This is a genomic window from Streptosporangium sp. NPDC002721, assembly GCF_042888905.1.
In the GTDB taxonomy this organism is placed as follows: Bacteria; Actinomycetota; Actinomycetes; order Streptosporangiales; family Streptosporangiaceae; genus Streptosporangium.
Map to the genome: position 1 here is coordinate 127236 of NZ_JBIAQI010000017.1, position 55892 is coordinate 183127.

At 70.6% G+C, this 55892-nt stretch carries 56 protein-coding genes and 2 pseudogenes (2 of these 58 cut by a window edge); 24 read left to right on the forward strand and 34 right to left on the reverse strand.

Annotated features, from left to right (window positions below; all coding sequences use genetic code 11):
* A protein-coding gene (locus ACFYWM_RS24535; RefSeq protein ID WP_389917771.1) for an endonuclease Q family protein crosses the window boundary here: on the forward strand, nt 1-1048 show its 3' portion. 239 nt of this gene lie to the left of the window's left edge; the window shows 1048 of its 1287 coding nt (coding positions 240-1287); the start codon falls outside the window, past its left edge; the stop codon is at nt 1046-1048.
* Nucleotides 1049-1076: 28 nt separating this feature from the next.
* On the opposite strand, the gene ACFYWM_RS24540 is transcribed toward ACFYWM_RS24535, so the two are convergent.
* The 5 genes from ACFYWM_RS24540 to ACFYWM_RS24560 all read right to left on the reverse strand — a co-directional run bounded on the left by ACFYWM_RS24540 (nt 1077) and on the right by ACFYWM_RS24560 (nt 5204).
* Nucleotides 1077-1925 carry a DUF2064 domain-containing protein gene (locus tag ACFYWM_RS24540; RefSeq protein ID WP_389917772.1) on the reverse strand — a complete coding sequence of 283 codons (849 nt, stop codon included), beginning with the start codon at nt 1923-1925 and terminating at the stop codon, nt 1077-1079.
* 215 nt (nt 1926-2140) lie between these two features.
* Nucleotides 2141-2380: a hypothetical protein gene (locus ACFYWM_RS24545; RefSeq protein ID WP_389917773.1), complete on the reverse strand. Its 240-nt coding sequence runs from the start codon at nt 2378-2380 to the stop codon at nt 2141-2143.
* Between the two features lie 164 nt (nt 2381-2544).
* The gene (locus tag ACFYWM_RS24550) at nt 2545-3639 is read right to left on the reverse strand and encodes an LCP family protein (RefSeq protein ID WP_389917774.1); all 1095 of its coding nucleotides are present in this window, start codon (nt 3637-3639) and stop codon (nt 2545-2547) included.
* 2 nt (nt 3640-3641) lie between these two features.
* A complete protein-coding gene (locus ACFYWM_RS24555) occupies nt 3642-4223 on the reverse strand; it encodes an RNA polymerase sigma factor (RefSeq protein ID WP_389917775.1) in 582 nt (193 codons plus the stop codon).
* Nucleotides 4224-4517: 294 nt separating this feature from the next.
* The gene (locus ACFYWM_RS24560) at nt 4518-5204 is read right to left on the reverse strand and encodes a nucleoside/nucleotide kinase family protein (protein ID WP_389917776.1); all 687 of its coding nucleotides are present in this window, start codon (nt 5202-5204) and stop codon (nt 4518-4520) included.
* Nucleotides 5205-5372: 168 nt separating this feature from the next.
* On the opposite strand from ACFYWM_RS24560, the gene ACFYWM_RS24565 reads away from it, so the two are divergent.
* A complete protein-coding gene (locus ACFYWM_RS24565; protein ID WP_389917777.1) occupies nt 5373-6770 on the forward strand; it encodes a sigma factor in 1398 nt (465 codons plus the stop codon).
* A 79-nt stretch (nt 6771-6849) separates the two neighbouring features.
* Here ACFYWM_RS24565 and ACFYWM_RS24570 read toward each other — a convergent pair whose 3' ends face one another.
* Entirely contained in the window at nt 6850-7584 is a 735-nt protein-coding gene (locus ACFYWM_RS24570; protein ID WP_386161433.1) for a GntR family transcriptional regulator, read from the reverse strand.
* Between the two features lie 137 nt (nt 7585-7721).
* Between ACFYWM_RS24570 and ACFYWM_RS24575 the strand changes: the two genes are divergently transcribed.
* The 5 genes from ACFYWM_RS24575 (at nt 7722) to ACFYWM_RS24595 (ending at nt 13961) form a co-directional block, all read left to right on the forward strand.
* Nucleotides 7722-9008: an extracellular solute-binding protein gene (locus tag ACFYWM_RS24575; protein WP_389917778.1), complete on the forward strand. Its 1287-nt coding sequence runs from the start codon at nt 7722-7724 to the stop codon at nt 9006-9008.
* A gap of 166 nt (nt 9009-9174) precedes the next feature.
* Nucleotides 9175-10197: a carbohydrate ABC transporter permease gene (locus tag ACFYWM_RS24580; protein WP_389917779.1), complete on the forward strand. Its 1023-nt coding sequence runs from the start codon at nt 9175-9177 to the stop codon at nt 10195-10197.
* Nucleotides 10194-11117, forward strand: coding sequence for a carbohydrate ABC transporter permease (locus ACFYWM_RS24585; RefSeq protein WP_389917780.1), 924 nt, complete (start codon nt 10194-10196; stop codon nt 11115-11117). Before ACFYWM_RS24580 ends, ACFYWM_RS24585 begins: the two co-directional genes overlap by 4 nt.
* 102 nt (nt 11118-11219) lie before the next feature.
* The gene (locus ACFYWM_RS24590; protein WP_389917781.1) at nt 11220-12515 is read left to right on the forward strand and encodes a beta-N-acetylhexosaminidase; all 1296 of its coding nucleotides are present in this window, start codon (nt 11220-11222) and stop codon (nt 12513-12515) included.
* A gap of 39 nt (nt 12516-12554) precedes the next feature.
* A complete protein-coding gene (locus ACFYWM_RS24595; protein ID WP_389917782.1) occupies nt 12555-13961 on the forward strand; it encodes a cellulose binding domain-containing protein in 1407 nt (468 codons plus the stop codon).
* Nucleotides 13962-14352: 391 nt separating this feature from the next.
* Here the strand turns inward: ACFYWM_RS24595 and ACFYWM_RS24600 are convergent, their stop codons facing one another.
* The gene (locus ACFYWM_RS24600) at nt 14353-14973 is read right to left on the reverse strand and encodes a TetR/AcrR family transcriptional regulator (RefSeq protein ID WP_389917783.1); all 621 of its coding nucleotides are present in this window, start codon (nt 14971-14973) and stop codon (nt 14353-14355) included.
* A 118-nt stretch (nt 14974-15091) separates the two neighbouring features.
* Here ACFYWM_RS24600 and ACFYWM_RS24605 point away from each other — a divergent pair, with 118 nt between their 5' ends.
* Together ACFYWM_RS24605 and ACFYWM_RS24610 are read left to right on the forward strand one after the other, a co-directional pair.
* Complete coding sequence (locus ACFYWM_RS24605; protein WP_389917784.1) at nt 15092-16291, forward strand: cytochrome P450; 1200 nt, start codon at nt 15092-15094, stop codon at nt 16289-16291.
* A gap of 8 nt (nt 16292-16299) precedes the next feature.
* On the forward strand, nt 16300-16494 hold the full coding sequence (locus tag ACFYWM_RS24610) for a ferredoxin (RefSeq protein WP_389917785.1): 195 nt from the start codon (nt 16300-16302) through the stop codon (nt 16492-16494).
* Here the strand turns inward: ACFYWM_RS24610 and ACFYWM_RS24615 are convergent, their stop codons facing one another.
* From ACFYWM_RS24615 to ACFYWM_RS24625, 3 genes are all read right to left on the reverse strand, one after another.
* Nucleotides 16495-17529 (reverse strand): DUF4331 family protein, encoded by a 1035-nt coding sequence (locus tag ACFYWM_RS24615; RefSeq protein ID WP_389917786.1) that lies wholly within the window; start codon nt 17527-17529, stop codon nt 16495-16497. It lies immediately after the preceding gene.
* Nucleotides 17530-17879: 350 nt separating this feature from the next.
* Nucleotides 17880-18176, reverse strand: coding sequence for a hypothetical protein (locus ACFYWM_RS24620; RefSeq protein WP_389917787.1), 297 nt, complete (start codon nt 18174-18176; stop codon nt 17880-17882).
* Nucleotides 18173-18388 (reverse strand): hypothetical protein, encoded by a 216-nt coding sequence (locus ACFYWM_RS24625; protein ID WP_389917788.1) that lies wholly within the window; start codon nt 18386-18388, stop codon nt 18173-18175. Before ACFYWM_RS24625 ends, ACFYWM_RS24620 begins: the two co-directional genes overlap by 4 nt.
* 243 nt (nt 18389-18631) lie before the next feature.
* On the opposite strand from ACFYWM_RS24625, the pseudogene ACFYWM_RS24630 reads away from it, so the two are divergent.
* Both ACFYWM_RS24630 and ACFYWM_RS24635 read left to right on the forward strand, forming a co-directional pair.
* Nucleotides 18632-18775, forward strand: a pseudogene (locus ACFYWM_RS24630) (helix-turn-helix domain-containing protein); the annotation flags it as partial.
* 105 nt (nt 18776-18880) lie between these two features.
* Nucleotides 18881-19891 (forward strand): hypothetical protein, encoded by a 1011-nt coding sequence (locus ACFYWM_RS24635; protein WP_389917789.1) that lies wholly within the window; start codon nt 18881-18883, stop codon nt 19889-19891.
* 125 nt (nt 19892-20016) lie between these two features.
* On the opposite strand, the gene ACFYWM_RS24640 is transcribed toward ACFYWM_RS24635, so the two are convergent.
* Together ACFYWM_RS24640 and ACFYWM_RS24645 are read right to left on the reverse strand one after the other, a co-directional pair.
* Nucleotides 20017-20433 carry a type II toxin-antitoxin system VapC family toxin gene (locus ACFYWM_RS24640; protein ID WP_389917790.1) on the reverse strand — a complete coding sequence of 139 codons (417 nt, stop codon included), beginning with the start codon at nt 20431-20433 and terminating at the stop codon, nt 20017-20019.
* A complete protein-coding gene (locus ACFYWM_RS24645; protein WP_389917791.1) occupies nt 20430-20636 on the reverse strand; it encodes a hypothetical protein in 207 nt (68 codons plus the stop codon). Before ACFYWM_RS24645 ends, ACFYWM_RS24640 begins: the two co-directional genes overlap by 4 nt.
* A gap of 569 nt (nt 20637-21205) precedes the next feature.
* Between ACFYWM_RS24645 and ACFYWM_RS24650 the strand changes: the two genes are divergently transcribed.
* Complete coding sequence (locus tag ACFYWM_RS24650) at nt 21206-22081, forward strand: type IV toxin-antitoxin system AbiEi family antitoxin domain-containing protein (RefSeq protein WP_389917792.1); 876 nt, start codon at nt 21206-21208, stop codon at nt 22079-22081.
* The gene (locus ACFYWM_RS24655; protein ID WP_389917793.1) at nt 22078-22995 is read left to right on the forward strand and encodes a nucleotidyl transferase AbiEii/AbiGii toxin family protein; all 918 of its coding nucleotides are present in this window, start codon (nt 22078-22080) and stop codon (nt 22993-22995) included. Before ACFYWM_RS24650 ends, ACFYWM_RS24655 begins: the two co-directional genes overlap by 4 nt.
* A 48-nt stretch (nt 22996-23043) precedes the next feature.
* On the opposite strand, the gene ACFYWM_RS24660 is transcribed toward ACFYWM_RS24655, so the two are convergent.
* Nucleotides 23044-23904: an SDR family oxidoreductase gene (locus tag ACFYWM_RS24660; protein WP_389917794.1), complete on the reverse strand. Its 861-nt coding sequence runs from the start codon at nt 23902-23904 to the stop codon at nt 23044-23046.
* Complete coding sequence (locus ACFYWM_RS24665; protein ID WP_389917795.1) at nt 23901-25136, reverse strand: acyl-CoA dehydrogenase family protein; 1236 nt, start codon at nt 25134-25136, stop codon at nt 23901-23903. The genes ACFYWM_RS24660 and ACFYWM_RS24665 overlap by 4 nt, the downstream gene beginning before the upstream one ends.
* A gap of 197 nt (nt 25137-25333) precedes the next feature.
* Between ACFYWM_RS24665 and ACFYWM_RS24670 the strand changes: the two genes are divergently transcribed.
* Nucleotides 25334-26080 (forward strand): TetR/AcrR family transcriptional regulator, encoded by a 747-nt coding sequence (locus ACFYWM_RS24670; protein ID WP_389917796.1) that lies wholly within the window; start codon nt 25334-25336, stop codon nt 26078-26080.
* 15 nt (nt 26081-26095) lie between these two features.
* On the opposite strand, the gene ACFYWM_RS24675 is transcribed toward ACFYWM_RS24670, so the two are convergent.
* From ACFYWM_RS24675 to ACFYWM_RS24700, 6 genes are all read right to left on the reverse strand, one after another.
* Nucleotides 26096-26704 (reverse strand): ATP/GTP-binding protein, encoded by a 609-nt coding sequence (locus tag ACFYWM_RS24675; protein ID WP_389917797.1) that lies wholly within the window; start codon nt 26702-26704, stop codon nt 26096-26098.
* Nucleotides 26685-27035, reverse strand: coding sequence for a DUF742 domain-containing protein (locus tag ACFYWM_RS24680; RefSeq protein ID WP_389917798.1), 351 nt, complete (start codon nt 27033-27035; stop codon nt 26685-26687). Before ACFYWM_RS24680 ends, ACFYWM_RS24675 begins: the two co-directional genes overlap by 20 nt.
* A complete protein-coding gene (locus tag ACFYWM_RS24685; RefSeq protein WP_389917799.1) occupies nt 27032-27457 on the reverse strand; it encodes a roadblock/LC7 domain-containing protein in 426 nt (141 codons plus the stop codon). The genes ACFYWM_RS24680 and ACFYWM_RS24685 overlap by 4 nt, the downstream gene beginning before the upstream one ends.
* On the reverse strand, nt 27438-29828 hold the full coding sequence (locus tag ACFYWM_RS24690; protein ID WP_389917800.1) for a nitrate- and nitrite sensing domain-containing protein: 2391 nt from the start codon (nt 29826-29828) through the stop codon (nt 27438-27440). The genes ACFYWM_RS24685 and ACFYWM_RS24690 overlap by 20 nt, the downstream gene beginning before the upstream one ends.
* A gap of 447 nt (nt 29829-30275) precedes the next feature.
* Nucleotides 30276-31667 (reverse strand): MFS transporter, encoded by a 1392-nt coding sequence (locus tag ACFYWM_RS24695; RefSeq protein ID WP_389917801.1) that lies wholly within the window; start codon nt 31665-31667, stop codon nt 30276-30278.
* 274 nt (nt 31668-31941) lie between these two features.
* On the reverse strand, nt 31942-32754 hold the full coding sequence (locus ACFYWM_RS24700) for a class I SAM-dependent methyltransferase (protein ID WP_389917802.1): 813 nt from the start codon (nt 32752-32754) through the stop codon (nt 31942-31944).
* Between the two features lie 155 nt (nt 32755-32909).
* Here ACFYWM_RS24700 and pcaD point away from each other — a divergent pair, with 155 nt between their 5' ends.
* The 3 genes from pcaD to ACFYWM_RS24715 all read left to right on the forward strand — a co-directional run bounded on the left by pcaD (nt 32910) and on the right by ACFYWM_RS24715 (nt 36578).
* Nucleotides 32910-33650, forward strand: coding sequence for a 3-oxoadipate enol-lactonase (gene pcaD / locus ACFYWM_RS24705; protein WP_389917803.1), 741 nt, complete (start codon nt 32910-32912; stop codon nt 33648-33650).
* 92 nt (nt 33651-33742) lie between these two features.
* A complete protein-coding gene (locus ACFYWM_RS24710; RefSeq protein ID WP_389917804.1) occupies nt 33743-35476 on the forward strand; it encodes a pyruvate dehydrogenase in 1734 nt (577 codons plus the stop codon).
* 352 nt (nt 35477-35828) lie between these two features.
* Nucleotides 35829-36578: a hypothetical protein gene (locus ACFYWM_RS24715; RefSeq protein ID WP_389917805.1), complete on the forward strand. Its 750-nt coding sequence runs from the start codon at nt 35829-35831 to the stop codon at nt 36576-36578.
* A 22-nt stretch (nt 36579-36600) separates the two neighbouring features.
* On the opposite strand, the gene kynU is transcribed toward ACFYWM_RS24715, so the two are convergent.
* The 9 genes and pseudogenes from kynU to ACFYWM_RS24760 form a co-directional block, all read right to left on the reverse strand.
* Entirely contained in the window at nt 36601-37833 is a 1233-nt protein-coding gene (gene kynU, locus ACFYWM_RS24720) for a kynureninase (RefSeq protein ID WP_389917806.1), read from the reverse strand.
* A 58-nt stretch (nt 37834-37891) separates the two neighbouring features.
* A complete protein-coding gene (locus ACFYWM_RS24725) occupies nt 37892-38881 on the reverse strand; it encodes an amidohydrolase family protein (protein ID WP_389917807.1) in 990 nt (329 codons plus the stop codon).
* Between the two features lie 3 nt (nt 38882-38884).
* Nucleotides 38885-39400 carry a 3-hydroxyanthranilate 3,4-dioxygenase gene (locus ACFYWM_RS24730; protein ID WP_389917808.1) on the reverse strand — a complete coding sequence of 172 codons (516 nt, stop codon included), beginning with the start codon at nt 39398-39400 and terminating at the stop codon, nt 38885-38887.
* Complete coding sequence (locus ACFYWM_RS24735) at nt 39397-39819, reverse strand: RidA family protein (RefSeq protein WP_389917809.1); 423 nt, start codon at nt 39817-39819, stop codon at nt 39397-39399. The genes ACFYWM_RS24730 and ACFYWM_RS24735 overlap by 4 nt, the downstream gene beginning before the upstream one ends.
* The gene (locus tag ACFYWM_RS24740) at nt 39816-40670 is read right to left on the reverse strand and encodes a 2-keto-4-pentenoate hydratase (protein ID WP_389917810.1); all 855 of its coding nucleotides are present in this window, start codon (nt 40668-40670) and stop codon (nt 39816-39818) included. Before ACFYWM_RS24740 ends, ACFYWM_RS24735 begins: the two co-directional genes overlap by 4 nt.
* Nucleotides 40667-41788, reverse strand: coding sequence for a 4-hydroxy-2-oxovalerate aldolase (gene dmpG / locus ACFYWM_RS24745; protein WP_389917811.1), 1122 nt, complete (start codon nt 41786-41788; stop codon nt 40667-40669). The genes ACFYWM_RS24740 and dmpG overlap by 4 nt, the downstream gene beginning before the upstream one ends.
* Before the next feature lie 104 nt (nt 41789-41892).
* Nucleotides 41893-42795 (reverse strand): annotated as a pseudogene (locus ACFYWM_RS24750) (acetaldehyde dehydrogenase (acetylating)); the annotation flags it as partial.
* Between the two features lie 37 nt (nt 42796-42832).
* Entirely contained in the window at nt 42833-43630 is a 798-nt protein-coding gene (locus ACFYWM_RS24755) for a 2-keto-4-pentenoate hydratase (RefSeq protein ID WP_389917812.1), read from the reverse strand.
* Nucleotides 43623-45077 carry a 2-hydroxymuconic semialdehyde dehydrogenase gene (locus tag ACFYWM_RS24760; protein WP_389917813.1) on the reverse strand — a complete coding sequence of 485 codons (1455 nt, stop codon included), beginning with the start codon at nt 45075-45077 and terminating at the stop codon, nt 43623-43625. Before ACFYWM_RS24760 ends, ACFYWM_RS24755 begins: the two co-directional genes overlap by 8 nt.
* 74 nt (nt 45078-45151) lie before the next feature.
* On the opposite strand from ACFYWM_RS24760, the gene ACFYWM_RS24765 reads away from it, so the two are divergent.
* The 5 genes from ACFYWM_RS24765 (at nt 45152) to ACFYWM_RS24785 (ending at nt 48716) form a co-directional block, all read left to right on the forward strand.
* Entirely contained in the window at nt 45152-45910 is a 759-nt protein-coding gene (locus ACFYWM_RS24765) for an IclR family transcriptional regulator (protein ID WP_389917814.1), read from the forward strand.
* A gap of 93 nt (nt 45911-46003) precedes the next feature.
* Entirely contained in the window at nt 46004-46783 is a 780-nt protein-coding gene (locus ACFYWM_RS24770) for a dienelactone hydrolase family protein (protein ID WP_389917815.1), read from the forward strand.
* A 130-nt stretch (nt 46784-46913) separates the two neighbouring features.
* Nucleotides 46914-47456, forward strand: coding sequence for a VanZ family protein (locus tag ACFYWM_RS24775; protein ID WP_389917816.1), 543 nt, complete (start codon nt 46914-46916; stop codon nt 47454-47456).
* A gap of 150 nt (nt 47457-47606) precedes the next feature.
* Nucleotides 47607-48359 (forward strand): GntR family transcriptional regulator, encoded by a 753-nt coding sequence (locus tag ACFYWM_RS24780; RefSeq protein ID WP_389917817.1) that lies wholly within the window; start codon nt 47607-47609, stop codon nt 48357-48359.
* 126 nt (nt 48360-48485) lie between these two features.
* Entirely contained in the window at nt 48486-48716 is a 231-nt protein-coding gene (locus tag ACFYWM_RS24785) for a hypothetical protein (protein WP_389917818.1), read from the forward strand.
* Between the two features lie 470 nt (nt 48717-49186).
* Here the strand turns inward: ACFYWM_RS24785 and ACFYWM_RS24790 are convergent, their stop codons facing one another.
* A complete protein-coding gene (locus ACFYWM_RS24790) occupies nt 49187-50521 on the reverse strand; it encodes a hypothetical protein (protein WP_389917819.1) in 1335 nt (444 codons plus the stop codon).
* A gap of 140 nt (nt 50522-50661) precedes the next feature.
* On the opposite strand from ACFYWM_RS24790, the gene ACFYWM_RS24795 reads away from it, so the two are divergent.
* Both ACFYWM_RS24795 and ACFYWM_RS24800 read left to right on the forward strand, forming a co-directional pair.
* The gene (locus ACFYWM_RS24795) at nt 50662-51207 is read left to right on the forward strand and encodes a gamma carbonic anhydrase family protein (RefSeq protein WP_389917820.1); all 546 of its coding nucleotides are present in this window, start codon (nt 50662-50664) and stop codon (nt 51205-51207) included.
* A gap of 315 nt (nt 51208-51522) precedes the next feature.
* The gene (locus ACFYWM_RS24800) at nt 51523-52866 is read left to right on the forward strand and encodes a hypothetical protein (RefSeq protein ID WP_389917821.1); all 1344 of its coding nucleotides are present in this window, start codon (nt 51523-51525) and stop codon (nt 52864-52866) included.
* A 485-nt stretch (nt 52867-53351) separates the two neighbouring features.
* Here the strand turns inward: ACFYWM_RS24800 and ACFYWM_RS24805 are convergent, their stop codons facing one another.
* The 4 genes from ACFYWM_RS24805 to ACFYWM_RS24820 all read right to left on the reverse strand — a co-directional run.
* Nucleotides 53352-53633, reverse strand: a complete 282-nt coding sequence (locus tag ACFYWM_RS24805) for a metal-sensitive transcriptional regulator (protein ID WP_389917823.1) — start codon at nt 53631-53633, stop codon at nt 53352-53354.
* Between the two features lie 18 nt (nt 53634-53651).
* The gene (locus tag ACFYWM_RS24810) at nt 53652-54746 is read right to left on the reverse strand and encodes a glycosyltransferase (RefSeq protein WP_389917825.1); all 1095 of its coding nucleotides are present in this window, start codon (nt 54744-54746) and stop codon (nt 53652-53654) included.
* Complete coding sequence (locus ACFYWM_RS24815) at nt 54743-55537, reverse strand: hypothetical protein (protein WP_389917904.1); 795 nt, start codon at nt 55535-55537, stop codon at nt 54743-54745. Before ACFYWM_RS24815 ends, ACFYWM_RS24810 begins: the two co-directional genes overlap by 4 nt.
* A 167-nt stretch (nt 55538-55704) precedes the next feature.
* A protein-coding gene (locus ACFYWM_RS24820; RefSeq protein ID WP_389917827.1) for a (Fe-S)-binding protein crosses the window boundary here: on the reverse strand, nt 55705-55892 show its end. Its footprint extends 1963 nt past the window's final position; 188 of the gene's 2151 nt are visible here — the last part of the coding sequence; the start codon falls outside the window, past its right edge; it ends in the stop codon at nt 55705-55707.

Consider the following 55892-nt stretch of genomic DNA (forward strand, 5'->3'; position numbering starts at 1 on the left):
CGGGGTGTCCTCCGACCAGGTGCGGTTCATGCTGTCCACCGAGGTCTCCACGATCTACCGGCGCGGCGAGCGCACCCGCAAGCTCCATCACCTGGTCTACATGCCGGGCTTCGACGAGGCCGCGTCGTTCAACGCGAGGCTCGAACGGATCGGCAACCTGAGCGCGGACGGGCGGCCCGTCCTCGGCCTCGACTCCCGCGGCCTGCTGGACATCACCCTGAGCAGCGGCGAGGGCGCCTACCTGGTGCCCGCCCACGTCTGGACGCCCTGGTTCGGCGTCTTCGGCTCGAAGTCGGGGTTCGACACGATCGAGGAGTGCTACGGCGAGCTCTCCGAGCACATCTTCGCGCTGGAGACCGGCCTGTCCAGCGACCCGGCGATGAACTGGCGGGTCTCCGCCCTCGACCGCTACCGGCTGGTCAGCCACTCCGACGCCCACTCGCCGCCCATGGTCGGCCGCGAGACCACGGTGTTCGAGACCGACCTCGACTACTTCGCCGTCCTGCGGGCGCTCCGGACCGGCACCGGGTACGCGGGAACGACCGAGTTCTTCCCCGAGGAGGGCAAGTACCACGTCGACGGGCACCGGGCGTGCGACGTCCGGATGGACCCCGAGGAGACACGCGGGCGCGACGGGATCTGCCCCGTGTGCGGGAAGCCGCTCACGGTGGGCGTGCTGAGCCGGGTCCAGGAGCTGGCCGACCGGCCCGACGGTTTCCGGCCGGAGGGCGTCGCGGGCTTCCGCAACCTCGTACCGCTGCCGGAGATCGTGGGCGAGATCCTCGACGTCGGGCCGAAGAGCAAGAAGGTCCTCAAGGAGCTCGACAGGCTCACCGCCGCCCTGGGGCCCGAGCTGAGGATCCTGGAGGACGTGCCGGTCGGCGAGATCGAGGCCCACTCGCCGCGGCTCGCGGAGGCCGTCGGGCGACTGCGCCGAGGCGAGGTGATCCGGGAACCCGGGTACGACGGCACGTACGGCGTGATCCGGCTCTTCGAACCGGGCGAGCTGGAGCGGGCGCGCGAGGACATCGCCCCGACGCTCTTCTAGGCTCCCGTGCGCCTTTCTAAGACCTCGTTCAGCGCAACGCGCTCATCCTGGCGAGGGTGGCGGCGAAGAGGGACCGCGGAGCCTGCGCCGCCACCGCGAACGCGTCCGCCGCGGTGTCCACGTCGGTGAGACGGGGCATCAGGGCGACGCTCAACCCGGCCTCCCCCAGCCTCCGCAGCTGGGCCTCGCCGGTGGCCGGCTCCGGCGTCGGGACGCCGAGCAGGAGGGCGGGGTCGGGAGCGCGCAGCCCGAGCAGCCAGAACCCGCCGTCCGTCGCCGGGCCGAACACCGCGTCGTAGGCGCTGAGCAGGGACAGGGCGTAGCCCAGCATGTCCGGGGTGACCTGCGGGGTGTCCGTGCCGATGAGCACGACCGGGCCGGGCAGGAGCCGGTGGGCGTCGTCGAGGGCCGCGGCGAGCCGCTCGTCCGGCCCGTCCCCGCGCTGCGGCAGCACCGTGAACCCGCGCGGCAGCCAGGGGCCGGGGGCGCCGTCGAGCGCGAGCACGCGCCGGGCGACCGGGACGCGGGCGACCGCGCGCAGCGTGTCCTGGAGGGCGGCGGCGGCCAGCGCGGCGGCCTCGGACGCGGTGAAGGGCGGGATCAACCGGGTTCCGGCCTTCCCTGACACCGGCTCCCCGGCGATCACCACGACCTGCCCCCTGGACAGCCCGCCCTGGGACGGTACGTGCCGGGATGACTCGCCCCAGGCTCTCCGGCCGCGGGACGCCTCGCCGCGGAGCACCCCGTCCCGGGAAGGGTCGCCCCGGCCGTATTCGTCCAGGCTGGACTCGTCCAGGCTGGATTCACTCTGGCTGGATTCGTCCAGGTTGTGAGGGAACGGGCCGGTGCCGTACCGCCCGTTCCCCGCGTCGCTCACGCGTCCGCTCGATCGGTCATGTCCCGGCGCGTCAGGGCCGCCCGCTCCTCCGGGCGGGGCGACACCACGTCGATCTCCATCGTTCGACGCTACGGCCGGCGGATGGGCTCACTTCCGAAGGACGGTGGCGTACTGCCGAGAAATGACCAGTTCAGAGAAACGCCGAGAGAATGGCCGGGCATTCGGGCGCTTCCCCTCCACGGTCCGCGTGACCCCTACATGGTCTGCGTGAACGTCCGGGAGCTGCTCTCACTGCTGAGGTAGCTCTGGTAGCCCGGTCCCCAGGTCCAGGTCTCCGTGCGATCCCCCTTCCTGACGGTCACCGTCCCGAAGAGCGAGCACTCGCTCGCCACGGCGGGCCGGGGTGGGATGAGAGCGGCGGACGCGACCGGCGCGGCGAGCGCCACCATGAGGGTGGCGAGGGCGGCGGTGGCGACACAACGGGCAACGGACATGGGTTCTCCCATGACGTGCGGATGTTCCGACGGAGATATCGCCTTTTTTCAGGAAAGAAGAACCACATCGCCCATCAAAACTCACCCCGAGCCACATTCGGCACTATTACCCCTTTTATCCGCTTATGTCCTTACCTTCCCTCAAGGACGAGAAGCCCTCCGGCTCACCCGGTGTCCTTCCTGATCCCGGCGAAGAGCCGCTCGGCGGCGGCCCGATCCCATGCGAGACGGTTCGGATCCTCGGGGTGCGGACGGGTGGGAACCGTGGAGAACGTGACCGAGCCGGGCACGAACTTCGCCATGTCCCGGGCTATGGCGTACATCGTCCCCAGGTCGAGCCCGGCGTCGGTCCTGACCGACTTCTTCACCTCGGCGAGGAAGGCGGAGAGCGTCGCGGGATTGTCCAGGTGGCCGTTCACCCTCATGATCATCATGTTCATGAACCGCTGCTGGCGTTTGATCCGCTCCAGGTCGGTCCCGTCGCCGACGTTGCGGAGCCGCACGTAGCCCAGCGCCTGCTCGCCGTCGAGCAGATGCCTTCCCGCGGGGAGCCGCAGCTTCGCCTTGGGATCGTCCACCGGCCGCGGCAGCGTGACCTCCACCCCGCCGAGCGCGTCGACCATGCCCTTGAACCCGGAGAAATGGATCTCCACCGCGTGGTCGACGTGGATCCTCGTCGTCGACTCGACCGTCTTCCAGGCGCAGGACAGCCCGCCCTCGTTGAACGCCGAGTTGATCATGTCGGTCCTGGCCGGAAGCGTCGTCCCGTCCGGGGACTCGCAGGCGGGAATGCGGACGATCGAGTCCCTGGGGATGTTGACCACCCTGGTCTTCCGACGGTCGGCGGAGACGTGCAGCAGGATCATCGTGTCACTGCGCATCCCCGCGGCCTCACGCCAGCGGGGACTGGGCGCCTCACTGTCGGTCCCGACCACCAGCACGTTGAGGGCCTCTCCCTGCTTGTACGGGCGATCCCCCGACGGGCCGTGCACGGCCGGACCCGTCGCGAGCGGGCGCCCGCCGAGGATCACGACGGGGATGACGACGACGGCGGCGGTGACCGCCGCGACCAGCGCGAGCGTCGGCCAGCCGCGCATCGCGCGGGGCGACCGCCACCGGGAGCGGGCAGGGACGCGGGACAGGCTCCGGGGGGAACCGGCCGAGGCGTCGAGCAGGCGCGCTCGCTGGCGCGCGAGCGTGGCGGGCGGTTCGTGCTCCAGCTCGCGGCCGAGATCGCGGAGCATCGTCAGATCGTCCATGGTCACTCCTCCTCGTGCATCGGGTTGCTGTCGCCGAACTCCGCGCGTACCTTCCGCCTGGCCCTGTTCAGGCGGGACCGGACGGTGCCGATCGGGATGTCCAGCGCACGGGCGACCTCCACGTACGACAGGTCGCTCCAGGCGACCAGCAGCAGGACGTCGCGGTCCCCGGACGAGAGCCCGGCCAGCGCGCGAGCGAGCGCCGGGCGGGACACCCGGGCGGTGACCTCCGCGACCACCCGGTCGGCGGGGGGTTCCACGGCGTCCCCGGCGGGACTGCGCCGCAGCGCCCGGTAACGAGCGGCCTCGGTGCGGTGGTGGCGGGAGACGATCCTGGTGGCGATGCCGAACAGCCACGGCCGGGCGTCGGCGTAGGCCAGGTCGTAGTGGTCCCGGCGGGCGAAGGCGACCAGGAACGTCTCGCCGACCAGGTCTTCGGCGATCTCCGGGCCCAGCCTCCGGGAGACGTACCGGTAGAGCATCCCGGCGTAGCGGTCGAACAGCGCCGCGAACGCCTCCGGGCGGGTCCGCGACTCGTCGATGAGGTCGCAGTCGCGGGTCTGAGCGGTGAGTGGCGCGGTCATCGCGGGCACCATGGCATGAAGGCCGGCCTTCCCGTCGGAAAAGTGGTCAGCGATGTATCGCCACGACCTCCCGGCCGGGTTCACGGTCCGCGAGCCGGCCGGCCCGCGCCCCGCCCACCCCTCGCGCCGGCTTCGCCGGACCGGTCGGCCCCCGCGCGCCGACCCACGTCAACCGGCCCACGTCAACCGGCCCGCGCCAACCCGCCCACGTCAACCGGCATGTATCAGCCGATCCGGGTCAGCCGGCACGTGTCAGCCGATCCGCGTCAGCCGGCATGCGTCGGCCGATCCGCGTCAGCCGGGTCCCGTCTCGCGGTCGCCGATCGAGCGCAGGACGGCGTCGGGGACGACCAGGTCGGCGCGGGGGCGGGTGGTGGCGATGAGGTCGGCGTTGCGCTGGTCGGTTCCCAGCGCCCAGGCCACGGCGGCGTCGGGGTCCTTGCCGAAGCGCTCGTGCCGGGAGACGAGGCGGCGCACGCGCTCGTCCGGGTCGAGGTCGCAGTACCAGACCTCGTGCAGCCCGGCCCGCACGCGTGCCCAGTCGCCCCGGTCGAGCAGCAGGTAGTTCCCCTCGGTGACGACGAGCCGGGCGGCCCGGGGGACCGGGATGCTGCCCGCGATCGGCTGCTCCAGGTCGCGCTCGAACGCGGGCGCGTAGACCACGTCGTCCTCGTCCTCGCGAAGGCGGCGCAGGAGGGCCGCGTACCCGGCGGCGTCGAAGGTGTCCGGGGCGCCCTTGCGGTCGCGGCGGCCGAGCCGGTCGAGCTCGACGTCGGCGAGGTGGAAGCCGTCCATCGGCACGTACGCCACCCACTCCCGCTCCGGCAGCCCTTCGGGAGGCGCCGGACGCAGCAGGCGGACCAGGTGTTCGGCGAGCGTGGTCTTGCCCGCCCCCGGGCCGCCGGTGACGCCGAGCAGCGCGCGGTGCCCGTCCCGTACGAGGGAGCGCGCCCGGACCACCAGGTCGTCGAGGGATGTCATCGGACCGGGCCGGCCGAGATGGTCGTCATTCGAACGAACGTAGCCGAGCCGCCCGCCGACATCCAGCGCGGTCCGGACGCATCTGCGGCATCGGCGGCATCGGCGGCGCGGTGCAACACTTCCGGGCCCTTGGGCGTCAAGGCCATGACAACGGAGAAAGGACGGCAGGTGGACGACGAACCCGGGTTCGACGACTTCGTGACCGAACGGTGTGAGGCGCTGCTCCGCTACGCGTACGTCCTGACCGGTAACCCGCACGACGCCGCCGATCTCACGCAGGAGGCGCTGACCCGGTTGCGCGACGCCTGGCCGAGGGTGCGGCGCAAGACCGACGCGCACGGCCACGCCCGGACGACGATGGCGCGGCTGCACATCAGCATCTGGCGGCGGCGCAGGCGCGAGCATCTCACCGGGGAGCCGCCCGAGCGGACCTGGGAGGCGGTCTTCCCCTCCGACGAGGACCAGGGACTCTGGCGGGCGCCCGCCGCGCTGCTCGCGGCGGCGGCCGTGGTCGCGGTGGCCGTCGGGGCGGGTACGGCGACACGGACCCTGGGCCCGCCGGACGTGCGGCTGCCCGGGGCGAACGCCACGGACACGCGGGGATCGACGCCGGAGGAGAAGCCCCCCATCGAACGGGTGTGGCCGCAGGCGGTGCGCAGGATCCCGGCCAGGCTTCCCGACGGCCGCGCCTACGTCCCGCAGTCGCTTCTCGACGGCCGGACGCTGCTCGTCATGACGGAAGCGGGTGAGAGGACGAGGCAGTCCCTGTGGGCTTACGACCTGGAGAGCGGCAGGCCCCGGCGGATCGCCGAGATCTCCCCGGACCCGGGTTCGACGACCTCCTCCGGCAAGGTCGTCGCGGGCGGCGGGAACATCGCCTGGTGGACGTCGTACCGGAAGCCGGGCGGGCAGCGGGGCGCGCGGATCTGGACGGTTCCCGCCGGCGGCGGCACCCCCCGGAAGGTGGCCGACGTCCCGCCGGGGAGCGCCGCGGGAAAGGACCACGTCAAGACACTGGAGGTGGTGGGCTCGGACGTGTTCTTCTCCCGCGCGGGCGGCGGGGTGTACCGGGTGCCGCTGCGCGGCGGTGAGCCGCGGGCGGTGCCGGGCACCGAGGGGCAGAATCTCCTGCGGTGGCCCTGGGTGGGCCACGACAGCGAGCAGGCCCTCTTCGCCGAGCTGTTCAACGCCGAGACGGGGGAGCGGCGCGCCGCCGTGGTCAGGCCCGGCGAGATCTCCGTCAGGTGCGACGTCAGGCGATGCCACGGTCAGCGCGAACCCGGCAGACCGGACCGGGACCTCTTCGTCCGCGACCGCGACGGTTCCCGGGAGCGCGCGCTGCCGTCCGGGGTCCGGGCGCACGGCACCTCCTACCTGGAGCGGTTCTACCTGAGGCACTCCAAGGAGGGCCTGGCCCTCTACGACCTGGTCACCGGCGTGTCCGCCGACCTGGACCGGCGACGTATCACGATCAGGAACGTGACGCTCGTCGACGCCGGTTTCGGCTGGCTGAGCTACCGGATCGGGCAGGAGACGCACGTCGTGAACCTGGCCGCGATCAGGTAACGGAAGGACGGGACCACGCCCGGCCCGCCTCCCCCGGGAAGGCGGCCGGGCGGGACTCACGGCCGGGACCGGCGGGGAATCAGCCCGAGTCGGCGTTGAAGGACAGCTCCGAGGTCACCCGGTAGCGGTCGCCCCGGTAGATCGAGCGGGTGAACTCGACGATCCGGCCGCCGACGTCGCGGGTGGTGCGCTCGAAGAGCAGGGCCGGGGCGTGCTGGGGGACGTGGAGGAGCTCGGCCTCGGTCTCGTCGGTGACGGTGGGCTCTATCGTCTGCACGGCACCGCGGACGTCGACGTCGAAACGTTCCCGCAGCAGCCGGTAGAACGAGCCCGACTCCATGTCGGCCGGGACCAGGCCTTCGACCAGGGCGTACGGCAGGTGGATGCGCTCGATCGCCATGGGCTCGTCGTCGACGACACGCAGCCGCACGACCCTCAGGACGGGGTCGGCGGGAGAGAGCTGGAGCCGGGTGGCGAGCCGGGCGCCCGCGGGGGTGGAGCCGAACTCCAGGATCCGGCTGAGCCAGTTGCCCTCGGCGGGCGGCGCGTAGAACGAGTTGCCCGTCGTCGAGGCCAGTGCCTGGGTGACCCGGTGCGGCCCGGTGAACGTGCCGCGCCCGTGCTCGCGGACGAGCAGCCCCGACATGACCAGGTCGTCGATCGCCGCGCGCACGGTGGGCCGGGAGACCCCGAGCTCCTTACAGAGATCCCGCTCGGAGGGGATCGCCTCGCCCGGCTTCATGTCGGCGATGAAGTCGAGCAGGACGTCGCGCACCCGGTCGCGCTTGAGCCCGGACCTCATGTTTAGAGTCACCGCCCCACCTTACCAAGATCTTACCTATTTGTTACCTGTCATCCCGTAAAAAACAGGCCTTGACGCCAGAAGTGGTAAGAGCCACCCTATGCGGAGCAGGCCAATTACTTACCAATATCTGACCTCTGGGAGTACCGATGGGGTACCGCCTCCGCGCCACCGCGGCAGTGCTGACACTCGCCGCAGGCCTCACCGCATGCGGCTCCTCCGAGCCGTCCCCCTCCGCGGACTCGCCCGGCTCGGCCGGTACCGGGCAGGGCTCCACGAACCTGACCGTGTGGGTCATGCGCGACAGCTTCTCCGACGCCCTGCTCGACCGCTTCCGCACCGACTACCAGGCGGCCCACCCCGGTGTCGCCCTCGACATCCAGATCCAGGAGTGGGACGGCATCGGCCAGAAGGTCACCAGCGCCCTGGCCAGCAACGACGCCCCGGACGTCATCGAGGTCGGGAACACCCAGGTCGCCGAGTACGCCGCCAGCGGCGGGGTGAAGGACCTCACCGACAAGATCGCCGACCTGGACGGCGGCGACTGGCTGCCCGGCCTGGCGGAACCGGGCAAGATCGACGGACGCCAGTACGGCATCCCGTGGTACGCCGCGAACCGGGTGGTCATCTACAACAAGGACCTGTTCGCCAAGGCCTCGATCACCTCGCCGCCCAAGACCAGGGACGAGTGGCTGGAGGTCACGGCCAAGCTCAACAAGGGCGGTGACCAGGGCATCTACCTGCCCGGCCAGAATTGGTACACCCTCGCGGGGTTCATCTGGGACGAGGGCGGCGACCTCGCGGTCAACGAGGGCGGCACCTGGAAGGGCGGCCTCGGCACCCCCCAGGCGCTGGCCGGGGTCGAGTTCTACCGGAAGCTCCAGGCGCTGGGCAAGGGCCCCAAGGACTCCGACGAGGCCAAACCCCCGCAGGCCGACGTCTTCGCCAAGGGCGACGTCGCCCAGCTCATCTCCGCCCCGGGCGGCGCGGTGGCGATCGAGAAGGCCAACCCGGACCTCAAGGGCAAGCTCGGGTTCTTCCCCATCCCCGGCAAGACCGCCGACAAGCCGGGCGCGGTGTTCACCGGCGGCTCCGACCTGGTCATCCCCGAGGCGTCGAAGAACCCGGAGGCGGCGTACGAGGTGGTCAAGGCGCTGGCAGGTGAGAAGTTCCAGACCGACATGGCCAAGGAGATGAGCTACGTGCCCAACCGCGTCTCCCTGGCGGGCGTGCTGAGCGACAACGAGGCGACGGCCGCGATGGCCGCGGGCGCCGCGAACGGGCACGCCACCCCCAACTCCCCCAACTGGGCGGCGGTCGAGGCCAAGAACCTGATCAAGGAGTATCTGACCAAGGTGCTCACCGGAGGCACCCCCGCCACCGAGGCCGCCACGGTGGACCAGGACATCGCCGAGATCCTCAACACCAAGTCCTGACACCCGCCCACCGCCCCGCGCCGCAAGACCCGGCGCCCGGCCCGCACGAAACCCCGGCGGCCGCGAGAGCCAACACCGGCCCGCACGAAACCGCACCGGCCACGACGAACCCTGACCGGATTCCCACCCACCCGTCCGTACCCGCTCGCCCGTTTCGAGGAGTGCCATGTCCGCTGCCCCCCAGGCCCCGACCGGGCGCCCGACACGGCGGCGCACCCGCGACCGGGGCGCCACCGCGCCAGAGCACCCCGAACACCCCGAGCACCCCGAACCCTCCAGGCAGGGGGCGCGGCCGTCCCGGATCGCCGGTCTCTGGCCCTACCTGCTGATCGCGCCCACCCTGGCGGGCACCGCCTACCTGCTGCTCTACCCGCTGATCCGCAGCGTCGTCATCTCCTTCCAGCACTTCAGGACCGGTGAGCTGATCCGGGGCGGCGCGGAGTTCGTCGGCCTGGGCAACTACGCGGAGGTGCTCGGCGGGGCGGAGTTCTGGGCCGTGGTGCGCAGGACCCTGGTCTGGACGGCCGTCAACGTCGTCCTGATCATGGTCATCTCCACCGCGGTGGCCCTGATGATCGCCCGTCTGGGCCGGGGGATGCGCCTGGCCGTGATGGGCGGCCTGGTGCTCACCTGGGCCACCCCCGTCCTCGCGGCCACCACGATCTTCCAGTGGCTGTTCCAGTCGCGGCTGGGGGTGGTCAACTGGCTGCTGGTCACGCTGGGGTTCGAGTCCTTCAGGGACTACACCTGGTTCGCCGACGGCACGTCCACCTTCGCCATCCTGGTGGCCCTGGTCGTCTGGCAGTCCGTGCCGTTCGCGGCCCTCACCCTCTACGCGGGCCTGACCACCATCCCCGCCGAGCTGTACGAGGCCGCGCGGATCGACGGCGCGAGCGGGCGGCAGGTCTTCACCTCGGTCACCTTCCCCATCCTGCGACCGCTCTTCGGCCTGATCGCCTCGCTGGAGGTGATCTGGGTGTTCAAGTGCTTCGCCCAGATCTGGGCGATCAGCAAGGGCGGCCCCGGGGAGGCGACCACCACACTGCCCGTCTACGCGTTCCAGGTCGCGCAGTCGCTCCACAAGTACGACCTCGGCTCGGCGATCTCCACCCTCACCGTGCTGATCCTGATCGCCCTGCTCATCACCCACCTCCGGCGGATGCTCAAGCACGAAGGGGAGGAACTGTGACGACCACCTTGACGTCAGGCAGGCCGGCACCCGGCCCCACACCGTCCGGCCGTACACCGTCCGGCCGCCCGACGTCCCGCCACCTGACACTCGCCCGCCCGCTGCGCCGCGTGCCGCTGAACCTCGCGGCCCTGGCCGTACTGGCCGTCTCGGTCTTCCCCGTCTACTGGATGGTGCTGACCGCGTTCAAGCCCACCAGGGACATCCAGTCGCAGACCCCGACCTTCTGGCCCGCCGACCCCACCCTGGAGCACTTCGCGACCGCGGTGAGCGCGGACGGCTTCTGGACGTTCTGGCGCAACAGCCTCACCGTCACCGCGAGCGCGGTGCTGCTCGCCCTGGTGGTCGCGCTGCTCGCCGCGTTCGCGGTGGCCCGGATGCGCTGGCGCGGGCGCAAGGCGTTCATCCTGATGGTCTTCATCGCCCAGATGGCCCCCTGGGAGGCGCTGCTGGTGTCGATGTTCATCATCGCCCGCGACACCAACATGCTCGACAAGCTGTCGATGCTCACCCTGATCTACTTCATGACGACGCTGCCGTTCACCATCGTCACCCTGCGCGGGTTCCTCGCCGCGATCCCCCCGGAGCTGGAGGAGGCCGCGCTGATGGACGGGTGCGACCGGGCGACGGCCTTCCGCCGCGTGGTCCTGCCGCTGCTCGCCCCGGGCCTGATGTCCACCTGCCTGTTCGGCTTCATCACCGCGTGGAACGAGTTCGCCTTCGCCAACGCACTGATCATCAAGAACCAGGACGACCGGACCCTCCCCGTCTGGCTCTCCTCCTTCAGCAACGTCTTCGGCACCGACTGGGGAGCCACCATGGCCGCCTCGACCCTCTTCATGCTGCCGGTGCTGCTGATCTTCCTCGTCCTGCAGCGCAGGGTCACCTCGGGAGTGATCGCCGGCGCCGTCAAGGGCTGAGCGACGCCGTTCCCACCCCTCACCACCGTCACCCTCCCCCAGCCATGCCCTCCCACCGTCCACAGGCGTGCCCTCCCGGGGCGCCGCGAAGGGAAGACCAACGTGATCATTCCGAGGCCACGGGAAGTGGCCGTCGACGGGGGCTCCGTCGCGTTCCGGCGGGACCTCCTGCGGCTGATGCCCGACGACCCGTCCCTCGACGAGGAGGGCTACCGCCTCGACGTCTCCCCCTCGGGCGTCGAGCTCACCGCCGGCGGCCCGGCCGGCCGCTTCTACGGCTCGCGGACCCTCTCCCAGCTGGGGCCGCTGATCCCGTACGGGACGATCGAGGACCGGCCGAGATTCGCCTGGCGCGGGGTGATGCTGGACGTCGCCCGGCACTTCATGCCCAAGGCGTTCGTCCTGCGCCTCGTCGACCTGCTCGCCGAGCACAAGCTCAACGTGCTGCACCTGCACCTCACCGACGACCAGGGGTGGCGCCTGGAGATCGAGCGCTACCCCCTGCTCACCGAGGTCGGCGCGCGGCGCGGCGGCTTCTACACGCGGGAGGACGTGCGGGAGATCATCGCGTACGCGGCGGAGCGCTTCGTCACCGTGGTGCCCGAGATCGAGATGCCCGGCCACGCCCAGGCCGCCGTCGCCGCCTACCCGCACCTGGGCAACGACCCGTCCCGCGCGGTGGAGGTCTGGGACGAGTGGGGGATCAGCGAGCACGTCCTCAACCTCGAGGAGTCCACCGTCCGCTTCTGCCAGGACGTGCTCGACGAGGTCATGGAGCTCTTCCCGAGCACGTACGTGCACGTCGGAGGGGACGAGTGCCCCACCACCGAGTGGGAGCGCACCCCCCGGGCGCGGGAGCGGCTGGCGGAGCTGGGGCTGGCGGGCCCCCGGGACGCGTGCGCCTGGTTCATCGGCCGGATGGCCGCGCACCTGGAGAAGCACTCGCGCAAGCTGGTCTGCTGGGACGAGCCCGACCGCGAGCCCACCCCCGGCACGACCGTCATGGTCTGGCGCGACGAGCAGGCCGAGCGCGGCGGCAACGACATCATCCTGGCGCCGCACACGCGGACCTACTTCGACTACCGCCCCTCGGCCGCGCCCTTCGACGACCAGCCGGCCGACCCCGACCGGCCGACCGTCCAGGAGAGCGTCCTCACCCTGGCCGACACCTACGCGTTCGCACCCGACCCGGCCGCGCGGGGCGTGCAGTGCCAGCTGTGGACCGAGTACATGCCCACGCCCGAACGGGTGGAGTTCATGGCCCTGCCCAGGATGTGCGCCTTCGCCGAGGTCGCCTGGGGCTCGCCCGGCGACTACCCCGACTTCCTGCGGCGGCTCGGCCCGCACCTCGCCCGGCTCAGCGCCCAGGGCGTCCGCGGCGGCCCGCTCATCCCCTAGAACCCGTAAACCCCGGGAGCATCCAGGAAAGGAAAGACAGTGCGCAGAAAGCTGTTACTCGGCGGACTCGTGTCCGCCATGCTGCTCGCGCTGGTGGGCGTCGCGGCCAACCCGGCCAGCGCCCAGCAGTCCGTCAGGCTCCAGTACAAGACGAGCGCCGCCGGAGCGACCGCCGATCAGGTCGAGCCATGGTTCAACCTGGTCAACAGCGGCACCTCGGCCGTGCCGCTGAGCGGCGTGAAGATCCGCTACTACTTCAAGGCGGACGCCGGATCGCCGCAGTACCGTTTCGCCTGCTCATGGGCGGTGGTCTCCTGCTCCACGGTAACCGGGACCTTCGGGACGCTCTCCCCCGGCACGGCCACCGCCGACCGCTACCTTGAGGTGGGCTTCACCTCGGGGAACCTCGCGGTCGGGGCGCAGACCGGTGACCTGCAGCTGCGCTTCCACCGCTCCGACTGGCAGCGGCTGACCCAGAGCGACGACTACTCCTTCGGCCCGGCGCGCACGACGTACGGCGACTGGACCAAGGTGACCGTCTACCAGAACGGCGCCCTGGTCTGGGGCACCTCCCCCTCGGGCGGCGGTGGCGACCCGACCCCGACGCCCACCCCGACGATCACGAACCCTCCCGGGGGCAGCGGCGTGGTGTTCGACGACTTCGCGTACAACAACGCCGACGACCCGAACATCTCCGCGCACAACTGGACCGTGCGCACCAACAGCGGCGGCCCCGGCGTGCCCGGCGCCAGCTGGCCCAAGCAGAACGTGACCTTCCCCACGATCTCCGGGACGAACAAGGCACTGCAGCTCAAGGCCGTGACCGACGGCACCGCCTCGGGCACCCAGCAGTCGGAGGTGCTGCACCAGCGCAAGTTCCTCGAGGGCACCTACGCGGCCCGGGTGAAGTTCTCCGACACCCCGGTCAGCGGCCCCGACGGCGACCACATCGTGCAGACCTTCTTCACGATCACCCCGCTCGCCGCCGACATGGACCCCAACTACAGCGAGCAGGACTTCGAGTACCTGCCCAACGGCGGCTGGGGCGAGCCCGCCAACATCATGTACGCCACCTCGTGGGAGACCTACCGCAACGAGCCCTGGCAGGCGGTGAACGTGCACACCGAGGTCAGGCAGAGCTACGCGGGCTGGCACGACCTCGTGCTCCAGGTCTCCGGCGGCCAGATCAGGTACTACATCGACGGCGCCCTCTTCGCCGAGCACGGCGGCGACTACTACCCGGAGACGGTGCAGTCGGTGAACTTCAACCTCTGGTTCATCAGCGGCGGCCTGGTCGGCAGCTCGACCTCGCGTAACTACATCCAGCAGGTCGACTGGTTCTACCACTCCAAGAACGAGGTCGTGGCCCCCGCCACCGTCCTGAGCCGCGTCAACAACTACCGCTCCGCCTCGACCACCTGGGTCGACACCGTCCCCAACTCCTGACGTCCCCTAGTGAGTACGGCCCGCGGTCTCCCCAGACGCGGGCCGTACGTCTTCCTCGGTGACCGGCGCCCGCAGGGTGCGGACCTGGGGGGAGAGCAGCGCCGCGAGCGTGGCGACCACGACGAGCCCGGAGCAGCCGAGAAGAGCGGTGCCGGGACCGATCGCCGCGACGACGACACCGGGCAGCGCCGGTCACAGCACGGAGCTCGTCCGGGCCGGGGCGAGCAGGACGAAGCGTCTCTCCCCCGGCGAGAACGCGGGGGGAAGAGGGTGTCGCCATGTCACGTCAGCGTAGACGCGAAAACGTCGCCGGTGGCATACCGGAAGACCGACCGGTCGGCGGTATGGACCGGCGCGGTCGTACACGACGGAGAAGCGCTGTGGAGAGGCGCTATGGGGTGGAGGAGGCCGCGCGGAGGGCCGAGAGGGCGTACTCGATGGCCTGGCGACCGGCCTCCAGCATCTCCTCCGGTGAGGCGCCGTTGCCCATGCTGACGAAGGCGGCGAGCTTGCCCCCGCCCACCACCGCGCCGACGAACGCCGACGCCTCGACGAGGCTCAGCTCCTCCGGGCACGCCCGGTGCAGGGCCTCGGCGAGCTCCCGCTGGCTCTCGAAGAGGAGCAGCAGGCCGCGCGCCCGCAGCGAGGGGACGGTCATGACGAGGTAGTTGACCGGGCCCACCTCGCTCTGGAGCCGCTCGTCGAGGGCGAGCATGGTGAAACCGGAGGCGACGGCACGGGTCAGCACGTCTATCGCCCGGTCTCCCGGACGGGCCTCCGCGATCACCCCCAGTACGCGCTCGATGCCGTCGCGCGAGTTGTGGAAGATCACCTCCTCCTTGCTCGCGAAGTAGCTGAAGAAGGTGCGCGTCGAGACGTCGGCGGCCGCGGCGATCTCCGAGACGGTGGTCTGCTCGTAGCCCTTCTCCATGAAAAGCTTCAGCGCGGCGGCGATGAGCGCGTGCCGGGTGCGGAGCTTCTTGCGTTCACGCAGTCCCAGGACCTCACTCATGCGCGTCAGCTTAATGCATCAGCCCATACTCTGCATCTATTGTAATTTTGCATTTGATGTAGTTTTCTGGACGGGACGGAGCGCGTCGCTGCATGAGTCGCTGCACGAGGAGTGTGAAATGACGCAGTCCAATCCGGAAGCGGTCACCTTCCCCTTCGGGCGTACCAGCCCCTTCGATCCGCCCGAGCGCCTGGCCGCGCTGCGCGAGGAGCGGCCCGTGACCCCGCTCGCCTACCCGGACGGCACGACGGGCTGGCTGGTGACCGGCTACTCCGCCGTACGGGCGATCCTGGCCGATCCCCGGTTCAGCTCCCGGCGCGAGCTGCTGAACGTCCCGGTGCCCTTCCCGCTGATGCGGGAGGCGCGCCGCCCGGCCGACCCCGGCCTGTTCATCCGGATGGACCCGCCCGACCACACCCGCTACCGCAAGCCGCTCACCGCCCAGTTCACGGTCCGGCGGATGAAGCAGCTGGAGCCCAGGATCCGGGAGATCACCGAGGAGCGGCTCGCCGCGATGGAGAAGGCCGGCCCTCCCCAGGACCTGATAAGGGAGTTCGCGCTGCCCATCCCCTCGCTGGTGATCTGCGAGCTGCTCGGCGTCCCGTACGCCGACCGCGACGAGTTCCAGCGGGCCACCACGGTGCTGCTGAACCTGTCGTCCTCCGTCGAGGAGATCCGCGCGACGATCGCCGGCTTCGGCGCGTTCTTCGCCCGGCTCATCGAGGCCAAGCGGGCCGACCCCGCCGACGACCTGCTCAGCGGGCTGATCGCGGGCGGCGAGCTGACCGACGAGGAGCTGGGCAACGTCGGCTTCCTGCTGCTCGTCGCCGGGCACGAGACGACGGCGAACATGCTCGGCCTCGGCACGTTCGCCCTGCTCCGGCACCCCGACCAGCTCGCCGCGCTGCGCGCCGACCCCTCGCTGATCGACAACACGATCGAGGAGCTGCTGCGCTACCTCGGGATCATCCACGTCGGCCCGCTCCGCGCGGCCCTGGAGGACGTCGAGGTGGAGGGACAGCTCATCAGGGCCGGAGACCCGGTGGCCCTCTCGCTCCCGGCCGCCAACCGCGACCCCGCGCGCTTCTCCGACCCCGACCGCCTGGACATCACCAGCCCCGCGACCGGGCACCTCACCTTCGGGCACGGGCTGCACCAGTGCCTCGGCCAGCAGCTCGCCCGCGTGGAGATGCGCACCGCGTTCCCGATGCTCTTCGACCGCTTCCCCGGCCTGCGCCTCGCCGTACCGGCGGAGGAGGTCCCGATGCGCGACACGATGTCCATCTACGGTGTACGGGAGCTGCCGGTCAGATGGTAGGAGGGGATATGAAGATCACCACGGACACGGAGCGGTGCATCGGGGCGGGCATGTGCGCGCTCACCGCGCCCGAGGTCTTCGACCAGAGCGAGGACGAGGGCACCGTCGTGCTCCTCGACGAGACACCCCCGCCCGAGTTGCACGCCGCCGCCCGCCGGGCCCGGCAGCTGTGCCCCTCGGGCGCCATCTCGGTGATCGACTGATCAGCCGGCCGGCGGGACGTACGGGAAGGTCCGGGTCGGCCGGGCGGCGACCGAGTCGCTGCCGAGGCCGATCGTGAGCGCGGTGTTGGTGGCGAGGGAGAACATCACGTCCGGCGCGTTGTCGGTGAGCGAGCGGCCGTTCCATCCGGCGAAGCCGTAGACCGCCGGGGTGCCGACGGTGTACGGCAGCACGTTGGGGAAGAGCCGTTCGGCGACCCACCTGCCGTACGCCCGAGGGTCCTCGGCGGTGCCGTAGGCCCCGACGACCCCGGCGACCATGCCGGCGACGACCTCGCCGAAGTGCCGGGCGTCGTCGGCGGGCGGGGTGACGTTGAGCCGGTCGCCGAGGTCCCCGTCGTGCTGGGTGAAGAGCGGGTGGACCATGGGGTGACCGGCGCGGTTGACGACCCGCCGGCCTCCGGCGTCGGTGGCCAGGCTGGTGAGGGCCCACACGCCGACGCGCCGGTCGTCACCGGCGACGGGAAGCAGGTCGCCGTCGGGGACCTCCAGCACGACGGCGTACACCCTGTTCCCGACGAACAGGTTCCTCGCGCCCGCCGGGTCCCACGAGGACAGGTCGGCCCTGGTGCCGTCCGCGAAGGCCTTCCCGATCGCGGCGAGGACGTCGGGCTCGATCCAGAAGGGATCGCTCGCCTCACCGGCCCACAGCCGCAGGCCCCCGTCGGCGTCGATCCGCTGTCCGGTCGTCCCTCGGGCCACCACGGCGCCGGACGCGTCGACCTCGCGGGCCTCGGCACCGGCGAGGCGGCGCAGCTCCACGTCCTGTTCCCCCGCCTCGTCGCGTTCGCCGAAGGTGAGGCGGTAGGTGAGATCCTCGACGTGGTCGCCGTCGCCGTCGATCTTGAACTCGTACGTCGCCTCGGGGTGGAAGCCCCTGGGAGCGTCCTCACCGGCGATGGAGGGGCAGATGTCCATCACGAACACGGTGCCCGTCTCGCCCCGGAAGACGTAGAGGTCGGTGATGTCCAGGCGGACGTCCTGCCGGGCACCCGGTGAGTCAAGGTGATGGGACATGTCACTTCTCCCCGTTCTCTCGATGGCCTCGCATTGCCGTCCATCCGCTCCTACCGGGAAGACCCACCCAGGCTGAGCAGGACTTTTCCCTCAACGTCAGTCAATCCCCACCCATCGCTCCGAATGACCTGCGCCTGGCTAAACATCGCCCCTGGGTTCGGTCAACTCCGCGCCCGCCGAAATTCACTGCCTGCTGGACCACTGGGACAGCCCCGGCGGGGCGGTGCCCTCGCCACCCCTGACGAGAGCACCGCCGTGGCGACCGGGCTCATGATTCCCGGTCGCCCCCACCCCCGCGAGCGGTCTCAAAAGGTTCATACCGCCGCTCGCGGGAGTCATCGCCGCCCTCGCTAGGAAACAGGCACCTCGCGCCGGATGGCCAGAGCCATGACCACCTCGTACATCTGGACTTCGAGGTCGTCGGCGGTGGAAGCCCGCAGGATCTCCGGACCGAGCACCGGCCAGCCCGCGATCGCGTAGAACAGGCGCGAGTGCGTGCCGTAGAAGACGGCCCAGTCCTTCCACTCGCGATCCAGCCGCTCCGCGTCCGCGCGTGCCCGCCGATCCCACGAACGGCGAGGAACGAGGGTGGGGACCAGGCCGTCCCGGTGCCGCCCTGAGGCGGGCGCGGGCCCGCGCCGGATCATGAGAGCGCCTGCCGTGCCGTGCTCTCCTGCCGCTCGACCTCGGCCCGCAACGCGTCGAGGGTGTCGGCGTCGACCGTACGCGCCGCTCCGGCGTCGAACTCGGCATCGGTGAACGGGACGACGCGGGAGGCCCAAAGCCGCCCCCTGTCACTGAGAATGATTCGCCAGCCCGAAATCACCGGCTCGGGTGTTGTTGATTTACCATCGTCCATGGATCGGACCTCCATCCGATCAAGGAGCCCGTCCCGGCGTGCGATGCCGTGGCGGGCTCCGCCGTTTCACGAGGCTTTTCGCCACGCCCGTGTAATAGTGGAATCGGCCGACGAGATATCCAAGAGGTTTGCCGGGGGAAGACGCGCACCCCCCAACCTCCCCAACCCCGGAGTACGGAAATGCCACGTACGCCCCAGCCGGTTAATCCCGCCGATTCCCCTTGACACCTGCTTGGCAGCACTATTCGCCATTGGCGGGAAAATGCCCATTTATCGCAGCGCGGCCTCGCCGAAATGGTCCATGTGGACCACACGATGATCTCCGCCTGGGAGCGCGCCGCCTCGCGAATGGACACCTCCAGCGCTCGGGCGGTCGACAGGGCGCTGGAGGCGAACGGGCAGATCTCGGAGCTTCACGCTCTCGTCGTGGAACTCGCCCGATTCCGGGTAAGTAACGAAAAAACCAGCACCTCAGGACGTAATGAGGACGATGTGGAGCGCCGAACCCTTCTCCAACTCCTGATGACGATGGGTGCCGGTGTCGGCATCCCCGCTTCCACCGTGGACGCCCTGCACGCGGGCCTGGGACGGATCACGGACCACGCGGCCGAGAATAGCGTGAGCGACTGGGAGCAGATCGCGTGGGACTACGCGCAGGGCGTGTGGACGGAGCCGCCGGGTTCCAGATTCGCCGACCTGGCGGGCGACATCCGCAACCTGGAGCAGGCTCTGACGCACGCTCAGGCCCCGGCCGAGCACACCACCCTGCTGCGCGTCTACGCCCAACTGGCGGCGTTCATCGCCCTTGAACTGGCCGAGACCTCCAGCGCCCGCGCGTGCTGGCGTTCGTGGCGTGCGGCCCGGTCGGCCGCCGACGCCTCCGGCGACCGTGAGCTGAGCGTGTGGATCCGCGCGGAGGAGGCCACCCAGTCGTTCTACCTGCGTCGTCTCGGACCGGCCGCGGACACCCTGATCGAGGAGGCCGTGCATCTCGCCGACGGCCGTCCATGCCTCGGTCTGACGGAGGCGCTGAAAACGCGCAGCCGCATTCTCGCCGAGGCCGGACAGGTGGCCTCCGCCCGTGAGGTCCTCGACGATTTCAGGGGCGTCTACGAGCGCCTTCCCGCCTCCGTGACCGACGACCCCATCTCCGTGTGGGGCCTGCCTCTGGACAGCGCGCAGTACGCCGAGGCCTTCGTGCTCACCAAGCTGGGAGACGGGAAGTCGGCGATGCCGATGCTGGAGCAGGCTCTCGCCTCGTGTCCGCGCGAGAAGGCCGGGGGAAGGGCCAACATCGGCCTCATCCAGGCATGGGGGCTGGTCCAGGATCACGATGTGACCGAAGGGCTCGGCCGCGCTCTCGACCTCGCGACCTCCCTTCCCACCACGACCGCCAGACGCAAGATCATGCGGGAGGTCGTGGCCGCCCTCCCCGAGCGGGCCCGGACCCTCCCCGCCGCCCGCGACCTCCACGCCCTCACGACAGGCGACCGCCCGGTTTGACGCGCCGGAGAATGCCCACGTAGAGGCAACGGATCAGGTCTCATCACCCTTTCGAGGGCCACAACACGGTTCCTCGATAGCCGGTCCGTCCGAATGCCGTCGGCGATGATCCTTCGGTTCCGTACTCAGAGCCGCTCGGGCAAGAGGGTGAACGCGTCCACATGCCGAGGGCGTACGACGGTGAAATGACGGCGATCAAGTGTGGCCACCTCGGCCGGCTCAAGCCTCTCAGCAACCGCGATCACTGAGGCATCAGCCGCACCCAATGGGAGATTGGCATACATTTCTACCAAATCACTCATTCGATCTAAATCTTCGTTAATGAGGTCGATCAGAACCAGGCCAGATTGAAAAGACCGCAGAAAAGCCGCTTCCGCCTTGCTGCCCTGACGCTTCTCGATGAGTTGGCAGACTTCCGTGACAACTGTGACGGGAACGAGAAGCGGACCCGGGTGGGTCCGCAAAAGCCTGGCGCAGAGTTCGTGATGGTTGTCCCGAATATTGACCGCCGCGACCAAAGGCCCTGAATCAATGACAATCACGAAGAGTGATTGTCCTCCGGGCGCAAGATCTCTTCAGAGCGTTCCGCGAAATCCGGCTCGGCCTCAAGCGTTCCGATGAACGGCAGATCACGGACAACGGGCTGTTCGTCGAGCTGGTCTCGGACAAGGCGGAGCAGTGGTGCCACCTTCTCCTCGGGCAGGCGGTCCACCAGATGGTGAAGCTCCTCACGCATCACGCTCATGTGTCGAGTGTAACCAGACACCATCGGAACGCACACGGCCGAGCTGCGACGCGAATCATGCGGCACGACGGCCCGCGCCTGGAAGATCGGCGTACCTCGTGGGCAACATCCAGCAAGCTATTCCCGGCCGGGACCCGTCTGGTCCGGCGGGAACTCTCCTCGTAGCTCCTCGCGCAAGATCTCCTCAGTGCGTTCAGCGATGTCGTCCTGCTCGGTGGTGACGGATCCGAACCAGGAAGGCGGCCACTCCCGGTCCGGCTCGCCTCCACCGGAATGGAGAGGTAGTGGATCAGGTCTCACTACCCCTGCGGGGGTCTCAACTGGCTGCGGACGAGCCCAGAAGCGCATCGCAATGCCGATCCATCCCGCCCCTGGCGTCCACCCGACGGCGAGAGAAGGAGTCCGACGCCTTGATCCGTCCGAGATCGGCGGCCGCCAGAACCAGAAGGTGGCCATAGTGCAACTTTTGCTACATTTCGGTGACGTACTAAAGATCAACTCATTTTGATACGGCGATAGTTACTCTTGGAGAGTAACTATCGCTGCAGAAACTATGTAATCTTTGCAGCGTGAAGCGAGATCGAGCACTCAAGGCCGTAGGGGAGCAGGCGGCTGATCAGTGGGGCCTTGTGACGGCGGCCCAGGTCAAGGGCGCGGGTCTCAGCGCCGTGGATCTACTGCGGCTGGTCGAGGCCGGCTTCCTGGAGAACGTCGGCCGTGGCGTCTATCTCGTCACAGGTGCTGTGCGGCCTGAGCATCTGGACATCAAGGTCGCCTGGCTACGGCTTGAGCCCAAGCTACCGGCGTGGCAGCGCCACGGTCTTGAGACGTATGGCGGAGTGGTCTCTCACGGCTCGGCCTGCGAGCTCCACCAACTCGGGGATCTTCCAACGTCTCTGGTGGAGATTTCTGTGCCTCGCCGTCGCACCACCCGCGAGCATGGAGTACGCATGCATCGCGCCGAGCTTGAAGCGGCCGATGTCGTGCTGGTTGACGGCCTTCCGGTCACCACAGCCGAGCGAACCGTGGTTGACCTGCTGGCTGCGCGCGTAGACGGCGCGCACGTCGGTGGGGTGATCGCCGATGCCGATCGCTACGGCCTGACGAACCGGGATTCCCTCGGTCGGCGCGTCGCGCGTTTCACGACAGCCTACGGCCTGCCTCGCTCCGCCTCGGGGCGGCGGCTGCTGGAGTATCTGGTGGAGCAGGCCGATACGGAACTTCCCGTGGAGGAAGGCGCACGTCTCAGACAAGAAGGCGTTGTCGAGGGCTTCGTCTCTGCACTCGCGCTACTTTCCACCCTTGACGAAGACCGGGTAAGACGACTCCTCGCCGATCACCCCGGCTTCCTCGACGGCCTGCGGGCCAAAAGTGTCTCATCACTCACCGAGCACCTGGCGAAGAAAGAAAGCAGCGACAGGACGTCTTCCGGAGAAGCCGAGTGACTCAGCTTTACATCACCCCCAGAGCAGTTGAGATGGCCATGAAAAAGCGCTTGGGAGCTTTTGCCAAGCAGCATGGACTTAACTCGTCTCTGGTGTTTCGCAGCTTCTACTTCAGCCGTTTGGTCACGCGAGTCTTTCGTCATGACCCTGATGGATGGCTCCTCAAGGGAGGGCAAGCGCTTCTACTGCGTTACCCGGCCCAGGCTCGCCTGAGCAGAGACATCGACCTGCAACGCTCCACGGCACAGAGTGTCCAGGAGGCACTGAGCGCGTTGCTCGATGCCGCCGCACTTGATCTGGGCGACTTTTTCACCTTCAGCCCCACCAGCATGGTTGAACATTCCGACGAAATCGGCGGTGCCAAACAAACCTTCACCGTCGCCCTGGGCACTCGCCTACTCGACACGATCAAAGTTGACCTTGTCACCGGCCGGTATCCCACTGAAACTCCTGAGAAGGTGAGCCTCGCATCGAGTTCCCTCATGTCCTGGCCGGATGACTGGCCGCTCGTTCACCTCTATCCACTCGCGGATCATGTGGCGGACAAGATCTGCGCCATGTACGAGCGTCATCAGGGTGCCGCGTCCACCCGGTTTCGTGACCTCGCGGACCTTCTGCTGATCAGTCAGAAAGAGAGTCTGAGTGGAGCCGCGGTGCGAATCGCGCTCAGCAGCGAAGTCCGTCGTCGCACCGGACTGGGAACGGATCTGACGCTGCCGGACCGGTTCGTCTTCCCCGACCCTTCCTGGGGCAGGGGATACCCCACCGCCGCGGCCGAGGTGGTCGGACTCCGGGGGTGCCTTTCCCTGGCCGATGCCCAGGTGGCGGCGGAGGCGTTCATCACCCCCATACTCACCGGCACGTTTTTGGGACGCTGGAATCCTCACACGTCAGCATGGTCGAACGCTGGCTGACCGGCCCGCGGAATCCTGCCGCCCTACAAGAAGTCTTACGGAACCCGTTCAGGCTCGCGGGCCCGGGGCGCGGCGGAAGGCGAAGGGCTGGCTTTCCCGGCCCGGGACGACGAACCAGCACTCGCCGGTGCCGTCGCTGTCGAGCAGCTGGACGAAGGTGTCGACGACGGACGAGACGTCCAGGATCGGGAAGCCGAACTGCTCCAGCACCGCCTTGCCCTCGCCGAGGATCGCGGTGTCGGCGAACGACGGGCACAGGCCCTGCACCTTGATGCCGTGCGGCCGGAGGTCCTCGGCGAGCGAGCGGACGAGGCCGACGACGGCGTGCTTGTTGGCGGCGTAGACGGGGTCGGAGGGGATGCCGACGATGCCCGCCATGCTCGCGGTCGCCACGATCGTGCCGCCGCCCGCCGCCCGCAGGGCCGGGATGGCGGCGTGCATCCCGAAGACGACGCCGTCGAGGTTGACGCCCATCGCCAGGCGGTAGCGCCGGACGTCGAAGTCCTCGCCCAGCCCGAAGCCCGAGGCGATGCCCGCGTTGAGGAAGGCGAGGTCGAGCCTGCCGTACCGCTCGACCGCGGTCGCCACCGCCGCCTCGCTGTCCTCCAGCCTCGACACGTCGCAGTGGACGTACGTCGCTCCCAGCTCGTCGGCGAGCTTGCCGCCCGCGACGTCGTCGATGTCGGCGAGGACGAGGCGGGCCCCGCCCCCGGCCAGCCGCCGGGCCACGCCCGCGCCGATGCCGTTGCCGCCGCCGGTGACGAGGGCGACCTTGCCCTCCAGATCCTCGCTGCGGACCGTGTTGAACGTCCCGGTCACGCTCTCCTGGGCCCCCTGGACGCCCAGACCGCTGAGCAGCCCGCCCCCGCCGCCCTCCCCGGTGAAACCACCGGTCTTGTCAGTGTTCACAGCGGCAGCCCTCCGGTGGCGGCGTTGGTCGAGCCCGTACTCCGGTACGCCGCGATCGTACGCTCGGCGATGCGCATCTGGTGAATCTCGTCGGCCCCGTCCGCGAAGCGGGCCCAGCGGGCGTGCTGGAGCATCTTGGCCAGCGGGGTGTCGGTCGAGTAGCCGAGCGCGCCGTGCACCTGGATCGCCCGGTCGACGATCCGGTTGAGGCTGTTGGCCACGAAGTGCTTCGACATCGAGACCTCGGTCCTGAAGTCCTCACCCCTGTCGATCTTCGAGGCGGCGTGCAGGACCATCAGCTTGCACTGGTACAGCTCCATGGCCGAGTCGGCGATCAGCCACTGGATACCCTGTTTCTCGGCGAGCAGCGACCCGTGGCTGTAGCGGTTGAGCGCGCGGTCGACCATCATGTCGAGCGCCGTCTCGGCCTGGGAGATCCAGCGCATGCAGTGCGCGAGCCGCGCCGGGCCCAGGCGGTACTGGCCGAGCCGGTGGCCGTTGCCGCGCCCGCCGAGGATCTGGCTGTCGTGCACCCGCAGGTCGGTGATGACGATCTCGCTGTGGCCGGTGGAGCCGTGCATCGTCTCGACCTCGCGGACGTCGTTCCACCCCTCCTGCGGAAGGTCGACGAGGAAGGCCGTGTTGCCGCCGCGCGAGCCCTCGGGCACGTCGAGCTCGGTCTTGGCGATGAGGATGGCGAAGCTCGACCGGCGAGCGTTGGAGATGAACCACTTGTGGCCGTTGATGACCCACTCCTCGCCGTCCTGGACGGCGTGGGTGCGGATGAGTGTGGGGTCGGAGCCGGCCACCTCCGGTTCGGTCATCGCGAAGCACGACATCTTGTGCCCCTTGAGCAGCGGCCTGAGGTACTTCTCCTTCTGCTCGTCGGTCCCCCAGTGCAGCAGCGTGTGCATGTTGCCCTCGTCGGGCGCCGAGCAGTTGAGGACCCACGGCCCGAGCCGGGTCTTGGCCGCCTCCGACTGCACCATGGCCAGCTCGACGTGGCCGAGGCCCATGCCGCCCCACTCCTTGGGCATGTGCGGCAGCCACAGCCCCTCGGCCTGCGCCTTGCCGCGCAGCTCGAAGATGACGCGGATGTACTCGTCGCGCGAGGTCACCTTCTCCTCGTCGTCGAAGCCGCTGACGGCCGGGACGATGGTCTCCTGGACGAAGGCCCGCACCCTGCGGCGGATCTCCTCGTGCTCGGGGGCGAGGGTGAAGTCGATGGCCATGGGGTCCTCCCCTTAGCGGCGGCTGACAGGTCCTGCGGGTCCTACGGGTCAGGGGGCCGCCGGGCGGGTGTGCCGCGGCCTTGATGCGAATGCTTCATGATTTGATACACATGCATTATTACCCTAGCGACCGGTACGTTCACCGGCAAGACACCGGCGAGGCACCGGCGAGGCACGGAAAGGCAGGAGAGCACGGCATGCCCCCCAACCCGGAAGCGACCGGCAGGCGCCTGGTCGCGGCGGCCGAGCGGCTGTTCGCCGAGCGCGGGATCGACGGCGTGTCGCTCCGCGAGATCAACGGCGCCGCCGGACAGCGCAACGCGACGGCGCTGCAGTACCACTTCGGGGACCGCGCGGGCCTGCTGGGCGCGGTGCTCGCCAAGCACCACCCCGAGATCGAGGCGCGCCGCCACCAGCTGCTCGACGAGTACGAGTCCCGGGGCGACCTGCCCGAGGCCGAGGCCCGCCGCACCCTCGCCGCCGCGCTGGTACGGCCGATGGCGGCCAAGCTGGCCGACCCCGACGGCGGCCGGCACTACCTGCGGATCATGGAACAGCTCGTGCACCGCACGCCCCTGCCCGCCACGCGGAGCACGGACCCGGGGCAGAGCATCGACCGGTGGCGCGAGCTCGTGGCCCCGCTGCTGTCCGAGGTCGCGCTGCGCCGGCTGCACCAGCGCTTCATGGCGATCCGGATCACGTACGTGGAGCTGGCCCGCCGCGCCGCCGGACCCGAGGGCAGGGACGACCGGCTCTTCACCAGCCACCTGGTCGACGTCGTGTCGGCCGTGCTCGCCACCGAGGTCTCCGAGGAGACCGCGCGGCTCCTGGGAGAGCGCGACAGGAGGCGCGACGAGCGTGACAGGGAACGCGACGGGAGGGCCGGGGAGGTCCCGGAAAACCCGGAGAACCGGGAAAGCCCGGAGAACCCGGCCCCCGGGTGAGACAACGCCAGGGCGTCAGGCGCCCGCGTGAGCCGCCTGGAAGGCGCCTCCCGCCGAGTAGGTGACAAGCGTGGTCAGCACCTCCTTGACCGATTCGCGCCTGCGCACGTCGCAGAGGATGATCGGGGCCACGCCGTCCAGGCCCAGCGCCCGCCGTACCTTGATCGGGTCGTGCCGCCGCGCGCCGTCGAAGCAGTTGACCGCCACGACGAACGGGAGCCCGCGCTGCTCGAAGTAGTCGACGGCCGGGAAGCAGTCCTGCAGGCGGCGGGTGTCGGCGAGCACGACCGCGCCGAGGGCGCCGACGGACAGCTCGTCCCACATGAACCAGAACCTGTCCTGGCCCGGGGTGCCGAACAGGTAGAGCCAGAGCCCGTCGCGGATGGTGATCCGGCCGAAGTCCAGCGCGACGGTTGTGGTGATCTTGGACTCCACGCCCGCGGTGTCGTCCACGTAGATGCCGCGCTCGCTCAGCAGTTCCTCGGTGTGCAGGGGCCTGATCTCGCTGATCGTGCCGACCATGGTCGTCTTGCCGACCCCGAAACCACCGGCGATGAGGATCTTGATGGCCATGGCCGGGCTGTCGGCCGGGGTCGTCCCCGGCTCAGAGGCCGCGTATTCCATGCAGCACTTCCCTGTAGATGCGTTCGTCGATCGTCTTCCCCACCGGCTGGGGCCTGTCGATGGTGACCAGGCCCTCGCGTCGCAGCTCGCTGAGGAGTACGCGGGTGATGTTGAGTGGCAGCTTGAGGTGCGCTGCGACGTCCGCCACGGGGGTGGGCCGACGGCATGCGGTCAGCACGTCGAGATGCTCGGGCATCAGCCCGACCGGCTCGAACGGCATCTCGGCGGTCGTGACGATGGCCACCAGGTCGAAGGTCTCCCCGACCGGGCGCGCCCGGCCGCCGGTCAACCCGAAGAGCCTGACGAGTGGCCCGGGATCCTCTCCCGTCACGTTCTCGCACCATTCCAGGCCGGCGCCGGGGCAGCTCCCCTCGGCTGCGCGGACAGGTGCTCGCCGACGCGCTTGACCATCAGCGCCATCTCGTACGTCACCATGCCCAGTTCGGCGTCGCCCGCGGCCAGTACGGCCAGCCTGGCCCCCTGTCCCGCCGCGGTGACGAACAGGAAGCCGCCCTCCATCTCGATGATGGTCTGCCGCACGCCACCGAGGCCGAAGTGCCGCCCCGCGCCCAGCGCGAGGCTGTGACTTCCCGCCGAGATGGCGGACAGATGCTCGGCGTCCTCCCGGGTCAGCTCCCGGGAACCGCCCATCGCCAGGCCGTCGGCGGACAGCACGATGGCGTGCCGGATACCGGTGACCCGCTGGGTCAGGTCGTCGAGCAGCCAGCTCAGTTCAGATCTGGGGTCGGGCATCGGAGTGGCCATCCTTTCGCTTCCACACGTCCAGTTCCTGCTCGGCCTGGCTGCGACCCTGCTGCCAGCCTCGTTGCATGGACGACATGAGGTTTGAGAGCTCCTCGGGAGTTCGCGCGCTGATGTCGCGCTTCTCGGCGGAACGCGTCTGGCGGAGCTGGGGGGCCAGATTAGCCTGCCGAACCCGCATCGGCAGCCCGTCCAGGTCGTCGTCGGTGTCGGGTATGTACACGGCCCGCCGCACGGACGTCGGGGAGCCGTTCGAGGAACCGTTCGGGGAGCCGTTGGGGACGGTCGCGGAGCCGTTCGGGGAACCGTTCGGAGAGGCGACCGGGGAGCCGTTGGGGACGGCCGGGGCCTCGCGCCGCTCCTGGGTGGGGAACCAGCTCTGCGTGGTCTCGGACGCGCCGGCCGTCACCTCCTCCTCCTGCGTGCCGGGCAGGACCTTGGGCCACTCCTCCGGCCCCGCGTTCAGCGCCCTGACGGGCCCGCCCGCGTGCGCGCCTCCCTGGCGCGGCCGGTGCACGCCCTCGGCGGCCAGCGACGCGCAGGTGGCGAGCAGGTTCTGCGGCAGCAGCACGATCGCGGTGGTGCCGTCGTACGGCGAGGGGCGCAGCACGACCTTGATCCCGTGCCGGGCGGCGAGCCTGGCGACGACGAACAGGCCGAGCCGGTCGCTGTCGGCCAGGTCGAACTCCGGCGGGTCGGCGAGCTTGGCGTTGAGCTCGTCGAGGTTGGCCTGGCTCAGTCCCAGGCCCCGGTCCTCGACCTCCAGCGCGAAGCCGTTGGCCGCGACCATGCTGCGTACGTGCACCACGGTGTTCGGCGGCGAGAAGATGGTGGCGTTCTCCACCAGCTCGGCGATCAGGTGGATCACGTCGGTGACCGCGGCACCGATCAGCAGCGGCGCGTGCGGCATGGGAAGCACGGTGACGCGGGTGTAGTCCTCGACCTCCAGCACGGCGCTGCGCACCACGTCGAAGATCGGCACCGGGTCGCGCCACCTGCGGGCCGGGGCCGCGTCGGACAGGATGATCAGGTTCTCCGCGTGCCGCCGCATGCGGGTGGTCAGGTGGTCGAGCTTGAAGAGGCCCTCCAGGGTCTCCGGCTCCTCGACGCGGCGCTCCATCGTGTCGAGGAGCGTGAGCTGGCGGTGGAGCAGCGCCTGGTTGCGCCAGGCGAGGTTCAGGAAGACCATGCCGACGCCCTTGCGGAGCGTGGCCTGGCCGACCGCGGCCTCCACCGCGGTACGCCGCACGCTGGAGAAGGCGTTCACGACGCGGTCGACCTCGGCGGTGTTCGCGGGTGCCAGTTCGGGGGCCTCGGTCGCCGGGTCGACGTCCTCGCCCTTGCGCAGCCGCTCGACCAGCCGGGGCAGTCGCTCCTCGGCCAGTTCCACGGCCGAGGCCTGGAGCCGCTTCAGCTCGGCGATCAGCGAGCGGCCGAACCGGTAGGAGACCCAGATCGAGATGATGATCGCGAGCAGGCCCAGCCCCAGGGTGAGCCCGATCCGCAGGAGGGCGGAGTTCCTGAGGTCGTCGCCCCTGGCCGTGGAGCGGGCCAGCGCCTGCACGCTCTGCTTGTTGACGGCGGCGAGTACGGTCTCGGCGTCACGCTTCCACTCGGCGGCGTCCAGCGGAGGCTTACCGATGAGGTTCCACGAGAAGATCCTGTCCTCGTGGGCCTTGAAGCGCAGGTAGGCGGGGTTCTGCATGAACGTCTCGTACTCCGCCCGCAGGTCGGGACTCATGTCCCGCTCCGCGTAGACCAGGTAGTTTCTCCGGCTGGTCATCGCCGAGACGAAGGCGGCGTGCTCGGCGGGCGTCATCTCGCCGCGCTTCATCGCGGCGGTGAGCACGGCGTGTTCCCGGCCCGCGTACTCGCTGGTGGTGCTGTAGGCGCCCATGCCGCGGACGTTGCGGAAGGACGTCAGGTCGGCGATCGCGGCGATGTCACCGAACTGCCGATTGGCGACGCTGATGAACTCGTTGTAGCCGTCGGTGACCTGGATGGGGGTGATCGCACCGCTGTCGGCGAAGGTACGGACCTGGATGAGCCCGTCCATGGCCGCCTCCAGCGACCGCACGTCCTTCGGGGCGTTGCCGGGCTCGTAGGCCGCGGCGGAGGCGATCGCCTGGCGCACCCCGTCCAGCCTGCCGTTCGTGACCCGCCGCTGCTCGGTGAGCGCCCGGCTCTGGCCGGTGGCGCCCGCCGCCTCGGCGGAGAGCTGGCGCTCCCGCTGGATCTCGACGATCAGCTGCCGGATCGGCGCGCCGATCACCTGCCAGCGCGTCTGGGTCTGGGCGATGCCGGCGACCTGCGCGACGGTCGAGTAGGCGACGAACACCCACAGGATGATCAACGAGAGCACGGGGAGGATGAGGATCCGGAGGATCTTCCAGCGAATCGGAGGGGGGGAACTCATTCGACTTGTCCAATCCGCGGTTCCTGCGCGTGGCCGACAGCCGCGGGCAGTGGGTGCCCCGCGGTCGCACGCCGCGACTGGTGCGTGTGTGATTCGACACACTATGCCCATGGGACATATCGCGCTTCAAGCCACCGGAGCGAATATTGAGTATCAATGTTCATGTTGAGCCTGATGGCTACGTCCCCGTAAAAACCGGGCTTTTCATCAATTGCGCAGCTCACGCCGGACATTCTCCGCGAGCGATCCCTCTTCGCCGCCGCCACGGATTGAGATCATTCCGGCACCGTCCGCCGCCGGTCGGCGGCCGCCCGCCGGGTGACGGGCGGCCGGGAACGGACGGCCGATGACGGCCCTCCGGTGACGGGCGGCCGGTTCGGTGACGGGCCGGGGTCAGCGGCGGGCCGCTTCGAGAACCCTCCGCGAGTCGCTCTCGAAGAAGCCTCGCGCGGCCAGGGTGAGCAGGCCGCCGATCACCATGGGCACGATGAGGACGTACATGGCGGAGAGGAGCGAGCCGGTGCCGTCGGAGGCGATGCCGACGACCAGGGGCCCGAACGCCGCGCCGCCGGTGATGAGGACCTGGAGGACGGCGAAGCCGAGGCCCCGGGAGCTCGCGCTGATCACGTCGGCGAGCGAGGCGGTCATGTTGGGGATGGCCATCGACGTCAGCACGCTGGAGACCGTGACCACCACGCAGAAGGCGGCCAGGGAGTCCATCGTGAGCGCGACGGCCAGGACGACCGATCCGGCCGTGATGCCACCGCCACCCGCCAGGAGCCTGCCGCCCTTGCGGGTGCCGTGCCAGCGCCGGCCGAGCCACGAACCGATCAGGGTCCCCGAGACCACGCCGACGATGGTCATGAGACCGCCCAGCGAGCCCGCGGCGGCGGGGCCGATGCCGAAGTTGCGTACCAGCAGCGAGGGCAGCCAGTAGAAGATCCCGGCCAGGCCCAGGCTGAGCAGCATCAGGCCGATGGAGACCGCGAGCAGGGTGCGGATGGCCAGGACCTCGCGGAGCTGGCGGGCGAACGGCGGCTTGGGGGCGGGCGCCTCGGCGGTGGCCAGGCCGGAACCCGCGTCGAGCACGGAGCCCTGAACGGGGTCGGGCTCGGCGCCGGTGGGGGTCGCGTTGGCGACCAGCCGGTCGAGGTGGCCCCTGGCGGGCTCGTGCAGCCGCCACACGAGGAGCGCGGTGAGCGCGCCCGGCACGACCATGATCAGGAACGCGCTGCGCCAGCCGAACGCCTCCGCGAGCACGCCGCCGAGCAGCGTGCCGATGCCACCCAGATAGGTGGTCACGCGGGTCCAGCCGTAGGCCTGGGCGCGGGTGGCCGGGGGGTAGTAGTCGGCCAGGAGGCTGCCGGCGGCCGGGTTGTCGATGCTCTCGGCGGCGGCGAGGAAGACGCGCATCGCGTAGAACATCGCGAACCCGGCGGCCAGCCCCGAGCCGAGCGTGGCCAGGGCCCAGCAGAAGACGACGACGGCGATGATCCGGGTACGGCTGCGCCGGTCGGCGAGGTACCCGGCGGGAAGCGCGACGAGGGCGGCCGCCAGGGCGGAGGCGGTCGGTATGGACCCGGCGACGGTGTCGCTGAAGCCCCACTCGGCCTGGATGGCCGGCAACACCCCGGACAGCAGGTTGAACTCGATGCGGTCGACGAGCCCGACGATGAAGAGCACGATCAGGGGAGCCCAGCCGTAGGGGGCGCGAGACGTGCCGTCGACCTCCCCGTTGCGAGGCGCTCCGAGTTTCAGGCGTGGGGTGGTGGGCGTGTCGACCATGCGCCGGCCTTCCTGTAGCCAAAATCTAGAATCCGCTTCTAGAGCTTTGTTATGGAGGGTGGCACAGATCACAGCGTCGGTAAATGGCCGAAACCCGAGAGGCGGAATTCCGGCATGTCACGGAGCCCGGCCTTTCACGGGCCGTCACGGGTTTCGGTCCCCTGAGGGCGGTCTCGGCCCCTTGGAGGCGGTCGCGGTCCTCCAGGGGCGGTCGCAGAGAGCGGTCCTCGCCCGGACTCGTGAGACCGGGACCCTCACGCGCCCGGCGCGACCCTCACCCGTCCTGGGCCCTGCGGCCGAGGATCGAGTGGATCTCGAAGGAGGGAGCGCTGAAACCCGGGGCCGACATGACCTCCCTGACCTCCCCGAGCTGCTGGAAGGTCATCCCCGCCTCCACCAGGCGGTCCTCCAGGTGGTGGCTGTTGCTGATCAGGAGGCCGAGCCCGGCGGAACCCCGCTCCCACACCTCGGTCCAGCGGAACCGGTCGATGTCGACCAGACCCGCCGCCGCCATGTCACGAGCCGCCGAGCCGCCCCAGGTCGGATCGCCACCGGCCGCGCTCAGCACCCGGGCCATCGCCGTGACGTAGACCCCGTACACCTCCCCCGCGCGCCCGCCAGAGGCATGCGGCGCCACCCAGCGGGTGATGTCGATCTCGTCGAGCTGCAGCCAGCCACCGGGCCGCAGCGCGGCCCGCAGGCGTCGCAGGACCTGGGCGCGCCCCGGCAGGTGGCTGAGCACGAGCCGGGCGTGGATCAGGTCGAACGCGCCCTCCGGCAGCGGGTCGGTGACGATGTCGTGGCGGGCCACGGTCAGCCCCGGCCTGGACGGGATCAGGCCCGGCTTGATGTCGGTCGCCAGCACGCGCCCGCCCGGCGCCACCCGTTCGGCCAGCCAGAGGGCCACGCTGCCCCCGCCGGCCCCGACCTCCAGGCAGTTCCAGCCCGCCCCGACACCGGTCAGCGCGAGGCGCTCGAAGGTGAGCGGGTCGAGGAGCCGGGCGAGGTAATGGTGCTGGTCGGACGAGTGGTCCCCGTCGTTGTCGAACACGTAGTCGGACGGGATCGCTGGGTTCTGCCCGGTCATCTGCACCCTTCCAAAAGCGGCTACCTCGCCGCATGGTAGGTAGGGCGCCACGCAAAGTGACAGACCTCCGGCCGGACCTGGCCATCTTCCCTGGAGAACGTATCCTCCGGGCTACAGTATGTCCGGATAAAGAACTTATGTGCGATAGGTGAACAATGCTGTATCACGAGATCGAAGGACCCGCCGACGGCCCGCCGCTCGTGCTGGCCGGCTCGCTGGGCACCACGCTGGAGATGTGGGACCCGCAGATGGAGGCGCTGACCGAGCGCTTCAGGGTCGTCCGCTTCGACCACCGGGGCCACGGGCGGTCCCCGGCGACCGGGAGGTGTTCGATCGCCGACCTGGCCGGTGACGTGCTGGACCTCCTCGACCTGCTGGGGCTGCCGAGGGTCTCCTTCGCGGGGCTCTCGCTCGGCGGCATGACCGGCATGTGGCTGGCCGCGCACGCGCCCGGGCGGATCGACCGGCTCGCGCTGCTGTGCACGTCGGCGAAGCTGGGCACCCCCGAGTCCTGGGCCGAGCGGGCGGACGCGGTCCGCGGGGCGGGCACCGCGTCGATCGCCGAGGCGGCCATGGCCCGGTGGTTCACCCCCGCCTTCACCGGGCGGGAACCGTACGCGACGATGCTCGGCGGCATCTCCGCCGAGGGGTACGCCGCCTGCTGCGAGGCCGTCGGGGCCATGGACCTCCGCCCCGACCTGCCGCTGATCTCGGCGCCCACGCTCGTGCTCGCCGGGGCCGACGACCCCGCCACGCCGCCCGAGCACGCGGAACGGATCGTCGAAGGGATTGCCGGCTCCCGGCTGGTCGTCCTGGACGGAGCGGCCCACCTGGCGAACGTCGAGCGGCCGGAGGCGGTCTCCGAGCACCTGATCGCACACCTTCTCCCGAAATGACACCGGGTGATGCCGGTTGACCTGGGGAAACCCGGAGTGATCCGGCGAAATACGGTGAGGTACCCCGGTGACGCCAGACACGAGGGGGCACCATGGCGACCGTGGCCGAGCAGTTCATCGAGGTTCTCCGCCAGGCCGGGGTGGAACGGATCTACGGGGTGGTGGGCGACAGCCTGAACCCGGTGGTCGACGCCATCAGGAAGGCCGGCCGCATCGAGTGGATCCACGTACGCAACGAGGAGGCCGGGGCGTTCGCCGCCGCGGCCGAGGCACAGGTCACCGGGCGCCTGGCGGTCTGCGCGGGCAGCTGCGGGCCCGGCAACACCCACCTGGTCCAGGGGCTCTACGACGCCCACCGCAGCGGCGCCCCGGTGCTCGCGCTCGCCTCGCACATCCCCTCCTCGCAGATCGGCACCGGCTTCTTCCAGGAGACCCACCCCGAGCGCCTGTTCGTGGAGTGCAGCCACTTCTGCGACATGATCGGCACGCCCGAGCAGATGCCCCGGGTGCTCCGCGTCGCCGTACAGCAGGCGATCGGCCTCGGCGGCGTCTCGGTCGTGGTGCTCCCCGGCGACGTGGCGCACCTGTCCGCCGCCCGCCCCACCGGCGAGCACGACTTCGTGACCGGGAGCGGCACGGTCGTCCCGCACCCCGACCAGGTGGCCGAGCTGGCGGCGGCGCTGAACCGCGCCGAGAAGGTGACGCTGTTCTGCGGCGCCGGGACCCGCCACGCCCGCGACGAGGTCATGGCGCTGGCCGGACGCCTCCTGGCACCGGTCGGGCACGCGCTGCGCGGCAAGGAGTGGATCCAGTACGACAACCCCTACGACGTGGGGATGAGCGGGCTGCTCGGGTACGGCGCCTGCTACGAGGCGACGCACGAGGCCGACCTGTTGGTGCTGGCCGGGACCGACTTCCCCTACGACGACTTCCTGCCCGGCTCGCGTACGGTCCAGATCGACCACGACGCGGCGCGGCTGGGGCGCAGGACCCCGCTGGAGCTGGCCGTGCACGGCGACGTCGGCGCGACGATCCGCGCGGTGCTGCCGCACGTCGAGCAGAAGAGGGACCGCCGCCATCTCGACAGGATGCTGGGCAGGCACCTGAAGGCGCTGGAGAACGTCGTGGAGGCGTACACCCACGACATCGAGCACCACCTGCCGATCCACCCCGAGTTCGTCGCGAACCTGATCGACGAGCTCGCCGCCGACGACGCGGTGTTCACCGTGGACACCGGGATGTGCACCGTCTGGGCGGCCCGCTACCTCAGCCCCAACGGGCGCCGCCGGGTGATCGGCTCGTTCTGGCACGGGAGCATGGCCAACGCCCTCCCGCACGCGATCGGCGCCCAGTTCACCGACCGGCGCCGGCAGGTCGTCTCGCTCTCCGGGGACGGCGGGCTCGCCATGCTCCTCGGGGAGCTTCTCACCGTCCGGCTGCACGACCTGCCGGTGAAGACGGTGGTGTTCAACAACTCCTCGCTCGGCATGGTGAAGCTGGAGATGATGGTGGACGGGATACCCGACCACGGCACCGACCACGCTCCCGTCGACTACGCGGCGATCGCCGCCGCGGCCGGGATCGGGGCGGCGCGGGTGGAGAACCCCTCGGACGTACGGGAGGCCCTGACCACGGCCTTCGCGACCCCCGGGCCCTTCCTCCTCGACGTGGTCACCGACCCGGACGTGCTGGCCATGCCGCCGCACATCAGCCGGGCGCAGGTGAAGGGGTTCGCCCTGGCCGCGGGCAAGATCGTGCTCACCGGCGGGGTGGGGCGCATGATCGACATGGCGAAGGCGAACCTGCGGAGCCTCCCGCGCCCCTGAGACGAACCGGCGCGCACCGGCACCTGTCGGCGCACAGCTGCGCACACCCGCACCCATCGGCGGGCGATCACCCCGGCCCCCCTTCCCCGGCCCTTTCCCCATTCGGTGGACATTCGGTGGACGGGGTCTCGGCGTGTCACCACATGACCCTCAATCGTGGCTGTAAGCATCGTCACTGTCACGCTGAGCGGCTCGGCGTACCGGCGAAGAGCCGTATTCCGGTCAGCGGACCGGTCGCGGCCGCGGACCACGCCTCGAAGGGAATGGTGTCTCCATGATCACTCCCAGCCCTCGGACCGGTGCCGCGACCGTACGTGAACGGCGAAAGGGGCGCCCGCCGAAAGGATCGGCGGTGCTCGCCCTGGCCGGTTCCCTCTCCGTGGCCCTTGTCGTCACCGCCGCCTCGCCCGCCACCGCGTCCGCGCCCGGCGACCCGCCGCCCGACGCGAAGTCGTCCGTCACGTCGACCAGCACCTCCACCACCACCTCCCCCGACGGCACCACCACGGACACCGACAGCGGCACCGACACCGGCGCCAACGCCGAGACCGACACGGGCACCGGCACCGACTTCGGGACCGGCGACGATGACGACGACGACCACCGCCACTCGCTCCTGGAGCAGGCGCGCAGGAAATGCAAACCGAGGTCCCTCTTCAGATTCCATTCCTTCAAACCGAGGAATTTCTTCGTTCCCCGTACGCGCTTCATCGACGGCCCCGGCGGCACGATGACGGTTTCCGTCACCCGGCAACACCGCGTCTACGCCGAGATGGAGATCGAAAGGGAGCGGATCGGCGAGATCGACAGGGACGACCTGATCCGCGAGCTGCGGAACATGGTGAACCCGCTGCTCGCCGAGGAGTACATCGTCGAGACCGGACACCAGTACACCCAGGAGATCACCAAGGGAAAGTACGGGAACATGTGGTACCGCGTCTTCGGCTACCGGGTGGGCTTCTCCGCGTGGAAGCAGGTCTACAGCTGCCGGATGCGCAAGATCGCCGCCGGGGTGGCCAACGTCCCCGCCCGGGTGGAGGGCTGGAGATACTGGGAGACCGACCACCCGATCTACAAGGGACGCCGCCTGAGCAAGCGCTGAGGCCCCTCCCCCCGAGGTGCCCTCAGGTGACGGTGAGGCGGTGGTTGTAACGGTCGTCGCGCCAGTGTTCCTTCTCCAGCACCTCGGTCAGGATCACCGCCGCGTCGTAGACGTCCGCGAAACGGATGTAGAGCGGCGCGAAACCGAACCTGAGGACATTGGGGGCGCGGAAGTCGCCGTGGACGCCACGGTCGATCAGGGCGCGCATGACCGGGTAGCCGTCAGGGTGGCCGAAGCTGACCTGGCTGCCCCTGCGCTCCGGGTCGCGGGGCGAGACCAGCTCCAGCCCGTACGGCGCGCGGAGCTCCTCGACGAGCTCGATGAAGATCGAGCCCAGCGCCACGCTCTTGGCCCGTACGGCGGCCAGGTCGACGCGCTCCCAGATGTCGAGCGAGGCGTTGAGCGAGGCGAAGGAGAGCACGTGCGGGGTGCTCACGGTGAAGCGCCGGATGCCGTCGGCGGGGCGGAAGCCGGGCTCGAACGCGAACGGCGCCGCGTGGCCGTGCCAGCCGGTGAGCATGGGCCGCGCCCCGGCCTGGTGGCGCGGGTGGACGTAGACGAAGGCCGGGGAGCCGGGGCCGCCGTTCAGGTACTTGTAGGTGCAGCCGACCGCGAAGTCGGCCGCCGAGACGTCCACCTGGTAGGCGCCGGCGCTGTGGCACAGGTCCCAGATCATCAGCGCGCCCGCCTCCTGGACCAGCGCGGTGACCGGCGCCGTGTCGTGGCGGGCCCCGGTCCGGTAGTCCACCTCCGACAGCAGCACGCACGCGACCTCGTCGGACAGGGCGTCGGAGAGGTCGTCGACGCCGGTGACGTCGCGGATCTCGTAGCCGCCCAGCGCCTCGGCCAGCCCCTCGACCACGTAGCGGTCGGTGGGGAAGTTGGCCAGGTCCGAGACGACGACCCGGCGCCCGGGACGCAGGCCCATCGCGGCGGACACGGCCTTGACGATGGCGATCGAGGTGGTGTCGCCCACCGCCACCTGGCCGGGCCCCGCACCGATCAGCGGGGCGAGCCGGTCGCCCGTGGTGAGCGGCAGGTCGAACCAGCCGGAGGTGTTCCAGGCACCGACCAGGCGGCCGCCCCACTCCTGTTCCACCGTCCGCGTCACCGCCGCCGTCGCGGCCTTCGGCGGGGCGCCGAGGGAGTTGCCGACCAGGTAGATCGTCCCGTCGGGCAGGACGAACTCGTCCCTGACGTCCTTGAGGGGGTCTGCGGCGTCGAGCGCGACACACTCCGCACGGCTGATGGGCAAGAGTCGTCTCCCGGTTAGGTGCCTGGCAACCCTCCCATAATGCCGTCAACGCCAGATCTCACAGCATTCCGCCCCCGTCAGCGGCGAGGAACCGGGTGGCGTTGCCGCCGAGCAGCTTGGCGCGGGCGGTGTCGGAGAGGAAGCCCGCCCGGCGGACCAGCGAGCCCACCGGCGACTCGCCCAGCGGGTAGGGGAAGTCGGAGCCGAGCATGACCCCGTCCTCCCCCATCGTGTCGACCAGCAGCCGCAGCGCCCGCTCGTCGAACACCACCGAGTCCACGCTGAACCGGTCGAGGTAGTGCGACGGGGGGAACTCCGAGACCCCGACCAGGTCGCTGCGGCGGTGCCAGGCGTTCTCGAACCGGCCGAGCCAGAAGGCGAACGAGCCGCCGCCGTGCGCGAAGCACAGGCGCAGCGTCTCCGGCACCCGGTCGAGGACCCCGCCCAGGATCAGGGCGAGCACCGACAGGTGCGTCTCGGCGGGCATGCCGACCAGCCACCGCGCCATCCAGCGGTCCAGCCGGGGGCCGCCCGGCATGTCCCAGGGGTGCACGAAGACGGGCGCGCCCACCGAGGCGCAGTGCTGGAGGAACTGGACGATCCCCTCGTCGTCGAGGTCGCGGTCGCCGACGTGGTTGCCGATCTCGACGCCCGCGTGCCCGGCGGCCAGGCACCGGTCGAGCTCGGCGCAGGCCAGGTCGGGGTCCTGCAGCGGCACCTGGCAGAACGGCACCAGCCGCTCGGAGGCGCAGATCTCCAGCGCCAGGTCGTTGAACACCCGCGCCACCCGTACGGCCTCGGCCGCCGGTCGCTCGTAGGAGAAGAAGACCGGCGTCGGCGAGACGACCTGGACGTCCACCCCGTCGGCGTCCATCCGCTCCAGGCGGACCGAGGGGTTCCAGCAGTCGTCGGCGATCCGGCGGAACTCCCGGTCCCCGAGCAGGATCACGGCCTCCCGCTCGGAGTCGACCCGCAGCCGGGGCGCCCCCGGCCAGCCGAGCTCCGGCCAGCCCCTGGGGACGTGGTGCGTGTGGACGTCGATGATCAACGGCTATCCCCTGCCGGGGTGGAGGGTGCCGCAGTTGTCGCAGGTGCGCGCCTTCTCGTCGTCGTAGAACGCCTGGAAGATCGGCGGCAGGTCGGTCACGATGTCGCGGACCTGCAGCTCGACCTCGTGGACCACGCCGCTGCACCGCGGGCAGTACCAGAGGAACCGCTCAAGCACGCCCTCCGGCCTGATCCGCTCCACCACCAGGCCGACCGACCCCTCCTCGGGACGCTGCGGCGAGTGCGGCGTGTTCGGCGGGAGCAGCCACATCTGGCCCTCGCGCACGTGCACGGTCTCCGGCCCCCCGGGGGTCATCACGTTGACGTGCATGTTGCCGCGGACCTGGTAGAAGAGCTCCTCGTACGGGTCGATGTGGAAGTCGGTCCGCGCGTTCGGGCCGCCGACGACCATGACGATGAAGTCATTCGCGCCCTCGAAGACCATCTTGTTGCCCACCGGCGGTTTGAGCAGGTGGGCGTGCTCGTCGATCCACTTGGTGAAGTCGATGGGCGGGATCACGGGCGCTCCTCCGGTCGGTGGGCCACGGCCTGAATCTCGATGAGCAGGTGCGGGTGGGGCAGCTGGTGGACGGCCACGGTGGTGCGCGCCGGGCCGGTCTCGTCGAAGTACTCCGCGTAGACCGCGTTGTATCCGCCGAAGTCATTGATGTTCACCAGGTAGGTGGTGATCTGGACGAGATCGCTCAGGTCGGCTCCCGCCGCCTTGAGGATGTCGCCGATGTTCTCTATCACGGCCCTGGTCTGCGCGGCGATGTCGAGCGTGACCGTGCCGAACTCGTCGGCCTCGGCTCCCACGATCGTGTTGTCGGGCCTGCGCGAGCTGGTCCCGGACACGTACAGGAGGTCTCCGGCCCGCTTCACGTGCGGGAACCTGCCCCGCGGCCGCGCCTTCCCGGCCACGACGAGCCCGTCGCTCATGATCCCTGCCCTTCCGAGCTCGTGGGTTCCGGAGCCTCTGAAGCGGGTTCCGGGGCCTCCCGAGCGGGTTCCGGAGCCTTCGGGGCGGGTTCCGGCGAGGAGGCGGTGAACGAGACCGGGCCCAGGTGCTGGATCTCGGCCCGTACCCGCGCGCCGGGCACGAGCGGCTCGGCGGGCGTGGCGGCGCCCGCCAGGAGGATCCAGCCCGGCTCCAGGACCGTCCTCGCCTCCAGGGCGAGGCGCGCGGCCTCCGCGAGGGCCCTGCGCGGGTCGCCCAGGATCGCGCCGGTCGACCCGGCGTGGACCACGCGCCCGTCGATCTCCAGGACGACGCCCAGGTTCCAGCGCGACGGGTCGTACGGCTGCCAGGGGCCGACGGCGTACCCGGCGGCCGAGGTGTTGTCGGCGATCACGTCGGGCAGCGAGAACCTGAAGTCCTCGTAGCGCGAGTCGATGACCTCGATGCCGGTCGCGACGGCCGCGATGGCGCCCGGCGCGAGCGCGTCGCCCGGCGACGCGATGCGCCGCCCGACGAGGTAGACGACCTCCGGCTCCACTCTTGGATGGATATATCTCGACATATCCGCGTATGAACCGTCGAGGATGGCCGACGACTCCGGCACCCGGCCGAAGATGATGTCGCGCACGCCCATCTGGCGCCGCTTGCCCTCGCTGGTGAAGCCCAGCTTCACCCCGGCGAGCCGGTCACCCCGCTCCAGGCGGAGCCGGATCAGCTCCTCCTGGACCCGGTAGGCGTCGGCCACCCCGTAGTCCTGCTCGGGCCTCGGCACCGTGCGGGCGGTACGGGCCGCCTCGTCCAGGACGGCGGCCAGCTTGTGGACGTCGGTCATGACCGCCTCCCCTCCCGCGCCAGGTCCGGCCGCGTCTCCTCTCGCACCGGATCCGGCCGCTTACCCGCCCCTGCCATGTCCGGTTGCTCCTTCGCCCCTGCCAGGTCCGGTCGCGCTCCCTCCCGGGCCAGGTCCAGCGCGATGTCCACGATCATGTCCTCCTGGCCGCCCACCATCCGGCGGCGGCCCGCCTCGGTCAGGATGGTCCGGGTGTCGACCCCGTACCGCGCCGAGGCCGCCTCGGCGTGCCGCAGGAAGCTGGAGTAGACCCCCGCGTAGCCGAGCGTCAGCGTCTCCCTGTCCACCCGGACCGGCCGGTCCTGCAGCGGCCTGACCAGGTCGTCGGCCGCGTCCATCAGGGCGTGCAGGTCGCAGTCGTGCTCCCAGCCCATCAGGTCGGCCACCGCGACGAACACCTCGATCGGGCAGTTGCCCGCGCCCGCGCCCATCCCGGCGAGGGAGGCGTCCACCCGATAGGTACCGTTCTCCACCGCGACGACCGAGTTGGCCACCCCCAGGCCCAGGTTGTGGTGGGCGTGGATGCCGATCTCCGTGCCCTCGTCGAGCACCGACCGGTAGGCCCTCACCCGCTCCCTCACCCCGTCCATGGTCAACCGGCCGCCGGAGTCGGTCACGTAGACGCAGTGGGCGCCGTACGACTCCATGAGCGCGGCCTGCCGCGCCAGCTCCCCGGCGGGGGCCATGTGGGACATCATCAGGAACCCGGCCACGTCCATCCCGAGCTCGCGCGCGGTGGAGATGTGCTGGGCGGAGATGTCGGCCTCGGTGCAGTGGGTGGCGACCCTGACCGAGGTGACGCCGAGGGCGTGGGCGCGCCGGAGGTCCTGGATGGTGCCGATGCCGGGCAGCAGCAGGGTGGTCAGCCTCGCCCGCCGCACGACCCCGGCGACCGCCTCGATCCACTCGTCGTCGGTGTGCGCGCCGGCGCCGTAGTTGAAGCTCCCCCCGGCCAGGCCGTCGCCGTGCGCGACCTCGATGGCCGCCACCCCGGCGGCGTCGAGGGCCGCGGCGATCTCGACGGCCTGGGCGACGGTGTAGCGGTGCCGGATGGCGTGCATGCCGTCCCGCAGCGTCACGTCCTGCACGTACAGCCTCACGCGCCCACCTCCGCGTCCGTACGGGCCGCGTCATCCGTGCGAGCCTCGGCGTCCGTACGGGCCGCGTCGTCCACGTGACCCGCGCCCGCGGCCCGGTCCGGCAGTTCGGCGAGCCGCTCGGCCGTGCGCAGCGCGGCGGCGGTCATGATGTCGAGGTTGCCCGCGTAGGCGGGCAGGTAGTGGGCGGCGCCCTCCACCTCCAGGAAGACGGTCACCTTGACGCCGCCGTCGCGGGTGCCGTCGGGCAGCGGCTCCCCGGCCGGGATCGTCTCGAACTGCACGTCCTGCTTGAGCCGGTAGCCGGGCACGTAGTCGTTGACCCGCGCCACCATCTCCCGCACGGCGCCCGCCACCTCCGCCACGGTCGCCTCGTCGCACTCGTCCACCAGGCAGTAGACCGTGTCGCGCATGATCAGCGGCGGCTCGGCCGGGTTGAGGACGATGATCGCCTTGCCCCTCGCCGCCCCGCCGACCCGCTCGATCGCCCGGGAGGTCGTCTCGGTGAACTCGTCGATGTTGGCCCGCGTGCCGGGCCCCGCCGACCGGGAGGAGATCGAGGCGACGATCTCCGCGTACCGGACGGGCACCCGCGAGGCGACCGCCGCGACGATCGGGATGGTGGCCTGCCCGCCGCAGGTGACCATGTTGAGGTTCCGCTCGGCGAGGTGGGCGTCCAGGTTGACCGGGGGCACCACGTAGGGGCCGACGGCCGCGGGGGTGAGGTCGATGACGCGCTTGCCGTGCTCCCGGAGCACCCGGTCGTTGTGCCGGTGCGCGCCCGCGGAGGTCGCGTCGAGGACGACGTCCACCTCGGCGAATTCGGGCAGCGCGACCAGCCCCTCGACGCCCTCGTGGGTGGTGGCGACCCCCCGGCGGCGGGCGCGGGCCAGGCCGTCGGAGTCGGGGTCGATGCCCGCCATCGCGACGACTTCCACCTTCTCCGACAGCAGCGCCTTGAACATCAGGTCGGTGCCGATGTTCCCCGAACCGATAATGGCGATCTTCACGACAGGACCGCCTTCACGAAAAGCACCTCTCGGACCTTCACGAGAACACCGTCCTGACCGAGCCGAGACCCTCGATGTGCACCTCGAACGCGTCGCCGGGCACGACGTCCACCATCGGGCCGAGCGCGCCGGTGAGCACGATGTCCCCGGCCAGCAGCGGGAAGTCCGTACGGCCCAGCGCGTCGGCCAGCCAGACCGCGGCGTTGAGCGGGTTCCCGAGGCAGGCCGCGCCCGCGCCGGTGGAGACCTCCTCGCCGTGCCGCTTCATGGTCATCCCGGCCAGCCGCAGGTCCAGGCCGCGCAGGCTCGCCGGGGTGTTGCCGAGGACGAACGCGCCGCTGGAGGCGTTGTCGGCGATCGTGTCGACGAGCGTGATGTCCCACCCCGCGATGCGGCTGTCGACGATCTCGATCGCCGGAAGCACGAAGTCGACCGCCCGGATGACGTCGGCGACCGTGAACGGGCCGCCCTCCAGGTCGTCCCCGAGGACCAGCGCGACCTCCGCCTCGACCCTGGGCTGCAGGAAGCGGCCGGTCGGCACCGGCAGGCCGTCGAGGTAGGCCATGTCGGCGAAGAGCATCCCGAAGTCCGGCCGGTCCACGCCGAGCTGGCGCTGGACGGCGGCGGAGGTGAGCCCGACCTTCCTGCCGACCAGCCTGCGGCCCTCGTCCAGCGCCCGCCTGGTGTTGATCTCCTGTACGGCGTAACCGGTCTCGGCGCTCCCGCTCGGCAGCGTGTCGCGCACCGGGGCGCACGGCTTGCCGCTCCTGGCCGCCTCCAGCAGCCGGTCGGCCGCCTCCGCGCGCACGTCGGTGGCCTCGCTCCACTCAGTCATGTCCAGGCTCCAGCTTGATGGTGATCGTGGTGGGCTCGGAGTAGAAGTCCAGCGAGCGCGTACCGCCCTCGCGGCCGATGCCGGACAGCTTCACCCCGCCGAAGGGGGTGCGCAGGTCGCGCAGGTACCAGGTGTTGACCCAGACCAGCCCGGCCTCCAGCGACCTGGCGACCCGATGGGCCCTGCTCAGGTCGGACGTCCAGACGGTCGCCGCCAGGCCGTACTCGCTGTCGTTGGCCAGCCCGACCGCCTCGGCCTCGGTGTCGAAGGGGGCGATGTGGCAGACCGGGCCGAAGATCTCCTCCCGGTTCACCCGGGAGTCGGGCGGCAGGCCGGTCAGCACGGTCGGCTCGACGTAGTAGCCGCCGTCGCGGTCGTCGCCGAAGCGCGGCACCCCGCCCCCGGCGCGGATCTCGGCGCCCTCCCGCTTGGCCAGCTCGTAGTAGGAGAGCACCTTGTCCCGGTGCTCGGCGGAGATCATCGGCATCATCGTGGCGTCCTCGTCCGAGGGGCGGCCGAACCTCAGCTCCCCGGCGCGCGAGGCCAGCCGCGCGGCGAACTCCTCGAAGACCGGCCGCTGCACGTAGAGCCGCTCGGTGCACAGGCAGACCTGGCCGCCGTTGGTGAAGACCGACCGCACGCTCCCCTCGACGGCCGCGTCCAGGTCGGCGTCGGCGAAGACCAGCCCCGCGTTCTTGCCGCCCAGCTCGAACGAGACGGGCTTGACCCGGTCCGCGACCGCCTTCATGATCGTCGATCCGGTACGGCTCTCGCCGGTGAAGGTGACCGCGTCCACGCCGGGGTGCTCCACCAGGAACTGGCCGGTGGAGCCGCCGCCGAAGCCGTTCACGACGTTGAGCACGCCGGGGGGCAGGCCGATCGACGCGGCGATCTCCGCGAGCACCGCGACCGAGCCCGGCGTGTGCTCCGATGGCTTGACCACGACGGTGTTGCCCGCGACGAGCGCGGGACCGAGCTTCCAGGTCGCCAGCAGGAACGGCAGGTTCCACGGCACGATCACCGCGACCACCCCGAGGGGCTTGCGCACGGTGTAGCTCAGCACGTCCATCAGGTGGAACGCGTCCTCGGGGTGCTGGGCCGCGATCTCGGCGAACGACCGGAAGTTCGCGGCCCCGCGCGGGATGTCCAGGGTGCGGGTCTGGGTGACCGACTTCCCGGTGTCGGCGATCTCCGCCGCGACCAGGTCCTCGAACCGCTCCTCGATCGCGTCCGCGAGGCGGCGCGTCCAGGCGGCGCGCTCCGCCACCGGCAGCGCCGCCCACCCGGGCAGCGCCGCGCGGGCGGCGGCCACCGCCCTGCCGACGACGTCCCGGTCCGCCTCGCGGACCTCGCGCACCGGCAGCCCGGTCACCGGGTCGTGGGTGGTGAACGTCGCGCCCTCGGCGACCGGCACCCCACCGATGAAGTGGTTCACCTGGTCAGACAAGACTGCTCCTCGGGGACGTACTCGTTGAGGTCACTACGTACGGGTATAGAGCCGTAAGTGGCTCGTAGGCAAGAATGCGTTCCGTGAAACGGAACCCCGACCGGCTGTCCGTGCTGGAGAAATCCTGGCTCGTACTCGACGCGTTCCGTCCCACGGGAGGACCGCTGCGCCTGGCCGACGTCGCCGAGCGCTGCCACCTGCCCAAGACCACCGCCTTCCGGCTGCTCACCGGGCTGACCTCGATCGGCGCGGTCACCCGCCGCCCGGACGGCTACTATCTCGGCCGCCGCCTCTTCGAGCTCGGGAGCATCGTGCCCCTGGAGCGCGACCTGAGACACGCGGCGCTGCCCTTCATGCACGACCTTTACGAGGCGACCCACGAGACCGTCCACCTGGGCGTGCGCGACGGCCTCGACGTCGTCTACGTCGAGAAGATCCGGGGCCAGGAGGCCTTCGCGCTGCCCTCGCGCGTCGGCGGGCGCCTCCCGCTGACCTGCACCGGGATCGGCAAGGCCCTGCTGGCCTACTCCGGGCCCGACCTGATCGACGAGGTCCTCGGCCGCCCGCTGCGCCGGTTGACCCCGCACTCGATCGTCGACCCCCGCCGCCTGGAGGAGGCCTTGGGCCAGATCCAGGCGGCGGGGCTGGCCTACGAGCGGGAGGAGGCCCAGCTGGGCGGCGCGTGCATCGCGGCCCCGGTGTTCGGCGACGGCGTGGCCGTGGCCGCGCTGTCCGTCTCGGTGCCGCTGGCCCGCTTCCAGCCCACCCGGCTCGCCCCGGCCGTCAAGGCCGCCGCGCTGGGGATCTCCCGCGCCCTGGCCAGGACCATCTGACCGCAGGCCTCACACCCCGCCGCCCCGCCCGCACATCTGTCCGCGTTCGACGGGTATGCGATTCACTGCCCACCCGTCGCCGTACGCCAGACCGTGAACCAGCAGGCCGTGAACCAGCAGGCCGTGAACCAGCAGGCCGTGAACCAGCAGGAGGAACCCGTGGAAGCTCGCACCGAGACGGTCACCGTCGCCGACGGCTCGTTCGACCTGCACCTGTGGCTGCCCCCGGCCGGCCGGGGACCGGTCATCCTGCTGATCCAGGAGATCTACGGGGTGGGGCCGTACATCAGGAAGGTGGCCGAGGACCTGGCCGCGCTCGGGTACGTCGTCGGCGCCCCCGACCTGTTCTGGCGGCTCCGGCCCAACTGGGTCTCCGGCCACGACGAGGCCGGGACGTCCTCGTCGATCGAGATGGTCTCCTCGTTCGACGTCCCCCACGGGGTGGCCGACTCGGCCGTGGCCCTGGCGCACCTGCGGGGGCTGCCCGAGGCGGAGGGCGGGGCCGGGGTGGTCGGGTTCTGCCTGGGCGGCTCGATCGGCTACCTGCTCGCGGCCACGGTCGAGGTGGACGCGGTCCTGTCGTTCTACGGGTCGGCCGTCCCCGACGCGGCGGGCATGCTGGAGAAGATCACCTGCCCGCTGCTGCTCGTGTTCGGCGGCTCCGACCCCTACATCCCGCGAGAGCGGGTCTCCGTGGTCGAGAAGGCCGCGGCCGGGCGGCCGAACGTGGAGGTGTACGTCGCCGAGGAGGCCGGGCACGCCTTCCACAACCACGAGGCCCCGCAGTTCCACGACCCGGAGGCCGCCAGGACCGCCTGGGACCGGGCCGTGCACTTCCTCGGGCGCACCCTCGCCCCGGCCTCACTCCCCTGACCTTCCGCGTACGGCGAGGGCCCTGACCTTCCGCGTGCGGCGAGGGGCGGGGGCGGCCCTTGCTCGAAGGTCACCTTCTCGTAACCTGGGAGGCCGTCCGGCGGGGCCGCGCGCACCCCATCATTGCCTCATGCACCAGGCGTGGCAGCAGTGGGGGAACATCGTTCTGGTGGCCTTCCTGGCGACCCCTTTGGTCGTCGTGGCCGTCCGCCTGCTGGCCCTCCGCCGCGCCCGCGCCGGCCACCCCTTCCCCTCGCGCACCGCCCTGGCCGACGTGGTCGCGGTGGCCGGGACCGCGCCCTGGATCTGGATGATCCTCACCCCCGGAGCGGGGGTCTCGGGCGTCAGCCTTGTCCCGTTCGCGGACCTGTGGGCGACCCTCCACGGTCCGGGACAGGCCGCGTTCGTGCAGGTCGGGGGGAATCTCCTGGTCTTCGCCGCGCTCGGGGCGATGCTTCCCGTCCGTTCGGCCCGGTTCGCGTCACTCACCCGGATCGCGGCCGTCGCGGCCGGGGCGTCGCTCACCGTGGAGGTCCTGCAGTACGCCCTGGGACTGGGGCGGGTGAGCTCCGTCGACGACGTGATCGTCAACGCGGCGGGGGCCGTGCTGGCCGCGATCGTCACACGCCGGTGGTGGGCCTCCCGAATACCGGCCGGGACCGTTCCACGGTAACGGACCGGAGAAACTCTTTAAGATCGCCACACGGGCACGATCCTCCCAAAAGAAGCACGATACCAACCCCCGTATCTGTGCGATCGTGGACAAGGCGGGGCAAGTTCTCTGGAGACGCCAAACCCGGTTGGTGACAGAGGGTGATCGAACGTGCAGCAGTCCCCGGTACCTCCCGAGCCCCCGATCTATCGGCGCATCGCCGACGGGCTTCGCGAAGCGATCCTGTCCGGTGATCTCCGAGACGGGGATCGGCTTCCGGGCGAGAACGCCCTGATGGCGAGGCACGGCATAGCCCGTGCCACCGCCAGGCAGGCCCTGTCCGTACTAATCAACGAAGGACTGGCCGTCCCCAAACGCGGTTCGGGGGTGTACGTCAGGCAGTTCCGCCCCATCAGGCGGCACGGCTCCCGGCGGCTCTCCCGCGACCAGTGGGGACGCGGCGAGGCCATCTGGGACTCCGACACCAGGGGGCGCCCCTACACCGTGGACGAGGTGGACATCGACCGGGAGACCGCCGAGGACGCCGTGGCCCGGGTGCTGGGCGGCCCCGAGGTGTGGGTCCGCAGGCGGCGCTACTCGGTGGACGAGCGGCCGGTGCAGCTGTCGGTCTCCCACTTCCCCGCCGCCCTGGTGGAGGGGACCGCGATCACGAGGGAGGACACGGGACCGGGGGGCGTGTACGCGCGCCTCGGCGAACTCGGCCACGCCCCGGTGCACTTCACCGAGGAGATACGGGCCCGCATGCCCCATCCCCACGAGACCGTCCAGCTCGACCTGCCCGCGGGCACCCCGGTCATCGTGATCGCCCGGGTCGCCCGCACCACCGACGGCGTCGCCGTCGAGGTCAACGAGATGGTCCTCGACGCCGCCTCTTACGTACTTCAGTACGACTTCGACTCATAGATCAAGGCCATCCGTCAACCGATAGGTTGACCTGTCCCCCGCGATCATTGATTTCTCTAGAGAAGTGCCTCACCGTCAGAGGTGGAACGTCGCAAAGGCGGGCCTGGGCGCGGGGAAGGTGCACAGATGTCTTTCGACCGACATCTCGCTGAGATCGCCCGGGAGTTCCCCGACTGGACGATCTGGCGGAGCGACGCGGGCAGGTGGTGGGCCACCCGCCACCACCCGCTGACCCCCGCCCAGCGTGATGTCGGCTGCGCGATGACCATCGACGCGGACGATCCGGAAGGGCTGCGCGAGCAGCTCCTCGACCAACGGGAACGTTCCGGCGACACGGAGCCGAGAACGGACCCCTGAAGACCGCCCGGTGCCGGGATGAGCCGATCCGACGCGGTCCCGGCGCCGGGCCCCCAATCGCGGAAGCCCCCGACCCGATCGGGGGCGGGGGCTTCCGCTTGATCTCCGGAACGCCCGGGCCACACGAATCTGCCCGGCGTCGTCCGCAAGGCGCTTCGCGCGGCACCGACCACACGTGACATCCCCACGACCGCCGGGCCTCGCCGGGCCTCCGCGAGGACTCACCACGCGGCGTCTCCACGTCTTCACGTCTCCACGACCGCACGGCCTTCGCAAGAGCCCACCGCGCGGCGTCTCCACGTCTTCACGTCTCCACGACCGCACGGCCTTCGCGAGGGCTTATGCGCTGCGCGCCCACGTCTCCAGGGCCGCGCGGGCCCGCTCCACCGTCTCCGGGACGGTGGCTCCTGCTTTCGCAGTCTCCTGTCTCCGGGATTTCCCGCTCCCGAAGTCTCTTACTTCCTCGTCTCCTACTTCCTCGGGGAGGCGTACTTCTTCTCGTCCTTGCCGGCCTTCCCCGCGGCCGAGCCAAGGTCGGTGTCCGTGTCAGTGTCAGTGTCGGTGTCGGTGTCGTCGTACACCTCGACCCGCGCCTCGCCGGAACGGTCGTCGCCCCTCGCGGGGGTGTCGTCCTCCACGATCACGCGTACGGACTCCAGGTCGGACGAGCCGTCGAACCCGGGGTCCCGCACGACCTCGGGCGCGTCCTCGGACCCGGCGCGCCGGGCGGGCCCGGCCTGTCCGGAAGGCTTCTCCGCGCCCTCGGGCGCGGCGATCTCGGAGGCGGTGGCGTCCGCCGCGCCGGGAGCGCCCTGGACGTCGTCGGAGTCCTCGGCGGAAGCGGGACCGGAGCCCGACTCGGGACCGGGACCGGGGACGGGGACGGGGGCGGTGACGGCGGGGTCGGGAGCGGCCAGCGCGGGCTGGACGCGGGCCGGGGGCAGCACGGCGCTCTCGTCGATCAGGGGCCCGGCCGCGCCCTCGCGGTGGAGCAGGTCTCCCAGGACGGCGCCCATCTCGTGCAGGCGGCGCATGACCTCGTGGTGGGTGTCGGTGAGGTAGACGACCCGGCGGCCGGTGGTCTCGTCCAGGGCGGCGGCGCGCCGCTGGGCCGTCGACAGCGTGGAGTGCGCGTCGGTGTTGGCGGCGAGGACGGTCGCCTCCGCCTCGGCGCGGGCGGCGCTCAGCGTGGAGTCGGCCTCGGCGCGGCCCTCCTGGACCGTCCGCTCGGCCTCGTTCCGCGCCGAGGTGACCATCCGGTCGGCCTCGGTGCGGGCACCGCGCAGGGTCTCCTCGGACTCGGCGCGGGCCGCGTTGAGCGTCTCCTCGGCGTCGTTGCCGGCCTGGGAGAGCATCTGCTCGGCGGCGGCGGTGGCCTCGGCGACCCGGCGCTCGGCCTCCTGCTGCGCGGCGTTCAGGATGCCCTCGGCCCGATCCCGCGCGGAGGTGATCAGCCGCTCGGCCTCCGCGACCGCGTCGTCACGAAGCTTGATCGCCTCCGCCTCGGCGACCTGCTTCTTGGAGGTGGCCTCCTCCTCGCCCAGTTTCAGGATCTGGCTGAGCCTCTGGCCGAGCTCGTCGTAGTCCTGCGGGGCGTCCGAGAGCCTCCTGCGGGCCTCGGCCAGCTCGATCCGGCCCTGCTCGGCCTGGTCGATCGCGCGCCCGAGCCGCTCCTCCAGGTCGCGGATCTGGTGGCGGTGGCGGTCCATGTAGTCGTGAACCTGACGACGGCTGTAGCCGCGCATGACGACCTCGAACGAGTCCTCATGCATCAGGTCGGGAAAGCTCTCGTGCTGGTTTGTCATGGCACTGCCCGTGGAGGTCGTGTGGCGGGAAAGGAGACGTCAGGAGACGACTTTCCTGCTTACTGCCCAAGTCCGCAACCTGAACGCCCGACCTGCTTACCGAAATACCGGACAGATCGCCCCCTCATAACATCGTCCTCATGAACGCCACGCCTTACATCGCCGCCCTCGACGGCGACGCGATCCCGCGGATCCATCCGGACGCCTACATCGCCCCCGGAGCGGTGGTCGTCGGGAGGGTACGGCTGGGCCGTGCCGCGAACGTCTGGTACGGCTCGGTCCTGCGCGGCGAGGACGAGGTCGTCGAGGTCGGGGAGGAGTGCAACATCCAGGACCTGTGCTGCCTGCACGCCGACCCGGGCGAGCCGGCCGTGCTGGAGCCCCGGGTGAGCCTCGGGCACAAGGCCATGGTGCACGGGGCCCACGTGGAGACCGGCGCGCTCGTGGGCATCGGCGCGATCGTGCTCGGCGGCGCCAGGATCGGCGCGGGATCGCTGGTAGCGGCGGGCGCCCTGGTGGGCCCGGGGAAGCGGATCCCGGCGGGGGTGCTCGTCGCGGGTGTCCCCGGGAAGATCGTTCGCGAGCTCACCGACGACGACCGCGCCTCGTTCGCCCGTACACCGGCCGGCTACATCGCCAAGGCGGCCCGCCACCGCGCCGCGACCGCCCTCCCCCACCCCGGATGACCCGAGCATCCCGGACCACCTGAACAACTCGGACCACCTGAACAACCCGGGCCACCCAGATGACCCGGGCATCCCGAACAATCCGCACCACCGGGCATCCGAAGATCCACATGCCCCGGACGCTCGGGTTACCCGGGCGCTGCGGGGTCTCCCGGCCCCGGGCCGCGCCACACGCCCTCCGACGCGGCGATGGGCGGGGCCTTACGATCGTGCCAGGCCCCGTCGGGGGAAAGGGGCCTGGCACGACCTTGACCGAAGGGAGGCAGGGGCATCCCGCCCGTGGCGCAGGCCAGGGGCCCTCGCCCCGGAATGCCGATGACCGGCATGTGGCAGTGGGACGGGTTCGACGCCATCGAGAACGACGTACGGACCATGGTCGCCGACCACCGGTGGGTGGCGCTGCCGCCGCTCGCACGGGCCCAGGCCATCGCGCGGCGCACGCTGGCCACCCCGGACGGCGGGCGCTGGCTGTTCGGCGCCCACGCCCGGTGGTACCGCCAGGACCCCGCCGACGGCCGCTGGTACCTGACCGCTCCCCCCGCCGACCGGAGCCTCCGCGCCGCGGCGCACGTGACCAACGTCACCTCGGTGATCACGCAGCACCTGGTGCCGACCGGCGCCGACCTCGTCGCCGACCGGGGGTCGATCCAGGGGTTCGTCGGCCCCGACGTGCCGTACAAGATCACCGAGCGGGTCCGCGACCTGGTGGTCGCCCAGCGCGGCAGGCGCAGTGAGGACTTTCCGATCACCGGGCCGTTCGCGGGGCTCTTCGCCAGGGAGGTGGCCAGCCCCGTCGCCGCGATCTGGGGCACGCTCATGTGGTGCGCCTACGCCCCCGCCTTCGACGGCAACGAGGTGCTGCTGTCGATGTTCGGGGAGTTCCTGGCCCGCCCGCTGCCCGGTGACGAGTGGGTCCGCTGGCTGCCGCCCACCTCGCTGGACGACCTGGCCGCGCTGTACGGCGAGCGGGTCAGGGCCGGGCACCCGGAGGCCGGCCTGCGACTGGTCGCGCTGATGGCCGACACCGCCGCCGTGGTGCGCGAGGACCCGAGGTTCCGGCCGAGGGCCGACGCCCTGCTGTCCATGGTCGAGCCGCTGCTGCGCCGGGCCTGCCGGGATCCCGAGGTGGCCCGCCAGGGGGACGAGGCCGTACGGCACGCGTGGCTCTCGCGCTGCCCGCCCCACCTGACGCTGCCCGACACCTCGCCCGGCGAGTACTTCCAGCACGCGCTCTACGACCTGGTCCAGGCGTTGGGCTTCCTGGCCCCGATGGGCGCCGATCCCAGGGCGGTGGCCGCCTCGCTGCTCGCCGCCGACCTGTCGGGCCTCTCGCCCAGGGCGGCCGACCGTCTCTACCCGTGGCTGGACCCCGAGCTGCGGCACATCCTCCACGTGGTGCTCACCGACTCCTCGCACCCGCTGCGGGGGTGCTGGCCGCGCTCGGGGGAGCTGCCCTCGGCGCTCCACCCGCCGGACCGGGCCACGGCGGCGGCCCTGCTCGGCGCCGCCTACGCCACCGGGCTCGCGTGGTGCCGCCTCACGGGAACCGAGGTGCCGGAGCGCGGGTTCGCGACGGCCTCCGCGGTCGTGCACCGGCTGACGCACGAGCGCGACGACCCCGTCCCAGGAGTGTCGGGAACCCACCCCCGTCACTCCTGACACATGCCGGTATGCCTAAACCACAAATACAGTTATTTCATCCTTACTCTCCCTATATCCTTCTACCTCCCTATGCATCAGACAATTAGCTGAATTGTGATCTCCTAAACGGGAAATGATCCTCCTTGAGGATGTGCCGGGCGGGGCGAGGAATGGTCCCGATGGGCCATGGGCACCGATGACCGCCCGCCGTAACCTCGAAGTGGGTGTGGGCTGCGGAAGGAAGGACGACGCGGTGGGGCACGACGACCTGGACTCTAGGGTCCACGACCGTGTCGCGTTGGACGAGATCGCGCTCTATGCCGAGGTGCTGTCCGCCGTCGCGATCAGCGAACGGCCCCTCACCTTGGTGGAGCTCGACAACGCGCTCGGATTGAGCGCTTCGGCTGTTTGCTGAAGCCTCGGGAAGAACCGTTTCCAAGACCTGGTCCCGGACCCTCCAGCGGGGTCCGGGACGTGGTCGGAAAAGATAGTCATGTGACTAGTCACGAACGGACGAGACGGGCGATCGCGGCCGACGCCTCTTTGACCTTCGCCTCCGCCTCCGGCCCCCCGGTGTTGATGGCATCGGCGACGCAGTGCCCGATGTGGTCCTCCAGCAGGCCGAGCGCCACCGCCTGGAGCGCCCGCGTGGCCGCCGAGACCTGGGTCAGCACGTCGATGCAGTAGGCATCCTCTTCGACCATCCGCTGCAGGCCCCTGATCTGCCCCTCGATGCGCCGTAACCGGGTCAGATAAGCCTGCTTGTCACCGCTGTACCCATGCATGTCCCAACGGTACCGGTGTCAGGCGCGGCGGGACGTGGCCGCGATCAGTTTCTCCCAGCGGTCGGCCACCGAGGACGCGCCGTGGTCCGCCGCGACCTCCAGGGCTCCCGCGGCCAGCTCCCTGCGCCGCCCCTCGTCGTCGATGAGCGCGAGCAGCGCGGACGCGTACGCCTCGATCCCGTCCTCCCCCTCGGAACCCTCGGGCCCCTCGGGGACCAGCACCCCGTTGCGCCCGTCGGCCACGAACTCGCCCGGCCCCCGGGGAGTGTCGAACGCGACCACCGGCACCCCGCTGGCCATCGCCTCGATCACGGTCATCCCGAGCACCTCCGTCCTGGAGGTCGTCGCCACGATCGACGCCTTGGCGAACTCGCCGGTCATGTCGGAGGTCGTCCCCATGAAGTAGACGTGGTTGTGCAGGTCGAGGTCGCCCACCAGGGCGCGCAGGCGCTTCTCCTCGGGGCCCCCGCCGTACAGGCGCAGCCGCCAGTCGGGGCGCTTGCCCGCGACGACGGCGAACGCGCGGATCAGCCGGTCGTGGGCCTTCACCGGCACCAGGCGCCCTCCCGCGGCGACGATGCGGTTGTCCATCCGCGAGCGCGGCCACGGCCCGGCGGGCAGCGCGTCCGGGATCACGCTGACCGGGACGTTCCCGCCCAGCAGGTGATCCCACTCCTGCCTGCTCGTCTCGGTGGCGGCGGCGACCGCGTCCAGGCGCGGGTAGAACTTCCTGATCGGCCCCGGCACCGGCGGACGCCCCCACTCGCGGGCGATCCGCGTGACGTCGCGCGGAGCGTGCCTGGCCACCTGGACGCTCAGTCCGGGCCGGGTGCTGACGATCACGTCGGCCCGCAGCCCGCGCAGCCGCCGCCACAGGGCGACCTCGGTGCGCATCTGGCCCCTCGGCAGCAGGTATCTGACCCCGGGCCGGGCGTCGACCACCCAGGAGAGCGTCACGCCGGCCGCCACCGGGAAGAACGGTTTCTCCCGGTGGCGGCGGACGCTGACGATCTCGACCTCGTGACGTTCCGCCAGCTCCCCCGCGAGGTTGACGATCGACCGGACGTCGCCGCGCATGCCGTAGACGGAGGGGGTGAGCAGGCAGATCCTCACCCGCCGACCTCGATCCTGAGCTCGTCGTCCGCCGTGTAGCAGGGGCGGATCGGCACGCCGTCGATCTGGGTGGCGGGATAGTGCAGGCGGCGGCGCTTGCCGTCGACGTCGTCCAGCCGGGAGCCCAGCCGGAGCGGCGTGGCCACCCCGCGCACCTCCAGCGAGGGTTCCCAGGTGCCGGTCTGGTCGGGGGCGGCGGCGATCACGTCGCACAGCGAGAGCGCGGCGTGGAAGCGCACACCCTGGACCGTTGCAACGGAGGTGAGCTCCGCGTCGGGCCTGCTGCGGCGCAGCGCGAGCTTCGCCTCGTGCCGCGCCTCGTCGTCGTCGAGGCCTGTGAAGGCGAGCAGCCCGGTGACCTCGAAGCGCCCCTCCCGAAACCAGACGGAACGGACCTCCGCCGCCGGCTGGGCGTCGTCGACCTTCAGGGCGAGGAAGCCGTTGCGGGTCCGGTAGGCGCGATAGGCCAGCGTGCGGCGGCTCAGCGCGTACGCGTCGAGGTGGTCGAGGGAGAATCCGGGATCGACACTGCGCAGCCGCGTGCGTGTCGTGCCCTGTTGCAGGTAAGTGTCCCAGCGTCCGGGACCGAGTTCGAGCGGCGCGAGCGAGACCGCCAGCTCCGCCTCGCGCATCCGTACGTCCGGCGTGCCCAGCGGCACCCGGCTCTCGACCGAGGTGGCCCGGTTTCGCAGGACCAGTTCGGTACCGTCGGCCAGAGGTTCGTCGACGGCCAGCCGAAGTGAGAGAACATCGGCCAGGGTAACCTCGGCATCGCTGACGACGACGGGCATCGTCAAGCCCCCTCCCCGTTGAATGAGCTACGCGACGTTGAGGTTACCGTGATTTTCCCGTTATGTGGAGAAAGGTTTTCGGACCTGACATCCTTTTCCCGGCGACTTGACCATATGTCAGAGGGGACATCGGGAAGATATCCCCTCTGACGGTTACCGACCGGGCGTCAGGACGCCTCGACGGGCTGGCCCTTGATCGACTTGATCAGCAGCTGGGAGACGTCGACGACCTCCAGCGTCTCCTTGGCCTCTCCCGCGTTCTTCTTCTCGTTGATCGAGTCGCCGAGCATGACCAGGCAGAACGGGCAGGCCGTGGAGATGGTGTCGGGCTCGGTGGTCAGCGCCTCGTCCACGC

Coding starts and splice junctions, on each gene's coding strand:
- ACFYWM_RS24545 (WP_389917773.1), bottom strand. CDS start 2,380: ATGTCCGTTGCCCGTTGTGTCGCCACCGCCGCCCTCGCCACCCTCATG.
- ACFYWM_RS24550 (WP_389917774.1), bottom strand. CDS start 3,639: ATGGACGATCTGACGATGCTCCGCGATCTCGGCCGCGAGCTGGAGCAC.
- ACFYWM_RS24555 (WP_389917775.1), bottom strand. CDS start 4,223: ATGACCGCGCCACTCACCGCTCAGACCCGCGACTGCGACCTCATCGAC.
- ACFYWM_RS24560 (WP_389917776.1), bottom strand. CDS start 5,204: ATGACATCCCTCGACGACCTGGTGGTCCGGGCGCGCTCCCTCGTACGG.
- ACFYWM_RS24575 (WP_389917778.1), top strand. CDS start 7,722: ATGGGGTACCGCCTCCGCGCCACCGCGGCAGTGCTGACACTCGCCGCA.
- ACFYWM_RS24580 (WP_389917779.1), top strand. CDS start 9,175: ATGTCCGCTGCCCCCCAGGCCCCGACCGGGCGCCCGACACGGCGGCGC.
- ACFYWM_RS24600 (WP_389917783.1), bottom strand. CDS start 14,973: ATGAGTGAGGTCCTGGGACTGCGTGAACGCAAGAAGCTCCGCACCCGG.
- ACFYWM_RS24605 (WP_389917784.1), top strand. CDS start 15,092: ATGACGCAGTCCAATCCGGAAGCGGTCACCTTCCCCTTCGGGCGTACC.
- ACFYWM_RS24610 (WP_389917785.1), top strand. CDS start 16,300: ATGAAGATCACCACGGACACGGAGCGGTGCATCGGGGCGGGCATGTGC.
- ACFYWM_RS24615 (WP_389917786.1), bottom strand. CDS start 17,529: ATGTCCCATCACCTTGACTCACCGGGTGCCCGGCAGGACGTCCGCCTG.
- ACFYWM_RS24620 (WP_389917787.1), bottom strand. CDS start 18,176: ATGATCCGGCGCGGGCCCGCGCCCGCCTCAGGGCGGCACCGGGACGGC.
- ACFYWM_RS24625 (WP_389917788.1), bottom strand. CDS start 18,388: ATGGACGATGGTAAATCAACAACACCCGAGCCGGTGATTTCGGGCTGG.
- ACFYWM_RS24645 (WP_389917791.1), bottom strand. CDS start 20,636: ATGAGCGTGATGCGTGAGGAGCTTCACCATCTGGTGGACCGCCTGCCC.
- ACFYWM_RS24665 (WP_389917795.1), bottom strand. CDS start 25,136: ATGGCCATCGACTTCACCCTCGCCCCCGAGCACGAGGAGATCCGCCGC.
- ACFYWM_RS24670 (WP_389917796.1), top strand. CDS start 25,334: ATGCCCCCCAACCCGGAAGCGACCGGCAGGCGCCTGGTCGCGGCGGCC.
- ACFYWM_RS24675 (WP_389917797.1), bottom strand. CDS start 26,704: ATGGAATACGCGGCCTCTGAGCCGGGGACGACCCCGGCCGACAGCCCG.
- ACFYWM_RS24685 (WP_389917799.1), bottom strand. CDS start 27,457: ATGCCCGACCCCAGATCTGAACTGAGCTGGCTGCTCGACGACCTGACC.
- ACFYWM_RS24695 (WP_389917801.1), bottom strand. CDS start 31,667: ATGGTCGACACGCCCACCACCCCACGCCTGAAACTCGGAGCGCCTCGC.
- ACFYWM_RS24700 (WP_389917802.1), bottom strand. CDS start 32,754: ATGACCGGGCAGAACCCAGCGATCCCGTCCGACTACGTGTTCGACAAC.
- pcaD (WP_389917803.1), top strand. CDS start 32,910: ATGCTGTATCACGAGATCGAAGGACCCGCCGACGGCCCGCCGCTCGTG.
- ACFYWM_RS24710 (WP_389917804.1), top strand. CDS start 33,743: ATGGCGACCGTGGCCGAGCAGTTCATCGAGGTTCTCCGCCAGGCCGGG.
- ACFYWM_RS24735 (WP_389917809.1), bottom strand. CDS start 39,819: ATGAGCGACGGGCTCGTCGTGGCCGGGAAGGCGCGGCCGCGGGGCAGG.
- ACFYWM_RS24740 (WP_389917810.1), bottom strand. CDS start 40,670: ATGACCGACGTCCACAAGCTGGCCGCCGTCCTGGACGAGGCGGCCCGT.
- ACFYWM_RS24755 (WP_389917812.1), bottom strand. CDS start 43,630: ATGACTGAGTGGAGCGAGGCCACCGACGTGCGCGCGGAGGCGGCCGAC.
- ACFYWM_RS24765 (WP_389917814.1), top strand. CDS start 45,152: ATGCGTTCCGTGAAACGGAACCCCGACCGGCTGTCCGTGCTGGAGAAA.
- ACFYWM_RS24775 (WP_389917816.1), top strand. CDS start 46,914: ATGCACCAGGCGTGGCAGCAGTGGGGGAACATCGTTCTGGTGGCCTTC.
- ACFYWM_RS24785 (WP_389917818.1), top strand. CDS start 48,486: ATGTCTTTCGACCGACATCTCGCTGAGATCGCCCGGGAGTTCCCCGAC.
- ACFYWM_RS24790 (WP_389917819.1), bottom strand. CDS start 50,521: ATGACAAACCAGCACGAGAGCTTTCCCGACCTGATGCATGAGGACTCG.
- ACFYWM_RS24795 (WP_389917820.1), top strand. CDS start 50,662: ATGAACGCCACGCCTTACATCGCCGCCCTCGACGGCGACGCGATCCCG.
- ACFYWM_RS24800 (WP_389917821.1), top strand. CDS start 51,523: ATGACCGGCATGTGGCAGTGGGACGGGTTCGACGCCATCGAGAACGAC.
- ACFYWM_RS24805 (WP_389917823.1), bottom strand. CDS start 53,633: ATGCATGGGTACAGCGGTGACAAGCAGGCTTATCTGACCCGGTTACGG.
- ACFYWM_RS24815 (WP_389917904.1), bottom strand. CDS start 55,537: ATGCCCGTCGTCGTCAGCGATGCCGAGGTTACCCTGGCCGATGTTCTC.